This window comes from Streptomyces drozdowiczii (assembly GCF_026167665.1).
Lineage (GTDB): Bacteria > Actinomycetota > Actinomycetes > Streptomycetales > Streptomycetaceae > Streptomyces > Streptomyces drozdowiczii_A.
This window is the reverse complement of record NZ_CP098740.1, coordinates 1,318,480-1,376,150: the sequence shown is the minus strand read 5'-3', so window position 1 is coordinate 1,376,150 and position 57,671 is coordinate 1,318,480. Positions and strand designations below refer to the sequence as shown.

Sequence of the window (57,671 nt, the reverse complement as noted above, 5' to 3'; positions counted from 1 at the left end):
GGAAACCTCAAGCTGGACGACGGCGGCTGGTCCAGCGGCGGCTTCATCTCCGACTCGAAGATCGACGGCCAGATCCAGTCGGGCAGCCAGCAGCAGTTCCTGACCAAGAACACCACGATGGGTTCCTGGTCCGGCTCCAACTGGAACATGGTCTTCGTCGGCGACCAGGGCGCCCCCGCCCAGTCCTTCCCGACCTACACCACCGTCGCCTCCGCCCCGGTCAACCGCGAGAAGCCCTTCCTGTACGTGGACGACGCGGGCGCCTGGAAGGTCTTCGTCCCCGCCGCCCAGACCAACGCCTCGGCCACCACCTGGAGCGGCAAGACCCAGGCGGGCTCCTCGCTGCCGCTGGACGACTTCTACATCGCCAAGCCCGGCGCGAGCGCGGCCGACATGAACGCCGCCCTGGCCGCCGGCAAGAACCTCCTCATCACCCCGGGCGTCTACCACCTCAACCAGACGCTCAACGTCACCCGCCCCGACACCGTCGTCCTCGGCATGGGCCTCGCCACGCTCATCCCGGACAACGGCATCACCGCGCTGACCACGGCCGACGTGGACGGCATCAAGATCGCGGGCGTCCTGGTCGACGCCGGTACGACCAACTCCCAGACCCTGATGCGGATCGGGCCCGACGGCTCGTCGGCGAACCACGCCGCCAACCCCGTCACGCTCAACGACGTGTTCTTCCGCATCGGCGGCGCGACCGTCGGCAAGGCCACCCAGTCGCTGGTCGTCAACACCAACAACACGATCATCGACCACACCTGGATCTGGCGCGCCGACCACGGCAACGGCGGCACGGTCGGCTGGAACACCAACACCGCCGACACCGGGCTCGTCGTCAACGGCCAGAACGTCACCGCGTACGGGCTGTTCGTGGAGCACTACCAGAAGACCCAGGTCATCTGGAACGGCAACGGCGGGCGCACGTACTTCTTCCAGAACGAGCTGCCGTACGACCCGCCCAACCAGAGCGCCTGGAAGAACGGGAACACCAACGGCTACCCGGCGTACAAGGTCGGCGCGTCCGTGACCAGCCACGAAGCCTGGGGCCTCGGCAGCTACGCGTACTTCAACGTCAATCCGTCGGTGGTCGAGGACCACTCCTTCGAGGTGCCCCAGACCTCCGGCGTGAAGTTCCACGACATGGTGACCGTCGTCCTCGGCGGCGCCGGAACGATCAGCCACATCATCAACAGCACCGGGGCGGCCGTCACGCCCAGCAGCAACGTCGCGTACCTCACCACCTACCCGTAAACCGGAGGGACCCCCATGCCCAGAACACGCAGCAGATGGCTGACCGCCCTGCTCGGCGTCGTGCCGCTGGCCGCCGCCGGCCTGGTCGCCACGGCCGCCGCCCCCGCCTCCGCCGCCGCCAACCCCGGCCCCGGCTTCCCCGCGCACTACGCGGCCCCGTACGCGGAGATGTGGAACAGCCCGTCCAGCCTGATGAACGCGTACAACGCGACCGGCAACAAGTACTACACGCTCGCCTTCATCGTCAGCCAGGGCACCTGCAACGCCACCATCAACGGCGACACCCCGGTCACCGACTCCGGCTGGAACAACGCGATCAACAGCCTCCGCGCGGTCGGCGGCGACGTCATCGCCTCCTTCGGCGGCGCGAGCGGCAGCGAACTCGCCTCCTGCAGCTCGGTGTCCGCGATGCAGGCCCAGTACAAGAAGGTCATCGACCAGTTCAACCTGACCCGCATCGACCTGGACATCGAGGGCAGCACCCTCGACAACACCGCCGCCAACGACCGCCGCAACCAGGCACTGGCCAACCTCCAGAAGGACTACGCGGCCCAGGGCCGGAAGCTGGACGTCGACTTCACCCTCCCGGTCAGCCCGAGCGGCCTGGAGTCCAACGGCATCGCGCTCCTGAAGAACGCCAAGAGCCACAACCTCAACGTCAACCTGGTCAACATCATGACCATGGACTACGGCCCCGCCATGGACATGGGCCAGGCCGCGATCAGCGCCGCGAACGGGCTGCACACCCAGCTCGGCCAGATCTGGACCGACAAGTCCTCCGCCCAGCTGTGGGCGATGGAGGGCAACTGCCCGATGATCGGCATCAACGACACCGCCGCCGAGGTCTTCACCGTCCAGGACGCCCAGGAACTCGAAGCCTTCGCCGCGAGCAAGGGCATCCAGGAACTCACCTTCTGGTCCCTCGGCCGCGACAACCAGGGCCAGAGCGGCACCCCGCAGAGCACCTGGCAGTTCACCAACACCTTCAAGGCCATCACGGGCGGCGGCGGCCCCGTCGACCCACCGGCCGGCACCACCGCCATCAAGGGCTACGGCGGCAAGTGCGTCGACGTCGCCGGCGCCAACAGCGCCAACGGCACCAAGGTCGACCTCTACACCTGCAACGGCACGTCGGCCCAGCAGTGGACCCGCAACGGCAACACCTTCCGCGCCCTCGGCAAGTGCCTCGACGTCGCGGCGGCCGGCACCGCCAACGGCACGAAGGTCCAGCTCTACGACTGCAACGGCTCCGCCGCCCAGTCCTGGACGACCGGCGCCAACGGCAGCCTGGTGAACACCGGTTCCGGCAAGTGCCTGGACGTCACGGACTGGAGCACCACGGACGGCAACCAGCTCCAGATCTGGACGTGCGGCGGCACGGCGAACCAGTCCTGGACGCTGGCGTAACACCTGACGCCCCGGTCCGGGCGCGATCGGCATCACCCGCACCGGTGATGCCGATCGCGCCTGGCCCAGCGGGGCTCTGGCGCGTACAGACGCGGCCTGTACTTCGTCGCGGTGGCGAGTCCGACGAACCCGGTCCTGGCGTTCTGCGGCACGCGGAGGACGGGCCCGGCCAGGTCCTTGTAGTCACGGACGTGCACGGTTCCCGCACCGGCCGCGACCTCGACGCAGTCGCCGCCCTCGGTGCCGCTGTAGCTGCTCTTGAACCAGGCGAGGGGTTCGCGGTGCGCCACGGCCACGTACAGGGCAGGGACTTCCACCTGCTGCTGCGCCTCGTGGAGCGCCCCGGTCCGACGGCCGGCCTGGCCACACGCTGGGGCTGGTACCCGAGGACGCGGGCACCGGGGAAGACGGTGTGGGCGGAGTACGAGATCCCCGCCGCACGGCTCGGCTGAACGGACGCCTGTGCGAGGATCGCCCGCGTGACGAGCGACTTCGAACTGTCCCTGGACGAGCTGAGGGCCGTAGCGCGCTACGCCACCGAGGCGGCGGAGGGCGTCCTGCCGGTGTTCGAGGCCGCACACCCCGGCGACGCACGACCCCGGGCCGCCATCGAGACGGCCCGCGAGTTCATCGGCGGCGCGCCCCGCACCCGGCTCCAGCGCGTCACGTCGATGGATGCCCACCGCGCCGCCAAGGACGCGGCCACGGAGGCCGCCCGCCTCGCCGCGCAGGCGGCGGGCGACGCCGCGTCCGCTGCCTACCTGCACCCGATCGCGAAGGCCCACCAGGTCGCACACATCCTGCGCGCAGCAGCGAACGCGGCCCGCATCGCGGAGATCGAGGACCCCGGAGCGGGCGACCGGGCGCTCGAAAGGGCCCGCGAACGAGCCACCCCCACCCTGATCGACGTCCTCCGCCGCTACCCGCCCGCCCCCACCGGCAGGAGCCGCACCGCGCAGCTCATGACCGTGCTGGATGCCGCCCTCCGCGAGGAGGGGAGCCCCCCGCTCACCGGACACGACCTGCGCGCCGGGTTCGAGGCGCTTGGGCTGCCCGTCGGCGCGACGGTCATCGTGCACGCCTCCCTCTCCTCCTTCGGCCGTGTCGAAGGCGGCGTCGCGACGGTTCTCGGCGCGCTGCGCGAGCACCTCGGCCCGCAGGGCACCGTGGTGGTGCCCGCGTTCACCGGTGACGCGGTACGGGACCCGCACCCGGGAGCGGGAGCCGACGCGGACCGCTCGGGCGTGCCGTTGTTCCACGACCGGCTGCCCACCCTCATGGGCGCGCTGCCCACCGCCGTGCTCGCCGACCCCGAGCGGCTGCGCAGTTCCCACCCGCAGGCGTCCGTCGCGGCGCTGGGGCCGCTGGCCCGGGAGATCACCGCGCGGCAGCCGCTGGCCTATGCGGTGGGGCGCGGCTCGCCGTTCGACCGGCTGCACGGACTCGGCGCCCACATCCTGCTGCTGGGCGTGGGCCACAACCGCAACTCGTTCCTGCACTACGCCGAGTCCCTGATCCCCAACCACCGGCGCAAGCTGCGCCGCTTCCCGTACCTCGTCGACGGCGAACGGGTCTGGGTGGAGGCGCCGGACGTGGGCGACGACAACGGCCGGCACTTCCCCGGGGTCGGCGCGGAGGCGGAGGACGCGGGGCTGGTGCGCACCGGTGTGATCGGTGCCGCCGAGTGCCGTCTGATGGAGAGCCGCCCCTTCATCGAGTTCGCCGCCCGACGCCTCCGGGAACGGCTGGCCGCGGAGGGGCGCGAGACGCCCTGACGACGCCCCGCGCCCCGCTCCGCTATCAGCAGCTGACGCTGCCCCTCCGCAGCGCGTGCCCGCCGTCGTTCGCGTCGTCCGACCAGTACACCGGCTTCGACCCCGACACGCACTCGTCCGCGCCCGCCAGCGCGAAGCCCTCGTTGTTGTAATTGGCCATGCCGGACGGGCGGTTATACGTGCCGGTCACGGCGAACGTGCCCGCCGCGTTGACCGTGAGGGTCTGGTGGCGGCCGTCGCAGGTGTCGTCGCAGACCGCCCAGAGGCGGGACGCCTGGGGCTCCCACTGGAGCTCCATCACGCCGGACAGGCCGCTGCTGAAGGAGGCGATCCGGGTGTACGAGCCGGAGTCGGCCAGGACGTATCCGTAGACCATGCCCGTGCCCTCGACGCCGACGAAGAACACCCCGCCGCTGTGGGCGCCGTAGTGGGACGGGTCGTACGCCGCGCCCGTCGACGCGTCCTTCAGACCGGCGCCGGTCAGCGACGCGTCCGGGACCCAAGTCACCGCTTCCAGACCCAGGTTGGAGCCCGTCGCCGGAAGGTCGGAGGTGAGGTTCCACTCCTTGGCGGCCGTCAGCGACGAGCCCGAACCGCTCACGTCGTACCGCAGCACCGAAAGGCGGCTCGTGCCCGAGGCGTCCCCGTTGCGCTCGCTCGCCACGAAGATCGCGCCGCCCGTCGCGGTGACGCCCTCACTGTCCGGGCTGCCGGAGCCGCCCGGGAAACGCAGCGCCTTGCCCGAGGACCAGCCGTTCGCGGTGTCCGGCTTCCAGCCGCCCGAACCGTCACGGACCAGGCGCCACAGCTTGCCGCTGTTCTGCGCGGCCCACAGCACGCTGCCGTCCCGGTAGAGGCCGCTCAGGTCTTCGCCGAAGACATTCGAGCCGTCCGCGGTGGCCACCGAGCTGCCGCCCGGCCACGCCACGGGGGTCGTCGAGCCCCCACCCGTACCGCAGGCATTCGCGGCGCCCAGTGTCACCGACGCCGCCTGCTTGAAGGCGCCGGTTCCGTCGGAGCAGCGCGACCACGACGGGTTCGAGTGACTGCTCCAGGAGAAGCCGTCCACCTGCGTCTTGCCGTCCGCCAGGTACAACCGGGCCTGGTCCGCCGAGCCCAGCCCGAACGCGCCGCTGACGTCGAACGCCCGGAAGCCGCCCGGCGCCAGCGTCGTCCCGGAGGGGATCTTGTACGTGTGGTCCTTGTCGTCGTCCTTCAGGATCCAGCCCGACACGTCGACCGACGAGCCGCCCTTGTTGTACAGCTCGACCGAGTCGTTCACGTCGCCGGTGGTCACCACCTCGTTGATGCGCACATCGTCGGCCGGGGCCGCGTGCGCCGACGGAACACCGGTCAGCGCACCGGCGGCCAGCAGCGGCGCGGCGAGGAGAAAGCGGGCGAGAGCGCGGGGGAGTGGTGCGGTCACGGAATCCATCCTGAGGTCGTGAGGAGGCGGGCGGCCCGACGTTCTCGGCCCCGGCCGAACGGAATGCCGTCCCCCGGAAGGACGGCCCGGGAACGCCAGGCGAATTCTGGGCGCCCGCCACCTCGGCGGGCGGACCCGTGAATGCGCTTCCATGCACCCGCCCCGCATGTGGGAACATCTCTCCACCACAGCGGAAAAGAGGTGACGCGGCGCGATGAGTACTCCGACGGTGTACGACGTTGCCGAGCGGGCGGGGGTCTCCATCGCCACGGTGTCGCGGGTGTACCGCAGCCCCGAATCGGTGCGCGGGGAGACCCGCGAACGCGTGCTGGCCAGCGCACGCGAACTCGGCTACGTGCCCAGCGGCAGCGCCCGCGGCCTCGCCAGCCGCTCCACCGGGGTCCTCGGCCTGTGCTACCCGGACTTCCACGACGCGGAGGCCGACAGCGCGCCCGCCGCCGACCCCGGCGAGGTCACCCTCTACTCCGACGAGGTCATAAGGGGCATGGAGCGCGCCGCGCGGCGCCACGGCTACGCGCTGCTCATCGCCTCCTCGCACGCCGACGACGCGGGCGCCCGGCTCACCGAGGTCGCGGGCCGGGTGGACGGGCTCGCCGTCCTCGCCCAGGCGGTGCCCGACGAGACCCTGGAGATGGTGGCCCGGCGGGTCCCGGTCGTGCTGCTGGCGGGGGAGCCGTACGACGGCATCGACCACGTGAAGGTGGCCAACTTCGACGGGCAGTTGCAGATCACGAGGCACCTGCTCGGCCCGCACCGGCTGCGGCGGCTCGCGTTCGTCGGCGGGCCGGAGGACTCCCCGGACGGCGAGGCCCGGTTCCTCGGCTACCAGGCCGCCCACCTCGAAGCCGGCCTCCCGCTGCCCCAGGCCCCCGACCTGCGGGGCGACCTCACCCAGGCCGCCGGACGCCAGGCGGTGGAGACGCTGTTCGGGGCGGCGGGGGAGGGGCCCCGGCCCCAGGGCCTGGTGTTCGCCAACGACCAGATGGCCGTGGGCGCGCTGCACGCCCTGGAGGCGCGCGGCATCGACGTGCCCGGGGACATCGCGGTGACCGGCTTCGACGGCATCCCGCTCAGCCGGCTCGTCCGGCCGACGCTCACGACGGTCCGGCAGCCCATGGGCCTGCTGGGGTGGAGGCCGTCGAACTGCTGGTGGCCCGGCTCTCGGAGCGCGACAGACCCCCGCAGGAGCGGCTCCTGCCCGTCTCGGCGGTGCTGCGCCGCAGCTGCGGCTGCCCGGCGGACGCGTCGGCGTAAGGGCGGGGCGCGGGCCCGTAGGCCCAGGTCAGGGGCGTAAGCGGGCCCCGCGCGCCCCTGGCGTACACGCGGCGTGAACCCCCTCGCATACACCCTGGTCAACCCCGCCACCCCTTACGTTATCCAAGCGTTACCCCATCCCTCTTGAGCGATCCTGACCCGTATTGCAGAGTCCTGTATGCGCTTTCAGATAGCGCATACACAGCTCGAGGAGGAGCTCCATGGCACGCCCCGCCAAGACCGTCATAGGTATCTCCGTCGCAGTGGTCGCCGCGCTGTCGCTCACCGCCTGCGGCGGTGGCGGCGGTGCGCAGCAGTCCGCCGACGCCAAGCAGACCCTGACCGTCTGGGGCATGGGCGAGGAGGCCAAGCGGCTCGCCACGGTCGCCAAGGACTTCGAGAAGGACAACCCGAACATCACCGTCAAGGTGACCCCGATCGGCTGGGACGTCGTCGGCCAGAAGATGACCGCCGCCGCGGCCGCCGGGAAGCTCCCCGACATGGCGCAGATGGGCTCCACGATGATGGGGCAGTACATCGCGCTCGACGTGCTGGAGCCGGTGGACATCAAGACCTTCAAGAAGTCCGACTTCTTCCCCGCCACCTGGAACAGCAACGTGGTGGACGGCACCGCCTACGGCGTCCCGTGGTACGCCGACGTACGCGGCCTCTACTACCGCACCGACCTCGCGAAGAAGGCCGGCGACGACAAGGCGCCCGTCACCTGGGACGACCACCACAAGCTCGCGGAGGCGTACCAGAAGGCGGGCTCGCAGTGGGGCACCGCTCTGCAGCCCAGCAACACCGGGGCCTGGCAGAGCTGGGTGCAGTTCCTGTACTCCGAGGGCGGCAGCATCGTCGGCGAGGACGGCAAGTCCGCGCTCGGCTCCCCGGAGGCCGTGAAGGCGTTCGAGACGTGGGGCAACTACTTCAAGGACGGCCTGGCCAAGAAGAACTTCGTGCCCGGCTCCGACGTCGGCAAGACCTTCGCCAAGGGCGACGAGCCGATGTTCATGTCCGGTCCCTGGATGGTCCAGAACCTCAACGAGCAGCAGCCGCAGCTCAAGGGCAAGTGGAAGACGGCCCCGCTGCCGGCCGGTCCGAAGGGCTCCGTCTCCTGGGTCGGCGGCGCCTCGCTCGTGACCTTCAAGGACAGCGAGCACAAGGCCGCCGCCGAGAAGTTCACCCAGTACCTGACCACCCCCGAGACCCAGGCCGCCTGGTACGGCGCGACCAAGTCGCTGCCCGCGAACAAGGCCGCCTACGACCTCCCGGAGATCAAGGACAGCGCCGAGGCCGACAGCCTGAAGGTCTTCCGCAAGGCCCTGGACACCGGCCGGGAGGTCCCGGCCCTGGAGAAGTGGAACGAGATCGCCGCCGCCATCGAGGCCACCCTGGGGAAGGTCGCGCAGGGCGGCGACCCGGCCACCGAGGCCAAGAAGCTCCAGACCGTCACGGAGGGGCTGATCTCCAAGTGAAGACCGCCGCCACCCGGGCCGGGGCCGGCCTGGACCGCGCCCCGGCCCAGGCCGGCGGCCCTTCCGGACAGCAGGACCCGGCGGGCCAGGCGCTCCGCCCCGACCGGCTCTCCCGGCAGAACCTCGCCGGCTGGCTGTACTCGACGCCGTTCCTGGTCCTCTTCCTGACCTTCATGGCGTTCCCGATCGTCGCGACGCTCCTCATGAGCTTCACCGACTTCGGCCTGCGCAACGTCACCCACCCGCTCGACGCGAACTTCGTCGGTCTCGACAACTACACCGCGCTGTTCGACGACCCGACGTTCCTGAAGGCGCTCTTCAACACCTGCTACTTCGTGGTGCTGGGCGTCCCGCTCACCATCGGCAGCGGACTGATCGCGGCCGTGCTCCTCAACTCCGGCATCGACCGCCTCCGGACCTTCTTCCGGGTCGGCTTCTACGTCCCCGTGGTCACCGCCATCGTCGCGGTGGCGGTCATCTGGCGGTTCGTGCTCGACCCCTCGGAGGGCCTGATCGCCGGGCTCGGCGCGCAGCTCGGCTTCTCCACGCCGGACTTCCTCGCCTCCAAGGCACTCGCCATGCCGTCCCTGATCGTCATGGCCGTCTGGCGCAACATGGGCACCGCGATGGTCCTCTTCCTCGCCGGCCTCCAGGCCATCCCGGTCGAGGTCCGCGAGGCCGCCAAGCTGGACGGCGCCGGCGCCTTCCAGGAGTTCCGCCGGATCACGGTCCCCCTGCTGCGGCCCACCATGCTGTACGTCGCGGTGATGACCACCATCGGCTTCCTCAACGTCTTCGAGGAACCCTTCGTGATGACCGACGGCGGACCCGACGACAGCACCCTCACCGTGTCACTGCACATGTACAAGGAAGGGTTCAGCTTCTTCCACATGGGCTCCGCGAGCGCCATGGCCTACGTCCTCTTCACGATCGTCCTGGCCGTCACGCTGCTCCAGTTCCGCCTGCTGAAGGACAAGACCTGATGAGCGCCACCGATCTCCCCACCAAGAGCGCACCGGGCAGGCGGCGCACCGCCACCTCGCGCAGGCCGGGCACCTCGGCCCTCACGTACACGCTGCTCACCCTGGGCCTGATCGTGATGGCCGCGCCCTTCCTGTGGATGGCGGTGTCCGCCTTCAAGACCCCGCAGGACCTGGGCGCCAGCCCGCCGGTCTGGATTCCCACCGAGTGGACCCTCGCGAACTTCCGCGAACTGCTCGACCTGATGGACATCGCGCGGAACTTCCTCAACTCCGCGGTGGTCGCCGTCGTCGTCACCCTCTGCAACCTGGTGTTCTGCTCGATGCTGGGGTACGCGCTCGCCAAGCTGAACTTCTTCGGCAAGCGGGGCGTGCTCGCGATCGTGCTGGGCGCCCTGATGGTGCCGGGGAACCTGATGCTGCTGCCCCAGTTCGTGATGATGAGCAAGATGGGGCTGCTCGACAGCTACGCGGGGCTCATCCTGCCCTTCGCGGCCGGCGCGTTCGGGGTCTTCCTGATGCGGCAGTTCATGGCGGCGATCCCCGACGAACTCCTCGAAGCGGCCCGCATCGACGGCGCCGGCGAGTGGTACATCTTCTGGCGCATCGTGATCCCGCTGGTCAAACCGGCCCTCGCCACGCTGACGATCTTCGTGTTCCTCGGCTCCTGGAACAACTTCCTGTGGCCGCTCGTCGCGACCAACGACCCCGACAAGTACACCCTGCCCGTCGCCCTCGCCACCTTCGCCACCGACCCCACCAAGGCCGCCGGGTCCAACGGTGTGCTGATGGCCGGCGCCCTGCTCGTGGTGCTCCCGGTCGTCGCCGTCTTCATCGCCCTCCAGCGGCACTTCACCCAGGGCATCGCGACCTCCGGCCTGAAGTGAACGGGCGCCCCGGCCTCGCGGGCGTACGGCCCCGGCACCGCACGGCACTGCGCTCCACGGACGGCATCGGCCATGTGCTGCTCGACTGGGTGCCGGCGCCGGGGACGGCCGGTTACGTCGTACACCGTTCCGATCACTACGAGGGACCGTACGCGCCCCTGCACACCGGCCCGGTCCTCCCGCCGTACGCGGACACGCGCGCCGAGCCCGGCCGCGGCTACTGGTACCGGATCGCGCCCAGGACGCCCGACGGCCCCCGGCCGCCGCTGCCCGGCCCCGTGCGCGGCTGCGCGCTCGCCCCGGCCAGCGCACCCGCCGGCGTCCGCGTCCGGATCGACGCCGGCGCCCCGCACCGCCCCGCGCACCTCACCGGCGACGGAGCCCGCGCCCTGGTGACCGCGACGGCCACCGCGCGCGACGGCACGGTCGAGGTGCGCGTGGTCAACGCCGCCGCCGACCGGCCCTGCGCGATACCGGTACCGGCGCTGGGCCGCCGCGTCACCGTGGAGGTCGCCGGGCTCGAACCCGGCGCCCGCTACCGGCTGCGCCCCGCCGGTGACACCGGCCCCGAAGCCCTCGCGCACACCGGCCCGGACGGTCTCGTACGCACCACGCTCGACCTGCCCATGCCGGGCAGCCGCACCCTGCGGCTCGCCCCGGACCGGACCCGTCCGCACCCCGCACCAGCCAAGGAGGACCCCGGGCCATGAGTACCACCGGCACCGAGCGCCCCAGCCTCGTGTTCTTCATGACCGACGACCACGCCGTGCCCGCGATCGGCGCCTACGGCAGTGTCATCAACCGGACGCCCGCCGTCGACCGGCTGGCCGCCGAGGGCATGCGCTTCGACAACGCCTTCTGCACCAACTCGATCTGCTCGCCCGCCCGCGCGTCCCTGCTGACCGGCACCTACAGCCACGTCAACGGCATGACGACGCTCGAACAGGACGGCCAGAAGTTCGACGCCACCCAGCCCTCCTTCCCGCGCATGCTCCAGGAGGCGGGCTACCGGACCGCGATCATCGGCAAATGGCACCTCGGCCACGGCGGCTGCTCCGACCCGGTCGGCTTCGACCACTGGGAGGTGCTGCCGGAACACGGCGTCTACCACGACCCGACGTTCGTCACCCGCGACGGGGAGCGGCAGCACACCGGTTACGTCACCGACCTCATCACCGACCTCGCGCTCAACTGGCTCGACCGCCGGGACCGCGACAAGCCCTTCGCGCTGTTCATCCAGCACAAGGCCCCGCACCGCGCCTTCGAACCCGCCGAACGCCACCGGCACCTGTACGAGGACGTGGACATCCCGGCGCCCCGCACGCTCCACGACGACTACAGCCACCGGGCGAGCGCCGCCGCCGAGGCGGAGATGCGGATGCGCGACCTGCTCCCGCAGGACCTCAAGGCACCCGTCCCCGACGGTCTGGACGAGCGCGCGGAACGCGAGTGGCGCTACCAGCGCTACATCAAGGAGTACCTACGGGTCGTCGCGGCCCTGGACGAGAACGTCGGCCGGGTCCTCCACTACCTCGACCTCACCGGCCTGGACCGGACCACGGCGGTCGCGTACACCTCCGACCACGGCTTCTACCTGGGCGAACACGGCTGGTTCGACAAGCGGTTCATGTACGAACCCTCGCTGCGGATCCCGCTGGTGGTGCGATGGCCCGGCGTCACCCCGCCGGGCAGCAGCTGCGACGAGCTCGTGATCAACGTCGACTACGCCCAGACGATCCTGGACCTCGCCGGAGTGGAAGCGCATCCACGGATGCAGGGCCGCAGCCTCGTCCCGCTGCTCCGGGGCGAACGGCCGGACGACTGGCGGCAGTCGGTGTACTACCGCTACTTCGAGCACCTGGACGTCTGCCACAACGTCCAGGCCAGCTACGGCGTCCGCACCCACACCCACAAGCTGATCCACTACCCGGGCCACGGCTCCGGCCGGCCCGGCGCCAAGGACGAGACCCGCGCCCCCGAGTGGGAGCTGTTCGACCTGGTCGCCGACCCGGACGAGCTGCACAACCGGTACGGGGACCCGGCGTACCAGGACCTGGTCGTGGAGCTGACCGCCGAACTGGCGGCGCTGCAAGCGCAGTACGGGGACACCCCGGGCTGACGTACGGCTGCGCCCCCGCCCGGACCCGGGCGGGGGCGCAGCAGCATCCCGCAGCCGGTCAGCCCGCGTCGAGCGCGAAGACGCCGAAGCCGAAGCCCTCGGCCCGGATGCGGCCCTCCGCGACGGTGACCCCGCGCGCCTCCACCGCGGTGGTCCGCCCGGCGGGCGCGGCGGTCTTGGCGGCCTCGGAGCGCGGGTTGACCACGACGAGGTAGCGCCCACCCCGGACGTACACCAGGGGATACCCGTCGTGCAGCACCTCCGTGGAACCCCCGCTGCCCAGCTCCGGGGTGGCCTTGCGGAGCGCGATCAGGCGCCGGACCAGGTGGAGGAGGGAGCCCTCGTCGGCGCGCTGGGCGGCGACCGTCGGCCGGGCCGGGTCCGGGTCGATCGGCAGGTACAGGGCGTCGGCGGGCGCGGTGGAGAAGCCCGCGTTCGGCGAGTCGTCCCACTGCATGGGCGTACGGGACCCGGCCCGGTCGTACCGCGGACCCAGTCGGCTGCCCTCGCGGGTGGGCGTGCCCGGCACGTACCGCATGCCGATCTCGTCCCCGTAGTAGATCGCGGGGAGCGTCGGCCAGGTCAGCTGGAACGCGAAGGCGGCGGGCAGCTGTTCGGCCGTACGGGGGCCCGTGGCGAGGCGCGAGAAGTCGTGGTTGGACGTGGGCAGCGAGATGAACCCGGCGTCCCCGATGACCCCGGTCGCCTCGCGCCAGGCGTCGAGGAAGGTGGCGAACCCGCCCTCGCCCCGGGCCCCGAAGTACGGCTCCAGCGGCTCCCACGGCTCGCTGACCGTGCCCTCCCAGTTGTTCCAGAGCGACCGGAGCGGCAGCCCGTCGCCGCGCGGACCGAACTGGAGGAAGAAGTCCGCGTGGAACCCGGCCGGGACCGAGACCTGCGGGTCGCCCCACTCGGAGAGCAGCGCCGCCTGCGGGTGCGCCCGGTCCAGCCAGCCGCGCAGCTCGGTCCAGAGCTTCGCGGTCTCGGCCTGCCCCGGGTCGTCCTTGACCAGCGAGGCGGCCATGTCGACCCGGAAGCCTGACAGGCCGAGCCCCAGCCAGTGGTCCATGATCTCGCGCAGCGCCTGCCGGTTGGCGCGGGGCCCCTCGGCGTCGACGGGCAGCCGCCAGGGCTCCGCCGGGTCCGTCCGCGCGTGGCCGAAGTTGAGCGCCGGCTGCGACTCGAAGAAGTTCGGCTGGTAGAACCCGGGCCGGCTGCCGGGCGAGGCGACGAAGCCGGGCGGCGCCTGCTCGGTGTCGGCCCAGATGAACCGCTGGTCGGCCGGGTCGTTCGCGGATGCCCGGAACCAGGGGTGCTGGTCGGAGGTGTGCCCGGCGACCAGGTCGAGCAACACCCGGATGCCGCGGCGTCCGGCGGCCTCGGTGAGCCGGGCCAGGTCCTCGTTGGTGCCGTAGCGCGGGGCGACGTTGAGGTAGTCGGCCACGTCGTAACCGGCGTCGTCGAACGGCGACACGAAGCACGGGTTGAACCAGACGGTGTTCACCCCGAGCCACTGGAGATGGTCGAGCCGCGCCTCGATCCCCGCGAAGTCCCCGATCCCGTCGCCGTCGGAGTCGGCGAAGGACTGCGGATAGATCTGGTAGAGCACGGCGTCGGCGAGCCATTCGGTCGCCGGGCGGGGGGATGACATGCGGATTCCTCCGGTCAGGGTCTACGGGCGTACGGGAGTGCGGGCTCAGTGCCCCACGGGCGCGGACGGCAGCTCGATCAGGGCGCGCACCGGGAGATGGTCGCTCGGCGCCCCGGCTCCCGGCAGCACGGCCGAAGCCTGCCGCACCCGCGTACCGCGCGAGGCGAGGATCCAGTCGATGCGCGGGCCGTCCGCGACCGGCGCGCGGTAGTCGTGGAAGGTGGCGTACGCGGGCCCGCGCTCCTCCGCGCGGTCCCAGGTGTCGTCCAGGCCGCCCCGCGCGAGCAGCACACCGTGCACCTCGGGGTCCCCGGCCGGGGTGTTGAAGTCACCGGTGACGACGACCGGCAGGCCGGGGGCGAGCGCGGCGGACCGCTCCACGAGCATTTCCGCCGCACGGGTGCGGGCGTAAGCGCTCACATGGTCCAGGTGGGTGTTCACGGCGAGGAAGTCGCCCCCGGTGGCCAGGTCCCGGAAGCGGACCCAGGTCGCCATGCGCGGGCAGGCGCCGCCCCAGGTCTCGGAGGCGGGCACCTCGGGCGTGTCCGAGAGCCAGAAGTCGCCGTGGTCCAGGGTGTCGAGGCGCGCGCGGTCGTGGAAGACGGCCATGTGCTCGCCGGTCCCGTCGCCGTCGCGGTCGCCGCCGGTCCTCGCGTAACCGGGCCCGAGGGCGGCGAGCACGTCCGCGATCTGGTGCGGGCGGCCCTCCTGGGTGCCGAGCAGCTGGGGCCGTTCGGCCCGCAGCACCGCCGCCACCGCGTCCCGGCGCCCGGACCAGGGGCGGGGCGAACCGTCCCAGTCCACATGGAGGTTGAAGCTCATGACGCGCAGGGCCGACGCGCTGGTGGCCATGGATGTCTCCCGTGCTGACTCATCGATTCCGTCACGAGGGACCAGGATTCCTTGCCCCTGCGCCTGAATGCGCTTACATTCTGCTGCGAGCGACGTTAGCCCGCCGTTGTTCCGTCCGGCAAGGCTCCCGCCCGGGAGTCCGCTCGCCCCCGCTATCCGGTTACGAAGGACCCGACATGCTCCGATCGCACGACGACAAGGTCAAGGAACTCCTCGGCCGGATGACGACCGAGGAGAAGCTCGGCCAGGTCCAGCAGCTGACCTGGACCGGGGACACGGGGCCCGGCGGCGGCCAGACGAAGGAGATCGAGGCGCTGGCCCGGGCCGGTCGGCTCGGTTCGGTGCTGAACCTGCACGGGGCGAAGTGGACCAACGACCTCCAGCGGCTGGCCGTGGAGGAGTCCCGGCTCGGCATCCCGCTGCTCTTCGGCTTCGACGTCATCCACGGCTTCTGGACGACCTTCCCGATCCCGCTCGCGCAGGCGTCCGCCTTCGACCCGGCCGTGGCGGAGACCGACGCCCGGGTGTCGGCCGCCGAGACCCGCTCGCAGGGCGTGCGCTGGACGTTCTCGCCGATGATGGACGTGACGAACGAGCCGCGCTGGGGCCGGATCGCCGAATCGAGCGGCGAGGACCCGTACCTGAACGCCGTCCTGGCCGTGGCGAAGGTACGCGGCTACCAGGGCCCGGCCGACGGCTCGGGACTCCGGTCCGGGGAACACGTCGCGGCCTGCGCCAAGCACTTCGTGGCCTACGGCGGCGCCGAGGGCGGCCGGGACTACAACACCGTGGACCTCTCCGAGCAGCGGCTGCGCAACCACTACCTGCCGCCGTTCAAGGCCGCGCTGGACGCGGGCGCGGCGACGGTGATGGCCGCGTTCAACACCGTGGGCGGCGTCCCCGCGCACGCCAACAGCCACACCATGAACAGCATCCTCAAGGGCGAGTGGGACTTCGACGGCTTCGTGGTCAGCGACTACACGGGCGTCATGGAGCTGGTCGCGCACGGTTACGCCGAGGACCCGGCGCACGCGGCGGAGCTGGCGCTCACGCACGGCCTCGACATGGAGATGGTGTCCACGCACATCGCGGACCACGGCGCGGAGCTGCTCGACGCGGGCCGCATCAGCATGGAACGCCTGGACGACGCCGTCACCCGCATCCTGCGCCTGAAGTACGCCCTCGGCCTCTTCGACGACCCGTACACCGACGAGGCGGCGGAGATCGCGGGCCCCACCGCCGAGGCGCGGGCCGCCGCGCGGGAGGCCGCGGCCCGGTCGATGGTGCTCCTGAAGAACGAGGGCGGTGTCCTGCCGTTGAAGCCGGGCGGCACGATCGCGGTGGTCGGCCCGCACGCCGACTCCGCGGACCAGCACGGCACCTGGGCGGGCCCCGGCCGGCTGGTGTTCGACACGGTGAGCGTGCTCGACGCGGTACGCGCTGCCGCGCCGGGCGCCGATGTCCGGCACTCCGGCGGCGGCGACCCGGCGATGGCCGCGGCGGCCGCCTGGGCGGCGGACGTCACCGTCGTCGTGGTCGGCGAGGACTCCGCGATCAGCGGCGAGGCCGCGTCGCGCAGCGAGATCGACCTCCCCGCGGGCCAGCAGCAGCTGATCGAGGCCGTCGCGGCGACCGGCAAGCCCTTCGTCGTCGTCCTCGTCAACGGCCGCCCGCTCACCATCGGCGGCTGGGCGGACCGCGCACCGGCCGTCCTGGAGGCGTGGCACGCGGGCATCGAGGCGGGGAACGCGGTCGCGGACATCCTGTTCGGCACGGTCAACCCGGGCGGCAAGCTGCCGGTGTCCTTCCCCCGGACGGTCGGCCAGATCCCGGTCTACTACAACCGCGAGGCGACGGGCCGCCCGTACGACGAGGCGGAGAAGTACGTCTCCAAGTACCTGGACCTGCCGGACGGCCCGCAGTTCGTCTTCGGCCACGGGCTGAGCTACACCACCTTCACGACCGGCGCACCGGAGCTCAGCCGCACCGAGATCGCGGTGGACGCCCTGGAACGCGGCGAGACGGTCGAGGTCACGGTCCCCGTCGCCAACACCGGCGACCTCACCGGCGACGAGGTCGTCCAGCTGTACATCCACGACGTCGCGGCGTCGGTCGTCCAGCCGGTACGCAGGCTGCGCGCCTTCGAACGCGTCACCCTCGCCCCGGGCGAGGAACGCCGGGTGCGTTTCACGCTGGGCGCGGAGGACCTCGGCTTCTGGACGAACGACCCCGCGGGCACGTACGTCCTGGAGCGCGGCCGCATCGACGTCTACACGGGCACCAGCTCGGCGGCGACGGTGCGGGGGAGCCTGCGGCTGGTCTGACGCGCATACGGGGAACCGTCGGCCGGGCACCTCGCCCCCGGCCGACGGTGGCTGTGCGGACGGCCACCCGGGTGGCGGCCCGAGGTCAGTCGCGCCGTCCGGCGGCCAGGCGGGCCCCCACGACGCCCGTCAGCGTGACGGCTCCGGCCGCCGCGACCCAGTTCAGCCACCCGGCGGAGGAGTTCGGCGCGATGCCGGCGTGCGCCGCGCCGCTCTTCATGTCCTTGGTGTCGAAGGTCTGGGTGGCCAGGGCGAGGTTCTTGTCCTGAGCGCTGCCCCAGGCGTAGACGACGTTGCTCGTGCCCTCCTTGAGGTTCAGGTCGGCCGGTCCGATGGCCACGGTGTCCGTCCCGGCCAGGACGACATCGGCGTTCACCGTGCCGGCCTCGACGGAGGTGGTGTCCTCCTTGGGGTTCGTCAGGTCCTTGAAGACGGGCTGGCCTCCGGCGCGTACGTCCACGGCGGGCGCGGCCGCCACATGGCGGACCGTCAGGCGGGCTTCGCCGGACTTCACGGCGGAGACGTCGTCGGCGTACGCCGTGAGCTGGGGGTCGCCGTCGGCGGAGAGGTGGGCGGCCACCGTGGCGTTGCCGCCCTCGGTCACCTTCACCTGCTTCTCCAGGGCGGGTTTGCCGTCGGGGCCCTTGCCGGCCTCGAAGACCTTGATGTCGTACGTACCGGCGTCGAGCGCCTGCGGTTCGGTCACCGTGCCCGGCTTGAAGTCGCTGAGCAACGGGTCGCCGTCGGCGTACACGTCGACCGTCATTCCGGGGATGCCGTGGAACACGGACACCATTCCCTTGTCCTGCGCCCGTTCGGGAGCGGCCATGGCGGCCGGGGCGGCGGCGCCGAGGGCCAGGGCGCAGACCCCGGCGGAAGCGGCGGCGGCGATGGTGGTCCGGTAGGTCATGGGGATCATCCCTTCGGGGGAGTCCGGATGTGCTGGTCTCTCACTCCTGCTTCGCGGTGCGGCGGTGCGGCGGATGCACCCGGGCCGCGCCTTCCCGGCCCGCTCAGCCGCCCGGGTGGTGCGCGCCGCCCAGGTCGACCACCACCGTGCGCAACCGGTGCAGGCCGCGGCGTGTGTGGCTCTTGACCGTGCCCAGGGGCACCCCGGTGCGCTCCGCGATCTGGGCCTGTGTCAGGTCCTCGTAGAACGCCATGCACAGCACCTCGCGCTGAGCCTGCGGCAGCCGGGACAGGGCCTCGACGAGCAGGACCCGGTCGAGCACCTCCTCCGGTGCCTGCCGGTCGGGCCGGGCGGGTGCGGCGTCCCGGGCGGCCGACTCGACCAGGGCCAGCCGCCGGCCCCGGGCGGCCAGCGCGTCCACGATCTTGCGGCGGGTGATGCCCACCAGCCAGGCGCCGAGGGTGCCGCGCTCGGGCCGGAAGCCGTGCCGCCCGCGCCAGACGCCGATGAACACCTGCTGGGTGACGTCCTCCGCCTCGTGCGTGTCACCGAGGGACCGGGTCGCCATGGTGTGCACCAGCGAGCCCCAGCGCCGGTAGATGGCCGCGAACGTCTCCTCGTCGGCGCGCAGGAGACCGTCGGCCAGATCCTCCTCGTACCGCGTCTCCCGCACGGGCGGGACGACGGTGGTGGCGGGTCGTGCGTAGGTGTCCATGGCCGTGCCTCCTGCCTGGCCTCCAGTGTTGGACGCACAAACGACGCAGGCAACATGCGTCGTTCATGCGTCGTACCGTGGGAAAGGTGAGCACACGCGGACGAAGCGGTGAGGAACGGGGCGGCTCCGGCGGGCTCCGGGCCGGAGGGCTGACCACCGGCGACGTGGCCCGGCGCCTCGGGGTCGCCCCCACCACGGTCCGCACCTGGGACCGCCGGTACGGACTCGGCCCGGAGGCGCACACGGGCGGCCGGCACCGGCGCTGGGCGCCGGCGGACGTGGCGAAGCTGGAGCGGATGTGCGCCCTGACCGCGACCGGGCTGCCCCCGGCCGAGGCGGCCCGCCTCGCGCGCGGCGCCGGGCCGCCGGAGGCGGACTCCGTACGCGCTGACCGCCCCGGACCCGCCCCGGCCGGGCACCGCAGCCGGGCGGGGAGCGGCCTGCGGCTCGGAGACGTACGGCAGGAGTGCCGGGGAGTAGCCCGGGCCGCCCTGCGGCTGGACGCGGCGGCCCTGGACGACCTGCTGACCGCCGCGATCGCCGAACACGGACTGGTGGCCGCCTGGACCGAGGTGTTCGTGCCGACGCTCCAGGCCGTGGGCCGCAAGTGGGAGACCTCGGGCGAGAAGTACATCGAGGTCGAGCACTTCCTGTCCTGGCACGTCTCCGGCGCGCTGCGGCAGGCCGCGCCCCGGACCGTCCCGGACCGGCCCGGGTCCACCGTCGTGCTCGCCTGCACACCGGGGGAGACCCACACACTGCCGCTGGAGGTGCTGTCCGCCGCGCTGACGGAGCGGGGCGTCCCGGTGCGCATGTTCGGCGGCGCCCTGCCCGTCGATCCGCTGCTCGCGGCGGTGCGCAGGACCGGGCCCGCCGCCGTCGCCCTGTGGGCCCAGTCCCGCGCCACCGCCAGCCGGCCGCTGGCCCAGCACGTGGCCGCCATGGAGTGGGGGGTGCGCGGCGCCCGCCGCGGTCCGGCCGTCCTGACCCTGGGCCCGGGCTGGGCGGGGCAGGCGGTGGCCGGTCTCGCGCGGCCGCCGGGGCTGGCCGAGGCGGTCGCCGCGCTGGCGCCGGACGCCCCGTGACGCGCTACGGCGGTGCGTCGCCCCGGGCGCGCTCCTGTTCGCGGACGTCCGCGAGGTCGGCGAGCCGGTCCAGCTGCCGGACCGGCCGGGCGACGCGCTGGTTGCCGGCCAGCCGCTTCCGATGCCGGTCGAGGAAGGCCCAGTAGCCCGCGGTGTACGGGCACGCGTGCTCACCGGTGCGGTCGCCCGGCCGGTAGGCGCAGGGGCCGCACAGATCGCTCATCCGGTTGATGTAGGCGCCGCCCGACGTGTACGGCTTGGTCGTCATGCGCCCGCCGTCGGCGTACTGGGACATGCCGACGACGTTGGGGAGCATCACCCAGTCGTAGCCGTCCACGAAGCAGCGGTGGAACCAGTCCGTGACGGCGGCGGGGTCCCAGCCGCGCTGGAGCGCGTGGCTGCCGAGGACCATCAGCCGGGGGATGTGGTGCGTCCACCCCGTGTCCCGTACCTGCGCAAGGACCGTACGCAGGCAGTTGGCCCGGACCGCGTCCGCGTCCAGCTCGTCCCACCAGTCGGGCAGGGGCGCGGTGTGCCGCAGCTCGTTGGAGCGCCGGTAGCCCTCGCCGAAGTACCAGTAGAGCTGCCAGACGTACTCGCGCCAGCCGGCGATCTGGCGTACGAAGCCCTCCACGCTGTTGAGCGGCGCCCGCCCCGCGCGCCACGCCTGCTCCGCCGCCTCGACGCACTCGGCGGGATCGAGCAGGCCGAGGTTGAGCGAGGAGGAGAGCAGGCTGTGGCTCATGACCGGGTCGGCGGCCAGCATCGCGTCCTCGTACGGGCCGAACAGGGCGAGCCGGTGCTCCACGAAGCGCCGCAGGGCCCGCAGCGCCTCCGCCCGGGTCGCGGGGAAGAGGCGGGGCCCGTCCCGGCCGACGAAGGAGACGTCCCCGTCGCGTTCCCAGCGGTCGAGGTCGCGGCGGACCTCCGCGTCGATGTCGTCCTCGCGCGGCCGGTACGGCCGGCCGACATCGAGGGCGGGGGTGTCGCGGGGCGGGGCCTCCCGGTTGTCGTGGTCCAGGTTCCAGCGGTCCCCGGCCGGCCGGTCGCCGTCCATCAGGAGGTCGTGGCCGCGGCGGACCCAGCGGTAGAAGTCCTCCTGCCGCAGCTTCTTCCCGCCGTGGCCGTCCGCCCATGCGGTGAACTCGGCCATCGGTACGAGAAACCCCCGGGCCGGGCCCACCGTCACCCCCGGCAGGTCCCGCACCAGGCGGAGAGCGGCGTGCGAGGTGGGGTGATGGACGCCGACGGCCCGCCCCCGCGCGGCCCGGTCCAGGCCCTCGCGGTAGGTGTCGGCACGCACATAGGTGACCCGGTCGCCGAGTTCGGCCGCGCGGTGGCGCATCGCGGACAGGACGAGGTGGGCCTTGGCCCGGTGGAACCGGCGCCGCCGGAACACCGAACGGGCCTCGATCATCAGCAGGGGCGTGTCGCGGCCGGGCCCGTCCCCGTCCCCGTCAGGGGTGAGGAAGTGCGGGCCGAGCTGGTCGCCGAAGAGCCAGTGCACAGCGGTGTCTCCTCCGTCGCGACAGCGGGCGGGCCGGGGCGGACCGGCCCGAGCGGGGGCCCGTCCCCTACCGACCGATCATGGCGCCCCCGGCGCCACCGCGCTCGTCGCGCCCCGGATCATCCCGTATGCATCCAAAGCGGGCGGGCGGGCCGAATCACTGTCATGAACCTCAAGGACGAACTCCCGCTCGACCACCATCTGGCCACCGTCTACCGCTACGGCGCGGGCCTCTGCGGCCTCATCCTGCTGGCGTTCGCGGGACTCGGCTTCGCCGACGCGCTGAGCCCCCTCGACACGGCCGGCGACACGATCGCGGGCATGAGCACCAACATCGCCCTCAGCGTCATCTCCACGGTCGTCGGCCTCGCGCTGCTCGCCGGAGCGGTGATCGGCGGCAACTTCGCCTCCGTCCTCAACATGACGGTCGGCGCGCTCTTCGTCCTCAGCGGCTTCGCGCACATCTTCGTGCTGGACCGTTCCGCCAACATCCTCGACTTCGGTATGAGCAACGTGATCTTCAGCTTCGTCATGGGCCTGGTCATCGCCACGTTCGGGATGTACGGCCGGGTGTCCAGCAAGCTCTCCCACGACAACCCCTACTGGCGCCGCCGCCACCCCGAGCAGGCGGCCCGCGAACGCGCGAAGGCCACCGGCGCGTCGCGCGCCGCCCTGGAACAGCACCGGCCCTGATCGCCGACCTCCCGGCCGGGGCGGCCTGGACAGGACCCGGCGGGACGCGGCGCGACCCGCCCAGGGAGCTGTCGGCGAGGTCGGCCTGACGCAGGGCTAGAGCTCGATCCATTCCGTGGAGGTGGTGACCTCCTTGAGGACGTCCGTGAGGGGTTCGATGCCGAGGCCCGGGCCGGTCGGGACGTCGAGGTGGCCGTCGGCGAGGACGAAGGGGTCGGTGATATCCGTGGCGAAGTAGCGGTGGGAGCCGGAGGTGTCGCCGGGGAGGGTGAAGCCCGGGAGGGCGGCGAGAGCGACGTTGGCGGCGCGGCCGATGCCGGTCTCCAGCATGCCGCCGCACCAGACGGGGACACCGTGGGCGCGGGCGAGGTCGTGGATGCGGCGGGCTTCGAGGTAGCCGCCGACTCGGGCCGGCTTGATGTTGATGATCGAGCAGGCGCCGAGGGTGATGGCCGCCGCGGCGTGGGCGGCGGACTCGATGGACTCGTCCAGACAGATCGGGGTGCGCAGCAGCTTGGCGAGCTGGGCATGCTGGACCATGTCGTCGTTGGCCAAGGGCTGTTCGACGAGGAGGAGGCCGAAGTCGTCCAGCTTGGCGAGTTGCTGGGCGTCGACGAGGGTGTAGGCGGCGTTGGCGTCGACCTGGAGGAGGAGGTCGTCGCCGAAGCGCTCGCGGACGGCGCGGACGGGTTCGACGTCCCAGCCGGGTTCGATCTTCAGCTTGATGCGTACGTAGCCCTCGGCGACGTAGCCGTCGACGGCGTCCAAGAGCTCGGGTATCGAGTTCATGATGCCGACGGAGACACCGCAGGTAACGCGCTCGCGTGCCGCGCCGAGGTGGGAGGCGAAGGACTCGCCGGTGAGCCGGAGCTGGGCGTCGAGGACAGCGGTCTCCAGGACCGACTTGGCCATGTGGTGGCCGGTGAAGGGTGCGAGCGCCCGGCCGACGGCTGTCGCGTCCACCCGGTTCCGGGGCAGGGCGGGTACGAGGTGGCGGCGCAGGACGTCCTGGGCTCCGTCGACGTACTCCGGGCAATAGCGGGGCTCGGACATGGCCGCGCACTCGGCCCAGCCTTCGGTTCCGTCGGAGGTGACGACGCGGACGAGCAGGACGTCTCGGCTGGTCTCGATCCCGAAGGAGGTACGGAAGGGAGCGACGAGGGGCATGGCGATGCGGCGCAGTTCGACGCCGGAGATCGTGGTCTTCATGTGCGGGTGGCTCCTGGTGGGGTGGTCAGCTCATGCGGTGGAGGACGTAACTGCGGCGGTCGTGGAATCCGGTGACACGGGCGCCGTCGGCCAGCAGGCCGGCCAGGGCGTGCCGTACGGCCAACCGCCAGTCGTGGGCGGCGCTCGGAGCGGTGCGACGCAGGGATTCGATGTCGTCGGGAAGGTCGATGAGGACGGTGGCGGCGTCGGTGGGGCCGATCACGGGGCGGCCGTCGTCGTTGGTGACCGCCCGTGCGACATCGGCGGGCAGGTCCGGGCTGTACGGTCCCGCGGGTGCCGTCAGGTCCCAGGCGGTCAGGACGCGGTCGGACTCGTCACCGCCGTTGATGGCGTCGTCCATGGCGCCGTAGAAGGACTGGAGGTACTCCTCGGGGCGGGCGCCGAGCTTGACGAGGTTGAAGTAGGCGTTGCGGCGGATCAGCGGATCGTAGGTCCAGGTGATGCGCTTGATTCCGCGGGCGAGGGCCCACTCGCGCTGGTGCAGCTTGAGCGCGAGGCCGACGCCGCGCCCCATGGCGGTGCCGGTGATGTGGGAGTGCAGGGTCGTGCCGATGGGTTCGCCGTAGAAGGCGACCGAGGCACCCACCAGGCGGCCGTCCTCGTAGGCGCCGGTGATGTAGTTGCCCGCGTGGGACAGGGCGCGCATGACTTCGGCGGAGACGGGCGGGCTGCCGGCGTCCGTGCCCCAGATGCCGGCGTAGAGACGGCTGACGGTGTCGAGGTCCTCCATGGTGTGGAGCTCTCTCAGGTCGAGTGCGCTCACTGCATCGCTCCGACGAGGTGGGCCAGGAGCCTGGCACGATCCGGCATGGCGGCGGTGACGACGTGTTCGTGGTCGGCGTGGGCGCCGTCGCCGACGGCTCCGAGGCCGTCGAGGGTGGGGCAGCCGACACCGGCGGTGTAGTTGCCGTCGGAGGCGCCGCCGACGGCTGCCTGGCGCAGGGGGCCGCTGCCGATTCGGGAGGCGATGCCGTCGGCCAGGACGAAGAGCTTGTGGGAGGCGTCCGGGTCCAGCGGCGGGCGGTTGGGGCCGCCCGAGATGTGCAGGCGGGCGTCGGGGTGTTCGGTGCGCAGCGTTCGCACCAGCTGGTCGACGGCTTCCTGGGCCGCCGTTGTCGGAACGCGTACGTCCACGCTGAGGTCGGCCCGGGCGGGCACGGTGTTGTTCGCGGTGCCGGCCGACAGGAGCGTCGGGGTCACCGTCGTGCCGGGGCCGGTCTGCGTGGTCACCGTGTCGGCGATGCGGCTGAGGGCGAGGATCTGGTGGGCCAGTTCGGTGGCCGCGTTGATGCCCTTCTCGGGTTCGAGCCCGGAGTGGGCGGCGCGGCCGTGGAGGGTGAGGTCGTAGAGGGAGACGCCCTTGCGGCCGGTCTTGAGCGCTCCGCCCGGGGCGGAGGGCTCAAGGACGAGGGTGGCGGCACACCGGCGTGCCAGGTCCTCGATGAGGTCGCGGGAGGTGTCCGAGCCGACCTCCTCGTCGCCGGTCACCAGGACGCAGACACCGTCGAGGGAGGGCAGGGAGGCCAGAGCGTGGAACATCTGGACCAGGCCGGCCTTCATGTCGAAGACACCTGGTCCACGGGCGATGCCCTGCTCCACCGACCACGGGTGGGTGGCGAGCGAGCCGATCGGCCACACGGTGTCGTGGTGGCCCAGGAGCAGGACGCGCGGGGTGCCGAACGTCCATTGGACGTGGGTGACACCGTTGACGACCAGCGTCTGCGGGTGGGCGCCGAGCAGCCGGCTGCCCTGGTCGGCGACCACCCGGGCGCTGCGTGCGACGGCGGCGTGGTCGGCGGAGTACGACTCGCAGGTCACGAGTTCTTCGAGGTCGGCGAGCATGGCGCCGAGTGCGAATCCGGGGGCGGGCACGGCATCCGCTCGGGGGGAATTCGGTTCTTGGTCAACCGGCACGGTGGGTCCTCCAGGTTGGGATGACCGCCACGCTAGGCAGGCGGTCCATGGTCCGGTTGGTGCCGTGGCGACAACCTGGGCGTCCGGTTCGTACCGTGGTCCGAACACCCCACCGGGCACCGTTCTCGGCGCGGAGCGCAGGTCAGCCCATGTGCTCGGCCATGAGCCGGCGCATGTTCCCGCCGAGGATCTTCAGGATGTCCGCCTCGGCCAGACCTCTGCGCACGAGCGCCTCGGTCACCAGCGGCATTCCGGCCGGGCCTTCGAGGCCCGGGAAGTCGAACATCGGGTCCTCGTCGTCCAGGCTCTCGCAGCAGGGCGGGGTGACGTCGTGCATGACCTCGCGGACGAAGTCCGAGCCGAGGCCGACGTGGTCGATCCCCGCGACGGAGACGATGTGCTCGATGTGGTCGACGATCCGGTCGGTGCCCACCTTCGCCTGGTCGTCGGTGAGGAAGTCCGGGACGAAGTTGACGCAGATGACGCCGCCGGTGGCGGCCACGCCCCGGATCTGTTCGTCGGTGAGGTTGCGGTGGTGGTCGCGCAGGGCGCGGGCGCACGAGTGGGTGGCGATCAGCGGCCGGGTGGCCAGTTCCAGCACATGGGCGACGCCGCCGGCGCCCAAGTGGGAGATGTCGAAGAGCATGCCGAGGCTTTCCATCTCCCGCAGCGCCTCGATTCCGGGCCCGGTCAGTCGACTGCCGGTGGCGTCCTCGCGGCTGCCGTCGGCGAGCGGGGTACGCCCCCAGTGGGCGATGGAGGCGATCCGTACGCCGAGCCGGAAGAGGGTGGGGAAGAGCTCGACGGAGGCGTCGATGCCGGGGGCGCTCTCCAGGGCCAGGACAAGCGCGATCTTCCCCTCGGCGAGGGCCGCGTCGATCTCGGTGCCGTTCAGGCACAGGGCGACCTGGTCGGCATTGGCTTCGGCGAGGACGTGGGCGCACTCGATCATGCGGAGGGTCTGCCGCAGTGCGCCTTCGGGGCGGTACTGGTCGTCGATGAACACGGGCAGGACCTGGATGTCGACGCCGCCGTCGCGCAGTTGAGGCAGCCAGCGTTCGCGGAAGTAGGGGCCCCAGCGCTTGGGCGGGCGCGCGGAGACGGCCATGAGGAGGTCGTTGTGGGCGTCGGCGACGACGGCGCGGTGGTGCAGGTCGTGGGGCACGAGAGTCCTTTCGGGCAGGGAGGATGCGTCCGGCGGCCCTTGGAAAAGGGGTGTGGGCCGCCGGACGCGTGGGAGGAGGAACAGGTGGATCAGGCGCGGGCCAGGCGGGGGACCGCGTCGAGGAGGGCGCGGGTGTAGGCGTCCTGAGGTGCGCCGATCACGTTCTCGACAGGGCCGGACTCGACGAGCCGGCCATGGTGCATGACGGCGACGGTGTCGCAGACGTAGCGCACGACGGCGAGGTTGTGGGAGATGAAGAGCATGGTCAGGCCGAGTTCGCCGCGCAGTTCGCGCAGCAGGTTGAGGACTGCGCCCTGGACGGAGACGTCGAGCGCGGAGGTGATCTCGTCGGCGATGAGGAGCTCCGGCCGGGCGGCGAGGGCGCGGGCGATGGCGACGCGCTGACGCTGGCCGCCGGAGAGTTCGCGGGGGTACTTGCCCGAGTACGCGGCCGGGAGGGAGACCAGGTCGAGGAGGCGGCCGACCTCCTCCTGCCGTTGGGCGCGGGGGACGCGGGTGCCTTCGGCGATGGCGTCGCCGATGCTCATGCGCGGGTTCAGCGAGGAGTACGGGTCCTGGAAGACCATCTGGATGCGGCCGGGCGCCACGCCGGTGACCGTGCCCTGGTACGGGGTCAGGCCGGCCACGGCACGGGCCACGGTGGACTTCCCGGAGCCCGACTCCCCGACGAGGCCGGTGACGGATCCCTTCGGTACCTCCAGGCTGACGCGGTCGACCGCGGTGAAGGAGCCGTATCGGACGGTGAGGCTGTCGATGTTCACCGGACCTCCCAGCAGGCCACGGAGTGGGTGTCCGTGCGGGTGAGCAGCTCGGGGCGGACAGCGCAGCGGGCGGTGGTGAAGGTGCATCGGTCGGCGAAGGCACAGCCGTCCGCGACATCGGCGGGCGCGGGCTGGCGGCCGGGGATGGTGGCGAGGGGGCCCGATCGGTCGGTGTCCATGTCGGGCAGGGAGCCGACCAGGGCCCGGGTGTAGGGGTGGCGGGCGAGGTGGAGGGCGTCGGCGGGGAGTTCCTCGACGATGCGGCCCGCATACATGACGGCGATCCGGTCGCACAGTTCGCTGACGACGGCGATGTCGTGGGAGATGAACAGGGCTCCGGCCTGCGTCGCGTCGACCGCCTCGCGCAGGACCCGCAGGACCTCGCGCTGGACGGTGACGTCGAGGGCGGTGGTGGGCTCGTCCGCGATGATCAGGCGGGGCGTGTTCATCAGGCCCATAGCGATGACGGCGCGCTGGCGCATGCCGCCGGACAGCTCGTGCGGGTACCGCTTGGCAACGTCGTCGGGGTGCTTGATGCGGACCCGGTCGAGGCGTTCGACGGCGCGGGCCCGTGCCTCGGTGCGCGTGGCTCCGCCGTGCAGGGTGGCCACTTCCGCGAGCTGGCCGCCGACCCGCAGGGCCGGGTTGAGCGAGGATGTGGGGTCCTGGAAGACCATGGCCAGTGACGAGCCGAGCAGCTTGCGGCGCTCCGCGTCCGTGAGGCCGTCCAGGTCCACCCCGCCGAGCCGCATACGGGCGCTGCCGGTGAGACCGGGGTAGGGCACGATCTGCCCGATGGCGGCTGCGGTCATGCTCTTGCCGCTGCCCGACTCGCCGACCAGGCCGACGATCTCGCCCTCATGGACGGTCAGCGACACCTGGCGTACGGGGGTGACGCCGCCGGGGAAGGCGACGGCGAGGTCCCGCACCTCCAGGACGGCATCCGGTACGGGTTCGTCCCTGGCGGGGGCCACGACGGGGGCGACCGGCTCGCCGGCCGCTTCGCGGCTGTGGGCGGCGGCCTTGGCGAAGGTGTCACCGAGGAGCATGAAGCCGAGGCCGGCGAGGCTGACGGCGAGGGCGGGGGCGACGACGACGGACGGGGTGACATAGACATGGCCGAAGGCTTCGTTGAGCAGTCGGCCCCAGTCGTACGCGGGCGCCTGAACGCCCATGCCGAGGAAGGACATCGCGGACAGGCCGAGCAGGGCACTGCCCATGGCCTGGGCCGTGTTGAGGATGAGCGGCTCGGCGATGTTGGGCAGGACGTGCCGGGTGAGGATGCGGTGGCGGGGCACGCGCAGCATGCGGGCCGCGGCGATGTAGTCGGAACCTGCGACGGTCGCCGTCATGGTGTGGGTGAGGCGGGCGAAGGCCGGTGCGAGGGCGACGCCGATCCCGAGGACGGCGCCCTGCGCTCCGAGCCCGGCGACGACGGCGGTGAACATGGCGAGCAGAAGGGCGGGAAAGGCGACCAGCAGGTCGACTGCGGCGATGACCGCCCGGCCCGCGCGCCGCGGCAGGATCTGCGGCAGGGTACCCAGGAGGATGCCGGAGACGGTTCCGATCAGCGTGGCCAGGAAGGCCAGGCCCAGGGTCAGCCGGGTGGCGACCAGGGTCCGCGCCAGCAGGTCCCTGCCGAGTGCGTCGGTGCCGAGCGGATGCGAGGCGGAGGCTCCCTGGCTGATCGCCTCCGGGTTCATCCGGGTGGCGGCTTCCTCCCAGATCAGTGGGGCGACGATCGCGAGAAGGACCATGAGGGCAATGATCACGGTGCCCAGCAGGCCGGCGGGGTTCTTCAGAAGGCGGCGCATCAGCCCTCCCTGCGGTTGGAGGCGGACAGGGACGACTTGGGGTCGAGGATCCCGAGCAGGATGTCCACGAGGAAGTTGACGACGAGGACCAGCGCTCCGTAGACGAGGATCATGGCCTGCGCCACGGGGTAGTCCTTCTGCGTGATCGCCTCGACGGTGCGCAGTCCCAGGCCCGGCCACGCGAAGACGTTCTCCACCAGGACACTGCCGGTGATCAGACCGCTGAGCAGCAGGCCGCCCATGGTCAGGGTCGCGGTAAGGGTGTTGGGGAGCAGGTGCACCGCATACAGCCGCCAGGCGGGCAGCCGCTTGGCCTGGGCCAAACGCATGTAGTCGGTGTCGAGTTCGCGCAGGGTCTCCACACGCGCCAGGCGGGCGATCATCGCGGCCGGGGCGATGGCGAGTGCCGTGACCGGCAGGACGAAGGAGGCGGGCCCCGTGAGGCCGGCGGGCGGGAGGAGGCCGAGGCCCAGGGAGAGGGTGAGCAGCAGCGCCAGTCCGTAGAGGTATTCGGGGATCGCGACGGCTGTGCCGGTGAGGGTGGTGAACGCGGTCTCGGTGCCGCGCCGGCGTCCGTTGTGGGTGCGGACGGCGGCCCACAGGCCCAGCGGTACGGCCACGGCGAGCGCGGTGAGGGTGGCCAGGACCGCGAGTGCCAGGGTGTTGGGCAGGCCCTGGCCGATGATGTCGGTCACCTTCTGCGAGGTGAAGAAGGAGGTGCCGAGGTCGCCCGAGACGAGGTCCCGCACATAGTGCGTGAACTGAGTGGGAATCGGCTGGTCGAGGCCGAGTGCGCTGCGGCGCTGGTCGACGAGTTCCTTCGGTGCGGTCGGGCCGAGCATCTGGCGCAGCGGGTCGCCGGGGATCAGATGGATCATCGCGAACGAGGCCACGACAAGCACGGAGAGAGAGCCGGCCAGGCGCAGCACCTGCCGGGCGAAGAAGCGCGCGGTCAGCCGACGGGGGCGGCGCGGCACGGCTGCGGCGCTGGGTGCTTCGTGCGCGGTGAGCACGTCGGAGGGGGCGGTCACTCCTGTCCTCCCGTCATCCGGATCGACGTCGGGTCGAAGAGTCCGGCCGTGATGCGGAAGGTGGCTTTGTGGGCGGCCACCGTGACGGTCTTGTCGACGACGGGGACGATGTCGCCGCTGTCGATGAGGGCGTGCTCGGATCGCGCCCACAGGGCGCAGCCGGCGGCGCCGGGGAGCTTGACGGCCTCGGCGGTGAGCTGCTCGTACTTCTTGTTGGCAAGGTGGGCGAAGTTGCCGCCGTCGGGGGTGAAGGGCCCGGAGAGAGCGCCGAGGAGCTGGGTGGGCAGTGTGACGCCGAGCGGCGCCCAGTCCACGTCCCAGTCCTGGGTGACCGCTTCGACCTCGGCGTACGCCGCGTCGGACACCGCCCGCAGACGGACGTCGACGCCGACGTTCTTCCACGACTCGGCCAGGTACTCGGCCGCGGCGGCCATGGTCTCGCCCGACGACGTGCCGTAGATCATGCGGAGGGTGAGCTTCTTGCCTTCCTTCACGCGCACGCCGTCGGGGCCGCGTCGCCAGCCCGCGGCGTGCAGCGCCGCTTCGGCCGCCTGGGGGTCGAAGACGGGCAGGCGGCCTGTGACGGTGTCGCCGGGACACGGCTTGGGGTTCATGACCAGGCCGGTGGGTGCGCGGCCGGTACCGCCCGTGGCGATCGCTCCGAGGGAGTCGAAGTCGACGGCTCGGAGCAGGGCCTTGCGGACGGCCGGGTCGCTGCCGGGATGGCCCTTGCCCTGGTGGAGGAAGAACTCCTGTGTGCCGTTGGCCTGCACGGTGGTGGTCACGCCGGGGATGTGGGTGACGCGGGCGCGGTCGGGGCCGGCGAGCTGTGCGCCGTTGAGCTGGTGGGAGAGCAGAAGGTTGGCCGTGGTCGCCTCGCTGCCGACGACTCTGAGCACGACGGAGCCGGGCATGGCGGGGTCGGCGGTGGTTGCGCCGTTCGGCCCCCAGGCGTAGTCGTCGCGTCTGGCGAAGGTGTAGCTCCGGCCGGGCTCGGCGGAGGTGAGCTTGAACGGGCCGGATCCCGATGTGCCGCTCGCCAGCAGCGCGCGGTCCTTCAACCCCGCTCCGCAGACGATGAACAGGTAGCGGGTGCTCTGCAGGATGAAGGCGAAAGGCTCCGGTGTGGAGAGCGTCACGGTGCCGGTCGCGTCGTCCGCCCTCGCGGTCAGCCCTTCGGGGACCACGACGCCGTACGCGGGCGACTTGGTGGCCGGGTCGGTGATGTGCCTGACGTTGGCGGCGACCGTGCTCGCCGTCACGGGGCTGCCGTCGGAACAGGTCACACCACGACGCAGGGTGAAGGTGACGGAAGCGGGTGTGACGTGCCACTTCTCGGCGAGTGCGGAGACGATCCGGCCGTCGGGTCCGGTGTTCACCAGGGTGTCGTAGGCGAGCGACAGCGCGGTGTACGTGGTGGTGTTCTGCACCTGGGCGGGGTCGAGCAGTCCGGGGTCGCTCTTGATCGCGTAGCTGAAGGCGTCACCGCCGGACGATCCGGCCTGGGCGACGTTGCCACAGCCGGCCGCCAGCAGTGACACCGCGAGACAGGCTGATATCGCCTTTGCTCTCTTCATCGGGGGTTTCATAGGGGGCTCCATCGGGGGCTCCTCGGGCGGGAGAGTTGCCCCACAGTCGCGGCTCATGGCTGGAAATGATTCAGACGGGGCGACGAAAGCTGCCTCGCCGGTTCGGTGCCAGGTCCCAAGCCGTGTGACGGCCATGGAGACACGCGGGCCCCGGACTGCGGGTCGGCGGTCCGGGGCCAGGGCGTTTCGTCGGGACAGGCGGCGTGCACAGGGCGTCCCGTTCAGGTCCCGGCGCGCAGGTGGTCGACGGCCAGCCGGGCGGCGCGGCCGATCGCGCGGTCTGCGAGGGGCTGGCGCGTGACGGCCGTCGAGGTGCGCAGGAAGACGCCTACGGCGTACCGCTTGCCGTCGGGGTACTCGATGACGCCTGCTTCGTTGCGTACGGAGAAGTCGGTGCCGGTCTTCCCGGCGAGCCGGACGCCCGGCTCGGGGAAGCCGGAGACGAGCCGGTGCTGCCACACCTGCGCGCGCATGATCTCCCGTACTTCGGCGCAGGCACGCGCCGGTCCGGCTTCGTCGTGCCAGATGGCGGCGAGGAGCGCGGTCACCTCGCGGGGCGTGCTGGACGGGCTGGTGCCGGGGGTGCAGGCACGGAGGGTGAGAAGCCGTTGGTCGGGGATGCCGGCCAGTTGGTCGTCGAGGGAGCGGTCCGGCGCGAGACCGAGTTCCTGGCGGATGTCGTCGTCGAGGGCGGAGCAGGAGGAGAACCCGAAGCCGGGGAGGCCCAGACCGTCGAGGGTGGCGCGGACCCGGTCGGGTCCGACGATGTCCAGGAGCAGGTCGGTCGCCGCGTTGTCGCTGATCGTCATCATCATGAAGGCCAGGTCGCGGGCGCTCATCTCGACGTCGTGGGCGCAGCCGTCGGTGCCGCTGCCGCCGGCCCGGTAGGCGGATGTGACGGAGTGGCGCCGTGCGGGGTCGAGTTCCCCCGAGGCAGCCTGGCGGGCGTACTCGAGGGCGATGGGGATCTTGAAGACGGAGGCGAGTACGACCGGGGTGTCGGCGGCGTGAGCGAACTCCGCTCCGGTGTCGAGGTCCCGGACGTGCACGGTTCCCTCCACCTTCGCCTGCGTGAAGGTGGAGGAAAGCGCGGTGTGGATCTGCTCGGCTCCTCCCGGCTGGGCTGGGGCTGTGGTCATCTCGTCTCCTTGGTCGGCAGGGCCGGGGGGCGGCGCAGGCGTTCGACGGCGGTCCGTGCCGCTAGGCCGATCGCCGCGTCGGCGGCCGGGCTGCGGCCGCCGAGGGAGGGGGTGCGCAGGAAGACCGCGACGGCGTAGCGGCCGCCGTCGGGGTATTCGACGACGGCGGCTTCGTTGAGGACGCCCCACAGGGAGCCGTTCTTGGCCGCGACGCGGACGTCGTGGCGGAAGCCCGCGGCGAGCCGGTGGACCGAGAGCTGGTGGCTCATGAGTTCGCGGACCTCGGCGCACGCTTCCGGGGGTCCGGCCCGGTCCCTCCAGATCGCGGTGAGCAGGGAGGTGATCTGGCGGGGAGTGCTGGAGGCGGAACGGGTGGGGTCGAGCATCGCCAGGCCCCTGATCCGGTCCTCGCTCACCCGGTCGAGCTGGGCGTCGAGGTCGCCGTCGGGGTCGAGGCCGAGTTCGGCCCAGACCGGGTCCCACAGCTCGCGGTAGCGCCCGACCGGAAGGTCCGGGCAGCCCAGTTCGGCGGCGACGGCCCGCACCTGGTCCGTTCCCAGGATCTCCATGAGCTTGTCGGTGGCCGCGTTGTCGCTCATGGACAGCATGAAGAAGGCGAGGTCGCGAGTGCTCAGGGTGACGTCGTGCAGGCAGCTGTCGGTGCCGATGCCACCGCCTTCGCGGTTGGCCGCGGTGATGGTGTGCCGGGCGTCCCGGTCAAGTGCACCGGCTGCCGCCTGGCGGGCATAGGCGAGCGCGACGGCGATCTTGCGGATGGAGGCGACGATGACCGGGGCGTCGGCGCGGAAACCCGCTTCGCGGTCGCCGTCGATGTCGCGGGCGTGGACGAAGCCCTCGACGCCGGCTTCGCCGAAGACCGACCGGAGAGCGGCGGTCGCCCCGTCGACGCTGGTAAGTGGTGCCATGGATGGTCCCCTCGTGCGGAGGTCAGCTGGTCTTGGGGGTGGCTCGGCCGCTGTAGTGGAGGTACGAGGGGCCGTCGGGGCGCTGCTCGAACACCACCGCGTCCCAGACGGAGTCGCCCTCGTCGCGGCCGACGAAGGTGGTCGCGTCGACGGCGACGAGGTCGAGGGTGCGGGAGCGTGCGAGGCCGACGAGGATGCCTGTGGGTTCGGTGCGCAGGCGCAGCCCTCTGTCGTGCGCGGTCACATGAATCCGGCTGCCGGCGCGCTCGTAGACGCCCGTGAAGGGGGCGGTGTCGATGTCGACGGGCCGGCCGGGCGGCGCCAAGGGGGCGGGGACGTCGATCGCGTGCAGGGTGCCGAGGAGTTCGCCGGCGAGGCGGTGCTGGAACTCGACGCTCCGGCCGCCGTTGATCAGCGCGGTGACCACCGTGCCGAGTTCCGGCAGGACCCACAGCGCGGCGTGCTGGCCGATGGTGTCGCCGGTGTGGGAGACCACCTGGTGGCCGTCCCACTCGTCCAGGCTCCAGCCGATGCCCCACTGCCGCCCGCCGGTGTGCGGATTGGGCAGGTCGACCTGAGGCTGCCGCAGGGCGGCGGGGTCGGCGAGGAGTGCTCCGGGGGCGAGGTGGGCGCGGCCGAAGGCGACCACGTCGGCGGCCCGGGCACAGATCAGCCCGGCGGGGCCGACGGACCGGGGCAGTCCCCACTGCGGCACCACGGCACCGTGCTCGTCGTGGCCGACGGCCGCGCCGAAGCGCAGGACGTCCTCGGGCAGTGTCCAGGTGTGGGTGAGGCCGAGCGGGTCGCAGATCTGCTCGCGCAGGGCCTGGTCCCACACCTTTCCGGTGAGCTGCTCGACGATCCGGCCGGCGACGACGAAGCCGGAGTTGCAGTACGAGTGGGAGTCCCCGACGGGGAAGGTCTGTTCCAGGTCGGCGCACGCCTCGGTGTACCGGCGCAGGCAGTCGTCGCCGCGGCCGGTGTCGAGGAACAGGTCGCCGTCGATGCCCGAGGTGTGGGTGAGCAGGTGGCGCAGGGTGATCGCGGCCGTCGCCTCGGGGTTCCCCACCCGGAATTCCGGCAGGATCTCCACGACGGGGGTGTCCAGCGTGACGTGTCCCTGCTCGGCCAGGAGCATCAGCTGGGTTGCGGTCCACACCTTGGTGATGGAACCGATCTGGAACAGCGAGTCGGTGTGTGCGGGCGCGCCGGTGGTGGTGTTGAGGACGCCGGTGGCGCACTCGTACAGCTCGCTGTCGTGCCAGAAGGCCAGGCTCGCGCCCGGCACCTCGGAGTCGGCGGCCAGGGCTGCGAGGCGGCCGGCCCAGTGCTCGATGTCGGGCTTCACGCACGTCCTCCGGGTGACTCGATGCGGCTTCGTGAACTTGGCCGGAAGCGTATGCGCGGACAACGAGCGATTGTTCGTGCGGGGATACGAAGGTGCAGGTCAGAGCTTGGTCCGGGGGACAACTCCGGTCGTGGTCGGAGTTCCTAGGGTGGCGTTCACCCGACGTACTAGGAGACGAGACGACGATGCCGCTGATCGACCGCGACGACTGCGCCCTGGTGATCATCGATGTGCAGACCGATTTCTACCCGCCCCGGCGGCTCGACGTGGACCGGCAGCGGTTCCAGGACATGGTGCGGCGCATCGCCTGGATCACGTCGGTGGCCGACCGCCTGGAGATCCCGGTCGTGGTGACCGAGGAGGACCCGGCGGCCGGCGGGCACACCGTGCCGGAGATCCGCGAGGTGCTGCCGGCCAAGGCGGTCACCCTGCCGAAGAACGCCTTCGCCGTCTGGGACAACCCCGACATCGCCGCCGCGATCGAGGCCACCGGCCGCACGACCATGATCCTGGTCGGCATCGAGACCGACATCTGCGTGGCCCACTCGGCGATCCAGCTGCACCACGCCGGCAAGCGCGTCGCGGTCGTGGACGACGCCGCCTACTCCCCGGGCCCGGCCCATGAGCGGGGGCTGCGCCGTCTGGCAGGCCGGGGCATCGAGACACTCTCCACGAAGGAGCTGTTCTACGACTGGGTGCGCACCATCCAGGACGCCGAGGCCTTCCACGACACCCACGCGGATCTGGCCGTCCCGCCGGGCGTCCGCCTCTGAACGGCACCGCCCCACGAGTCAGTTCTCAGCCTCGCCGGTCGGCGGCGATGCCCGGGCCTTCCGGACGGGCCGCGCCGCCGGCCTGAGGGCCCAGCAGACGGAGCTGAAGCATCGCGGCGAACCTCGCCGAGGGATCCTGGAGGTCGATCTCGCCCACCTCGGCCGCCCGGCGGATGCGGTAACGGAAGGTGTTGGGGTGGACGAAGACGCTCGCGGAGGCGGTGATCACGTCTCCGAAGGCGTCCAGCCACGCCCGCAGGGTCTCGACCAGGTGGGCGTTGTGCTTGACGTCGTAGGCCACGAGGCGGGCGAGGGGGCCCGACAGCTCGTCGCGGTTGGCCACGGCCTGGTCGCGCATCTCTATCAGCAGGGCGTCGATGTAGACGTCGGCGATCGAGGCGGCACGCTTCCCGGTCTGTCCGGTGAACAGCACGCGCAGCGCCCGGTCGGCGTTGGCCCGTGAACGCGGGAGCGCGGCGGGTTCGTCGGCGACCGAGCCGATCCCGATGACGGCGCCAGTCCGTTCGCCGGTGCGGGCCAGAAAGTTCGAGGCCACCTGCAAGGCGCGCTCGCGGGTATGGGAGGTGTCGTCGGGCACGGGGAAGAGCGCGTACGCCACATCGCCGAGCAGCGCGACGGCGGACCGCGGCTGTACGGCCGTCAGGTGGACGGCCAGGGCGGAGGCCAGACGCTGGCGCTCGGCGGTGAGATGGGCGTGGTCCTCGTCCGGCGCGGGCGCGAGACCCATCGCCATGACCAGGGTGGGTTCGTCGACCAGGCCGAGCCGACCGAGCGCCTCCACGGCCCCGGCCCCGCCTTCGAGTGCGGTCGTGACGAGGTCGGCCCGCAGCCGGTTCTCGGCGTCGGTGCCCGCGCGGAAGCGGAGCATGTGGAGGGCGACGAGCTTGGCCGCCTCCAGGAACGCCTTCTCCCGCTCCGGGGTGAGGGGCTTGCGCAGGGCAGCCCACACGGAGCCGAGGAACTCGTCGCCGGCGCGGACGGCGACAGCCACCCGCGGAAGCGCCACCTCGTCCCCGAGCGTCGGCGGGGGCACATGCACCAGGCCCTCGCTGCGGTACAGCTCCTTGAAGACGCCGTGCTCCTCGTGGTGGCGTACATAACGCTCGGGCACCTGGCGGGCCAGGATGCTCTCCACGCGGGGGGCGTCCGCCTCGTCCTGCCGGCCGGAGAAGGCGAGGATCCGGGAGCGGCGGTCCTCGATGGTGACGGGGGCGTCGAGCAGCGTGGCGATGGCGTTGGCCAGGGCGAACAGGTCCCCCGACGGCACCCCGCCCAGAGTCTGTCCCCCACCTTCACCCACGTCACCCTCGGTGAGCTGAGTGCGCAGCATCGCCGCGAGCTGGGCCCAGGACGCGCCGCGGGTCAGGGCGAGCAGCGCGACACCGGTCTCGCGCACGACCGGCTCCAGCTCGTCGGCGTCCTTGACGGGCCCGCGGACGACGAGGGCGGTCGCGCCGACCTCGGCGAGATCCCGCAGCAGCCGGCCGATCTCCTTCGCGCCGTGGACACCGACACCGAGGACGATGGCGTGCGCCGGGTAGTGCTGTTCGTCGTAAGGGTCGTGGATACCGACGCCGCCGATCTCCCCGGCCGCGTCGGGGTCGCCGTACAGGAGATCAAGGAGAGTGTGGCCGAAGTCCTCGAGCACCCGGTTGAGGCTCCGGGCGGGGTGCGTCGACATGTGCCTGATCATCTCCGCAGGTTAGGACGTGCGCAGCCCTGCGATGTGGTGCGTGCGAACGAGGATACGTCAACCTGTTCGTACCCCGGTACGAACGGCTTCGGTGGGCTGCCACAAGCGGCCTACAGCGGCTTCGGCAAGGGCATCGGTCGAGTCGATGAGCGGGAGGACCCGTCCGGCCGCCCGACCGACCAGCGGGATTTCCGTGCAGGCGGCGATCGCCGCCTGAGCGCCCCGGTCCTTGAGGCTCTCGGCGGCCGTGGCGATCCAGCGCTCGGGCTCGGCAGGATCCGCACCACCCTTGACCGCGCGGATGGCGGCGTCCACGTACTCCTGCTGCACGGAGGCGGACACCTGCACCACGTCGAGCCCGAGCCGGGCCCCGGCCCGCTCGTACAGTCCGGTCAGACGTGTCCCCCGGGTCGCCAGGACACCCACCCGCTCCAGCCCGGGCGTCCGGCGCGCCGCCGATTCCAGCGCGGCTCTGATCATGTCGAGGACTTCGATGCCGGTCGCTTTGGACAGCTGCTCGACATAGGCGTGCGCCGTGTTGCACGGAATGGCGATACAGCGCACGCCCGCGCGTTGAAGCCAGCGGGCACCCTCCACGAGGGCGGGCACAGGGGACGGCCCCTCTCCGAGCAGCGCCGCGGTCCGGTCCGGGACGGCCGGATCGGCCCACATGACGACGGGCAGATGAGCCTGGTCGGAGCCGGCCGGCGTGCGCTCGACGACCCGGCGGTAGAAGTGGGCCGTGGCGAGGGGCCCCATCCCGCCGAGAATGCCGAGAACCGGGCGGGTGGCGTGACGCATGCGGGCAGCCTTTCGATACCTCCCGCCGTCGTCCGCGGGGTCTCCCCTGATCGTGGCCCCGCAAGAGGTGCGGGATCTTGGGCGCGCGCTCCAAGGACCCCCACGGTGTTTGGTACGCCCATACCGGGGACGTCGCTTCCAGCGCACGGTTCGGCGACGCGGACGAAGCGGACGGTCCAGAGCTGTGACACGGACCGAACTCCCCGCGCCGGTCAACGGTTTCACTGGCGACCGGCCCGCCACGGCCTGATGATCACCAATGCGAAGGTCCACCATGCACTCGTACGACCCTGCCCTCACCGACCTCGTCCTCGGCGCACTGCGCGACCGCCTCCTGAACCGGCCCGCACTCAACCACCCGGGCGAGGCGGACAAGCTCGATCGGGTCCTGGCAGGGTTGATCGGGCCGGATGGCAACGATCCGGCGGAGGTTCTGCGGCTGTGGACCGAGCAGTTGGCTCCCACCGCGATCGCGGTCGACAGCCCCCGCTTCCTGTCCTTCGTCCCCGCCGCCCCCACGCAGGCCGCCGCTCTCTTCGACATGCTCGTCTCCTGCTCGTCGATCCAGGGCGTCTCCTGGCTCCTGGCCTCCGGCCCCATCGCCGCCGAGAACCAGGTGCTGCGCCTGCTCGCGGACCTCGCGGGAATGCCGAGGAGCGCAGGCGGCTGCTTCGTCCCGGGCGGTTCGGCCGGAAACCTGTCAGCCCTGGTCACCGCACGGGACACGGCCCGGCTCCGCAGGAGCCTCGGCCCCTACGATCGCGTCAGGTTCGCCGTCTCCGACCAAGCCCATTCATCCATCGGCAACGCCCTGCGCATCATCGGAGTGCAACCGCTCGTGATCCCGGCTGAGGACCACCGCCTGACCGGCCCCGCCCTGCGCACCGCCCTCCGCGCCGACGCAGATCCGTCCGACATCATCGGGGTGGCGGCCACGGCCGGCACGACCAACGCCGGCATCGTCGACGACCTGGCAGGCATAGCCTCCGTGGCCCGGGACTTCGACCTGTGGCTCCACGTCGACGGCGCGTACGGCGGCGCCGGCCTCCTGGCCCCGAGCGTCCGACACCGCTACGACGGCATCGAGCACGCCGACTCCCTGGTCATCGACCCGCACAAATGGCTCTTCGCCCCCTTCGACTGCGCCGCCCTCCTCTACCGCGACCCCCGCACGGCCAGGGCGGCCCACACTCAGGACGCCTCCTACCTCGACGCCCTGCACACCGACGACGACGCCCAGTGGAACCCCAGCGACTACGCCCACCACCTGAGCCGCCGCGCCCGCGGGCTCCCGCTGTGGTTCTCCCTCGCCGTCCACGGCACCCGTGCCTACACCAAGGCCATCGAGAACGCTCTCACCCTGGCCCGCGACGCCGCCGCGATCATCCGAAGCGCCCCGCACCTCGAACTCGTCCGCGAACCCGAGCTCTCTGCCGTCCTGTTCCGCCGCATCGGGTGGACCCCGAGGACTACACGAGATGGTCAGCTCGCCTTCTCGCCGGCCGGACCGCGTTCGTCGCCCCGACCGGTTGGGAGGGCGAGACGGTCGCCCGATTCGCCTTCCTCAATCCCGGGACCGGCCTGAACCTGGTCGAGGAGATCGTGGACACCATGACCTGAGTTCTCGCCACCGTCGGCGAGCCGTCATGCCCGCGGCGAGCCGGACCGCCGCGGGTCCGAAGTCCCGGAGATGCCGACGCACCCCCGGGGGAGGGGTGCGCCGGCATCGGCGTATCAGATGTCCCGGAAGATCTCGATCTGCGCCCCCACCGAGTTCAGCCGCTCCGCCAGTTCCTCGTAACCCCGGTTGATCACGTACACGTTGCGCAGCACCGACGTGCCCTCCGCCGCCATCATCGCGAGGAGGACGACCACCGCCGGGCGCAGGGCCGGGGGGCACATCATTTCGGCGGCGCGCCAGCGGGTGGGGCCCTCGACCAGGACGCGGTGGGGGTCCAGGAGTTGGAGGCGGCCGCCCAGGCGGTTGAGGTCGGTGAGGTAGATCGCGCGGTTGTCGTAGACCCAGTCGTGGATCAGGGTCTGGCCGTGGGCCGAGGCCGCGATGGCCGCGAAGAAGGGGACGTTGTCGATGTTGAGGCCGGGGAACGGCATCGGGTGGATCTTGTCGATCGGCGCCTCCAGCTTGGAGGGGCGGACCGTCAGGTCGACCAGCCGGGTGCGGCCGTTGTCCGCCGCGTACTCCGCGGTGCGGTCGCAGTCGACGCCCATCTCCTCGAGGACCGCGAGCTCGATCTCCAGGAACTCGATGGGCACCCGGCGGATCGTCAGCTCGGACTCCGTGACGACGGCGGCGGCGAGCAGGCTCATCGCCTCGACCGGGTCCTCGGACGGCGAGTAGTCCACGTCCACGTCGATCTCGGGCACGCCGTGCACCGTGAGGGTCGTCGTGCCGACGCCGTCCACGCGTACGCCCAGCGCCTCCAGGAAGAAGCAGAGGTCCTGGACCATGTAGTTGGAGGAGGCGTTCCGGATGACCGTGGTGCCGTCGTGGCGGGCGGCGGCCAGCAGGGCGTTCTCGGTCACCGTGTCGCCGCGCTCGGTCAGCACGATCGGGCGGCCGGGCGTGACGGAGTGGTCCACCCTGGCGTGGTAGATCCCCTCCGTGGCGGCGATGTCCAGGCCGAAGCGGCGCAGCGCGATCATGTGCGGCTCGATCGTCCGCGTACCGAGGTCGCAACCACCCGCGTACGGCAGCTTGAACGCGTCCATGCGGTGCAGCAGCGGGCCGAGGAACATGATGATGGAGCGGGTGCGGCGGGCGGCGTCCGCGTCGATCGCGTCCATGTCCAGCCGGGCCGGCGGCACGATCTCCAGGTCGGTGCCGTCGTTGATCCAGCGGGCGCGCACGCCGATGGAGTTGAGCACTTCGAGGAGGCGGTAGACCTCCTCGATACGGGCCACGCGGCGCAGCACCGTACGGCCCTTGTTGAGCAGCGACGCGCACAGCAGCGCCACGCAGGCGTTCTTGCTGGTCTTGACGTCGATGGCGCCGGAGAGGCGGCGCCCGCCGACCACGCGCAGATGCATGGGACCGGCGTAGCCGAGCGAGACGATCTCACTGTCGAGTGCTTCACCGATACGGGCGATCATCTCAAGGCTGATGTTTTGATTGCCGCGCTCGATGCGGTTCACCGCGCTCTGGCTGGTGCCGAGCGCCTCGGCGAGCTGGCTCTGCGTCCAGCCCCGGTGCTGTCGGGCGTCACGGATGAGCTTGCCGATACGTACGAGGTAGTCATCTGACATGCCGAAAGGCTATCTCAGATATGAGATTGCACTCGCGTGGGGGTGTGCCGTTCGGGTGAGAGTGGTGTGCCGGAGGGGGCGGGGGAGTGAAGGGCGGTGGCCGAAACTCCCTCGCGTACGGGCCCCGTGGCTCGTAGGGTCCCGCCCCATGGATGCCCGCGGCACGTACGTGCTCTCCGTGAACATCGGCCGTCCCCGCCCCAACCCCTGGAAGGGGATCAGCGCGACCGGCATCGACAAGCGGCCGGTCGACGGGCCGGTCGCGGTGACCGCCCCCGGCCCCAAGGGCACCGGCGCCGTCGGTCTCGCCGGTGACCGGGTCTACGACGTGAAGCACCACGGCGGCACGGACCAGGCCGTCTACGCCTACGCGCGCGAGGACCTGGACGGCTGGGAGGCCGAACTCGGCCGGCCGCTCGCCGACGGGGTGTTCGGCGAGAACCTGACCACTCTCGGCGTGGACGTCAACGGCGCCCTGATCGGGGAGCGCTGGCGGATCGGACCGGACGTCGTCCTCGAGGTGTCGTGCGCGCGGATACCGTGCGGGACCTTCCAGGGCTGGCTGGAGCGGGACGGCTGGATCAAGCGGTTCACGCGGGCCGCCCTGCCCGGCGCGTACCTCCGGGTGATCGAGCCCGGCGAGATCCGGTCCGGCGACCGCCTGGAGATCGTGCACCGGCCCGCGCACGAGGTGACCGTCGCGCTGGAGTTCCGGGCCACGACGCTGGAGCCGGAGCTGCTGCCGCGCCTCCTCGCCGCCGACGCGCTGCCCGACGAGACGAAGGAGACGGTCCGCCGCCGCACGGCGCCGTAGCCGCGCGCGCCCGTCAGGGGGCCGCCGCGCCGCACCCTAGCCGCGTGCGCCCGTCAGGGGGGCCGCCGCGCCAGGTCACCGATGCCCAGCTCGCGCACCGCCCCCGTTGACTTCAAGCGTGCTTGAACCGCAAGTGCGACGCGGTGCCTCTCCCCTCGACAACCCGCCTGGTGCCGCCGACGTACCGGCCGCTGTTCGCGCACGCCCGGTTCCGGCGGCTCCTGCCGGCCCTCGCGGCCTCGGACCTGGGCGACGGGATGAGCGTGGTCGCCGTGGCCTGGCTTGCGGTGCTCATCGCTCCTCCCGGCCGGTCGGGGCCGGTCGTCGGTGCCGCGGTCGCCGCCTATGCCCTGCCCGGGGCTCTGGGGGCTCTGGTCTTCGGCCGCTTGCTGCGGCGGCTGGATCCCCGGCGGCTGGTGGCGGTGGACGGCTGCCTCCGCGCGGTGCTCCTGGGCTTCGGCCTCGGCGGCATGGTCTACGAGCCCTTCACGGCGCTCTCCTACATCTTGCTCCAGGACCGCACCCCGGCCGCCCGGCTGACCACGGTCCTGGCGACCCGGGGCGCGGCCCTGCTCGCGGCCGCCCCGGTGGGCACCGCGCTGGGCGGCCCGCTCGTGGCCGCCCCGGGACCCCGGCAGGTGCTGGCCGCCTCGGGGGCGGCGACGATCGCCCTGGCCCTGGTGGCCATGGCGACGCGGGCCCGGGGTACGCGCCGGGAGGGGACACGGGGCGCCCGGACATGACCCTTCCGCGGTCATGTACTAGAGTTATCTCGACATCGAGATATATGCCGAAGGCGCACAGCGAGCCGCCCCCGGTAAGGGTTACCTAACTAAGCCTTACCTTAGCGGATGGCCCGGTGGTCCGAGGCGGCACCACGCGGCGCCCGCCGTGGTGAGGCGCGGCGCGGAGTTACGCGCACATTGATGAAGGAGACTGTCGTGTCGGCGAACAGCTTCGACGCCCGCAGCACGCTGCGCGTGGGCGACGAGTCGTACGAGATCTTCAAGCTGGACAAGGTCGAGGGCTCCGCGCGCCTCCCTTACAGCCTGAAGGTGCTGCTGGAGAACCTGCTCCGCACGGAGGACGGCGCGAACATCACCGCCGACCACATCCGCGCGCTCGGCGGCTGGGACTCCCAGGCGCAGCCCAGCCAGGAGATCCAGTTCACGCCGGCCCGCGTGATCATGCAGGACTTCACCGGTGTGCCCTGCGTCGTGGACCTCGCGACCATGCGTGAGGCCGTCAAGGAGCTCGGCGGCGACCCGGAGCGCATCAACCCGCTCGCCCCCGCCGAGCTGGTCATCGACCACTCCGTCATCGCCGACAAGTTCGGCACGAAGGACGCCTTCGGCCAGAACGTCGAGCTGGAGTACGGCCGCAACAAGGAGCGCTACCAGTTCCTGCGCTGGGGCCAGACCGCGTTCAGCGAGTTCAAGGTCGTCCCGCCGGGCACCGGCATCGTCCACCAGGTCAACATCGAGCACCTGGCCCGTACGGTCATGGTCCGCAACGGCCAGGCGTACCCCGACACCCTCGTCGGCACCGACTCGCACACCACCATGGTCAACGGCCTCGGCGTGCTGGGCTGGGGCGTCGGCGGCATCGAGGCCGAGGCCGCGATGCTCGGCCAGCCGGTCTCCATGCTCATCCCGCGCGTCGTCGGCTTCAAGCTGACCGGCGAGCTGCCGGCCGGCACCACCGCCACCGACCTCGTGCTGACCATCACCGAGATGCTCCGCAAGCACGGCGTCGTCGGCAAGTTCGTGGAGTTCTACGGCGAGGGTGTGGCCGCCACCTCGCTCGCCAACCGCGCCACCATCGGCAACATGTCGCCGGAGTTCGGCTCCACCGCCGCGATCTTCCCGATCGACGACGAGACCCTCAACTACCTGCGCCTGACCGGCCGCGACGCCCAGCAGGTCGCCCTCGTCGAGGCGTACGCCAAGGAGCAGGGCCTCTGGCTGGACCCGGCCGCCGAGCCCGACTTCTCCGAGAAGCTGGAGCTCGACCTCTCCACGGTCGTCCCGTCCATCGCCGGCCCGAAGCGCCCGCAGGACCGCATCGTCCTCGCCAACGCCAAGGCCCAGTTCGCCCAGGACGTCCGCAACTACGTGGACTGCGTGGACGAGGCGGGCAAGGAGTCCTTCCCGGCCTCCGACTCCCCGGCCATCGGCGCCACCGGCCCGACGAACCCGGTCACCGTCACCGCCCCCGACGGCTCCACGTACGAGCTGGACCACGGCGCCGTCACCGTCGCCGCGATCACCTCCTGCACCAACACCTCGAACCCGTACGTCATGGTCGCCGCGGCGCTCGTGGCGAAGAAGGCGGTCGAGAAGGGCCTGACCCGCAAGCCGTGGGTCAAGACCACCCTCGCCCCGGGCTCCAAGGTCGTCACCGACTACTTCGACAAGGCGGGCCTGACCCCGTACCTCGACAAGGTCGGCTTCAACCTCGTCGGCTACGGCTGCACCACCTGCATCGGCAACTCCGGCCCGCTGCCGGAGGAGGTCTCCAAGGCGGTCAACGAGCACGACCTGGCCGTGACCTCGGTGCTCTCCGGCAACCGCAACTTCGAGGGCCGGATCAACCCCGACGTCAAGATGAACTACCTGGCGTCCCCGCCGCTGGTCGTCGCGTACGCCATCGCCGGTTCGATGAAGGTGGACATCACCAAGGACGCGCTCGGCGTCGACCAGGACGGCAAGCCCGTCCACCTGGCCGACATCTGGCCCTCCGAGGCCGAGGTCAACGACGTCGTGGCGAACGCCATCGGCGAGGACATGTTCAACAAGTCCTACCAGGACGTCTTCGCGGGCGACGCCCAGTGGCAGGCGCTGTCCATCCCGACCGGCAACACCTTCGAGTGGGACGCCGAGTCCACCTACGTGCGCAAGCCCCCGTACTTCGAGGGCATGACCATGGAGACCTCGCCGGTCGAGGACATCACCGGCGCCCGGGTCCTCGCCAAGCTGGGCGACTCGGTCACCACCGACCACATCTCCCCGGCCGGTGCGATCAAGGCCGACACCCCGGCCGGTCAGTACCTCACGGAGCACGGCATCGAGCGCCGTGACTTCAACTCCTACGGCTCGCGCCGTGGCAACCACGAGGTCATGATCCGCGGCACGTTCGCCAACATCCGCCTGCGCAACCAGATCGCGCCGGGCACCGAGGGCGGCTTCACCCGCGACTTCACCAAGGACGGCGGTCCGGTGTCGTTCATCTACGACGCCTCGCAGAACTACCAGGCCGCCGGCACCCCGCTGGTCATCCTGGCCGGCAAGGAGTACGGCTCCGGCTCGTCCCGCGACTGGGCGGCCAAGGGCACCGCGCTCCTCGGCGTCAAGGCCGTCATCGCCGAGTCGTACGAGCGCATCCACCGCTCGAACCTCATCGGCATGGGCGTCCTGCCGCTCCAGTTCCCCGAGGGCCAGACCGCCGAGACCCTGGGCCTGACCGGCGAGGAGACCTTCTCCGTCACCGGCGTCACCGAGCTGAACGACGGCACGACCCCGCGTACGGTCAAGGTCACCACCGACACCGGCGTGGAGTTCGACGGCGTCGTCCGCATCGACACCCCCGGTGAGGCGGACTACTACCGCAACGGCGGCATCCTGCAGTACGTGCTCCGCAGCCTGATCCGCAAGTAACCGGACCGGCTCCGGCACGGCGAGAGGGCCGCATCCCCGGCGACGGGGGTGCGGCCCTCTCTGTCTCTCACAGCCCGATCAGAACAGGAACTTGTAGCTGTCCCAGCCGCTCGTGCCGATCTTCTTCTTGGCCTTGTACGGGGCCGCGGCGTTGCCGGTGCCGCTGTACAGGTACAGCTCGCCGCCCTTGCGGGCGATCAGGTCGGTCTTGCCGTCCAGGTCGATGTCACCCGTGGAGACCAGGCGGTTGTACTGGTTCCAGCCGCTGCCGATCTGGGTGCGCTTGGCGAACGGCGCGTTCTGGTTGCCGGTGCCCTTGTACAGCCACAGGACGCCCGACTTGTCGCGCGCGACGACGTCGTTCTTGCCGTCGCCGTTGAGGTCGCCGTTGCCGGCGATCTCGCTGTAGATGTTCCAGCCGTAACCGGCCTTGATGCGCTTGGTGACCTTGCCGTTGCCGTAGCCGAGGTAGACGTACAGGTCGCCCTTGGTGTCGACGGCGAGGATGTCACCGGCGGCGGCTCCGCCGATCTGGCCGGGGGAGACGAGCTTGCTGTAGGTGTTGTAGCCGTAGCCGATCTTGACGGCCGACGAGTCGAACGGCAGCCAGCCCAGGTCTCCGTTGCTCTCACGGAACCAGAGGCCGTCGCTTTCACCGTCGTTCTGGTGGTCGACCTGCATCATCGCGGTGACGCCGGTCCAGCCCTGGCCGTACTGCTCGCGGGCGGTGAGCCCGCCCTTGCCGTTCGGGCCGTAGGCGTACGCGATGCCCGCGGAGTTGACCGCGTAGAGCGAGAAGTGCGGGTTGGCGGCGGCGGCCGCGGCGGCCGGAGCCGCTGCCGGCTGGTCGGCCGAGGCACCGAGCGAAGGCTGCGGGGCGTCGGCGGCCACGGCGGAGGTGCCGGTGGCGACGAGGGCGGCGGTGAGCGCCGCGGCTGCCGCGCGAGCGGCTATGCGCATGTGGTGCCGGCCAGTGGTTTTGGCCACAAGTACTCCATGGATCGTGAAGTGGAAGTGGCCCGCCGCACGTTGGCGGCGGGCCACCGATTCACGGAAAGCGTGTCACGGTTTCGTGCGTGAATCCTTCACGTTTCGTCATGAGTGTGTAACCACTGTGACAGTGACCGGCTCAGAAGAAGAGGCGGTACGTGTTCCAGCCCGAGGTCCCGATGAGGGCCTTCGCCTTGTACGGGGCGGCTCCGTTGCCGGTGCCCGCGTACAGGTACAGCTCGCCCTTGGCGTTGCGGGCGACCAGGTCCGTCCGGCCGTCCATGTTCAGGTCACCGGCGGCGAAGAGGGTGTTGTACTGGTTCCAGCCGCTGCCGATCTTGGTGCGCTTGGCGTACGGGGCCTTCTGGTTGCCGGTGCCCTTGTACAGCCACAGGACGCCCGACTTGTCGCGCGCGACGAGGTCGCCCTTGCCGTCGCCGTCCAGGTCGCCGTTGCCCGCGATCTGGGTGTAGGTGTCCCAGCCGTAACCGACCTTCAGGCGCTTGGTGAGCGTGCCGTCGCCGTAGCCCAGGTACAGGTAGAGGTCGCCCTTCTTGTCGCGGGCGAGCAGGTCGCCGCCCTCGGCGCCGCCGAACTGGCCGACGGAGACGACGGTGTTGTAGGTGTCCCAGCCGTAACCGACCTTCACCGCGGCGGAGTTGTCGGCGGCGTAGTACCAGATGTTGCCGGAGGTGCCGAGCTGCCAGCGGCCGTCCGCGAGGTTGTCCGCGTCGTGGTCGACCTGGCCGACGAACGCGAGGCCCGTCATGCCGGTGTCGAACTCGACGCGCGACGAGAGGGTGCCGTCACCGAGCGGCACGTAGGTGTAGGCGGTGCCGGAGCTGTTGAGGCCCTGGAGGCCGAACAGCGGCGCGTCGCCGACCTCGGCGGCGGAGGCGGAAGTGGCGGCAGCGCCGGTGGCGACCAGGGCCGCGGTTATCGCGGCGGCGGCGAGACGGGTGACAGCCCGTCCGGGCCGACGGCCAGAGATCTTGGCCACGAGTGTTCTCCATGGATGGTGGGACGAGGCGTGACGCGCCGCGGGATACGGGGACACGCCACGGAATTGAGGGTGATCCTTTCACGACTCCCTCACGTCTCCAAGGGTTTGTCGAAATGAGGCCAACGCATCGCCTTCGCCCCGGTATGCGGACACCGCCAGGGACTTCGGCCGCCCTCTGTTCGATGCGGCATGCGTACACCGGTGCATGCCGGGCAGGCGGAAGTCAGCTTCCCGAAACCAGTCGGACAGCGGTAGAAGAGGAGTTGTCGTGTCATTTCTCTGGGCCATCATCGCGGGACTCATCATCGGCCTGCTGGCCAAGCTGGTCGTTCCCGGCCGTCAGCCCATCCCCCTGTGGCTGACCGTCCTGCTCGGCATCGTCGGTGCCATCGCCGGCAACGCCCTCGCCACCGCCTTCGGTGTGCGTGACACCGGGGGCATCGACTGGATCCGCCACATCTTCCAGATCGGTGTCGCCGCCGTGCTCATCGCCTTCATCAGCCCGATGTGGGCCCGACGACGCGCCTGACCGGCCCGCCCGTACGACGAACGCCCTGCCCCCGCACGCAGCGGGGGACAGGGCGTTCGTCGTGTCGCCCGGCTCAGGCGCGGTGCGCCGCGATCAGCGCCTGATACCAGCGGTAGCTCTCCTTCGGGGTGCGCTCCAGGGTGTCGTAGTCGACCCGGACGATGCCGAACCGCTTCGCGTACCCGAGCGCCCACTCGAAGTTGTCCAGCAGCGACCACACGTAGTAGCCCCGCACGTCGACCCCCGCGTCCATCGCGGACCGCAGCGCCGCCAGATGCGTACGCAGGTACTCCACCCGGTCCGCGTCCCGCACCGCACCGTCCGGCTCCACCGTGTCGTGCTCCGCCGAGCCGTTCTCCGTGATGTGCACCGGCGGCAGCGCGTCCCCGTAGGCGTCCTTGAGCGCGGTCAGCAGATCGGTGAAGGACTCCGGCACGACCGGCCAGCCCATCGCCGTCCGCCGCACGTCCGGGTACTGCCCCTCGGCGTACCGGTTGTCCGTGGCGACCCGCAGCGCGGGGTCCGGCTCGCGGTGCGGGGCGTCGGCCACCACGATCGGGCGGTAGTAGTTGATGCCCAGGAAGTCCAGGGGCTGGGAGATCAGGTCCAGGTCGCCCTCGCGCCGGAAGTCCTGCCCGGTGATCAGCTCGCCCCAGGTCTCCTCCTCGGTGGCCGGGTAGCGGCCCGCGAGGATCGGCTCCGTCCACACCAGGTTGTGCTGGGTGTCCGCGCGGACCACCGCGGCCCGGTCGGCGTCCGTCGGGGCGGCCGGGACGTTGCGGTCCAGGTTCAGCGTGATGCCCGCCTCGCGGACCCCGGCGGCCCGCAGCGCCTTCATCGCGAGGCCGTGGCCGACGAGCAGGTGGTGCGCGGCGGCCAGGGCACCGCGCCCCTCCTGCGCGCCGGGCGCGTGCCGGCCCACGGAGTAGCCGAGGAAGGCGCTGCACCACGGCTCGTTGAGGGTGATCCAGCGCGGCACCCGGTCGGCCAGGTGCTCCGCCACGACCGCGGTGTACTCGCCGAACCGCTCGGCCGTCTCCCGTATCCGCCAGCCGCCCCGGTCCTCCAGGGCCTGCGGCAGGTCCCAGTGGTAGAGGGTCGCGGCCGGCTCGATGCCCGCCTCCAGCAGCTCGTCCACCAGCCGGGAGTAGAAGTCCAGGCCCTTCGGGTTCACCGTGCCCGCACCCTCCGGCAGGATGCGCGACCAGGCGATCGAGAAGCGGTACGAATCGACGCCCAGCTCCCGCAGCAGCGCCACGTCCTCCCGGTAGCGGTGGTAGTGGTCGCAGGCCACGTCACCCGTGTCGCCGCCGTCCGTCCTGCCGGGCGTGTGGCTGTACGTGTCCCAGATGGAAGGGCCGCGTCCGTCCTCCCGCGCGGCCCCTTCGATCTGGTACGAGGCGGTGGCCGCGCCGAAGACGAAACCGGGCGGGAAGACCGGGAACTCAACCATGGATACCCCTACTTGACCGAGCCACCGGTGATCCCGGCGGCGATGTACTTCTGCGACAGGACGAGCAGGACCGCCGCCGGCACCGCGGACAGCACGGAAGCGGCCATCACGGAGCCCCAGTCGCCGACATGGGCCCCGATGTACTGGTAGATGCCCAGCGTGATCGGCTTCACGTCGTCCGTGGTATTGAGCGTCAGCGCGAACATGAAGTCGCTCCACGCGTACAGGAACGAGAAGAGACCGGCCGTGATCAGCGAGTTGCGGCTCATCGGCAGCACGACCCGCACGAACGTCCGGAAGCGCCCGGCCCCGTCGACCTCGGCAGCCTCGATGACCTCGCGCGGTATCGCCACCATGAACGACCGCATCAGCACGATCGCGAACGGAATCCCGAGCGAGGCGTCGGCCAGCATCAGACCGGCGTACGAGTTGACCAGGCCGAGATCCACGTACGCGCTGTACAGGGCGTTGGCGATGACGATGCCCGGCACCATCTGCGTGATCAGCGTCCCGAAGACGATCGTCCGGGTCCCGCGCAGCCTGAACTGCGCCAGCCCGTACGCGGCCGGCGCCGAGACCGCCAGGCAGATGACGACCGCGCCGAGCGCCACCGCCAGCGAGGTCAGCAGATTGCCGCCCTGGTCCGTGAGCGCCGAGCGGAAGCCCGACAGGTCCAGGCCGTGCGGGACCGGGTCGACCTCAAGCAGCCCGGACTCGGGCTGGAGGGCGGTGTTCACCATCCAGTACAGCGGGAACAGCATCACGCACAGCACCAGGACGCCGAAGACGGTGGCGCCCCACCGCCGCTTCGGCCGCCCGGTGGACCGCGTGGACGCGGCGGGGGTACGCACGGTGCTCGCCATGCCGGTCACTTCCCCTCGTTGCGGTTGGCCCGCAGATAGAACACCGCGAAGACGGCGGAGATCAGGATCAGGATGTTGCCGACCACGGCACCGGCCCCGAAGTCCAGCTGGACGAAGGAGTTCTGGTACGTGAGGGTGCCGAGGGTCTGCGTGGAGTCGGCGGGTCCGCCGTCGGTGAGGGCCAGGATCAGGTCGAGGATCTTCACCGTCGACATGAAGCCGAGCACCAGGACCACGGTGATCACCGGCCGCAGCATCGGCAGCGTGATCGAGCGGAACGTCCGCCAGGCGGAGGCGCCGTCCAGCGAGGCGGCCTCGTACAGCTCCTTGGGGACCTCCTGGAGCCCGCCGTAGAGAATCACCATGTTGAACGGGATGCCGATCCAGATGTTCACCAGGATCACCGAGACCAGCGCCATGCTCGTGCTGGTCAGCCACGGGGTGTCGCCGCCCAGGCCGATGGTGCCGAGGAAGGAGTTGAGGACGCCGGTGTCCTGGTCGAGGATGCGCCGCCAGACGACACCCGAGACGACCATCGGCACCAGCCACGGCAGCAGGATGAGCGAGCGCAGCACGCCGTTCAGCGGGAAGCGGCGGTTGAAGAAGACCGCGAGGCCGAGGCCGATACAGAACTGTCCGATCAGCGAGCCGATCGTGAACAGGACGGTGTGCCACAGGGCCTTGCCGAAGAGCTCGTCGTTGAAGACCTTGCTCCAGTTGTCCGTTCCGTTGAACGGGGACTCGCCCGTGAAGAAGGTGGACGGCGAGTAGTCCTGGAAGCTCATCACGATGTTCCGGACGAGCGGATAGCCGAAGAACAGCGCCATGAAGATCACGGCGGGGGCGATGAAGCCCCACTGGGCGAGCCGCCTGCGGCGCCGGACGCGGGCGGGGTTCGGCGGCTTCGCGGTCTTCTTCGTCAGGGGCACGGCGGCGACGGTGGTGGTCGACATGGTTCGGTACCTCAGTTCCCGCTCGTCGCGCGCTTCTGGGCGCGGGTGAGGGCGGCCTCGCTGGACTCGCCGGTCAGGGCGGACTGGAACGCGCTCTGGAGCGCGAGGGAGACGGACGACCACCGCGCGCCGAGCTTGGCGGTACGCGAACGGGCCGTGGCGACCTGGTCGGCCAGGGCGTCCAGCTCCGGCACCTTCCGGCGCCACTCGGCGGCGGCCTTCGCGTTGGCCGGGACCATCCAGCTGTTCAGCGCGTAGGTGATCTGCTCCCGCTCGCCGGACATGCAGCCGATGATCTTCGCGGACATCTTCTCCCGCGCGTCGTCACCGGTGTTGGGCACGGTCAGTACGCCGCCGCCCAGCGGGCCCACCGAGTCGTCGCCGGCCGTGGGGACCGGGATCTCGGCTATGCCCCAGTGCAGCCCCTTCTTGGAGTTCAGGGTCTCCACCTGCCAGGGGCCGTTGATCATCATGGCCGCGTTGCCCGCCATGAACTGGTCGTTCACGTCGGCCTGGGTCCAGTTGACCGTCGACTTGGAGAGCGAGCCGTCCTTGAGGAGGCTCTTCCAGTAGTCCAGCGCCCCGGCCACCTCGGGGCTGTCGAGCTTCGTCTCGTCGCCGCCGTTGGACCACATGAAGGGCGTGAACTGGAAGACGCCGTCCTCCGCGCCGCCCGCGCTGAGCGCGAGTCCGTACCGCTTGCCCCGCGTCAGCTGCTTCGCGGTCTCGCGCATCTCGTCCCAGGTGGTGGGGACCTTCAGGCCGGCCTTGTCGAGGGTGTCCTTGTTGTAGAAGAGCGCCAGCGTGTTCACCGTGCGCGCGGCCCCGTAGTACGTCCCCTCGTACGAGCCGAAGTCCACGATCCCCTCGGGGATGTCCTTCGTGGTCAGCCCCAGGTCCTTCAGCGGGATCAGCCCGCCCGCGTCGGCGAACGTCGGCATCTCGGAGGCGTCCAGCTGGAGCACGTCGGGCAGCGACTTCGAGGACGCCATCCGCAGCGCCTTGGTCATCACCTGCGAGGCCGGGACGCTCTGCTGCTCGATGGTCACCCCCAGCCGCTTGCCGCACCGGGCCAGCGTCTGGGCGTCCCAGCGGTGGTACGACTCGTCGGTGGACGAGTTGAGGACGGTGTAGACGTCCGGGTCCCGCTGCTGGCCGCAGCCCGACAGGACCGCACCGCCGATCAGCGCGGAGACGACGGTGAGCGGGACGGCGACCCGTGGGGTGAAGCGGTTCGACATTCAGCTGCCTCTTGTCGGCAAGGGCCCGGGCGGCTGCGCTGCCGTCCGACCGATTTGTTTGCTGCCAGTACTAATACGGCATGGGGGCTCCCGTTTCTAGACCGTCCTGGTGACGCGCAGGTCACACAGGGGCAACATGGCCGCTCGCGCGGGGTGTTCAAGCCCTTGTTCCGGCGGGTCCATAGGCTTCGGCCGCTGAATCGAAGCGCTTCGAAAAATATTTGTTTTGTGTACGATCAAAATCAGGAACCACAGGAACGGACCCCCCATGAAGTTCACCGACGGCTTCTGGCAGCTGCGAGACGGTGTCCACGCCTCGTACGCCACCGAACTCCGCGACCTCCGCCTCGACGCCGACCGCCTCATCGCCTACGCGGCGGTCCAGCGCGTGACGCGACGCGGGGACACCCTGAACGCCCCGCTGATCACCGTGGAGGCGTACGCCCCCGCCGAAGGCGTCATCGGCGTCCGCGTCACCCACCTCGCGGGCAAGCGCCACCCGGGCCCCGACTTCGACCTGCCCGGAGCCACCGGCGACGCCGCAGCCGTGGCCCGCGAGGACGGCGGGGCCGCCGAGCTGACCAGCGGCCCGCTCACCCTCCGGCTCCCCGCAGACGGCTTCGGCCTGGAGTTCCGGGACGCGGACGGGCGCCTCCTGACCGCCGCCGGGCGCAAGGGGACCGCCTTCGCCACCACCGGCGACGGCGCGCACCACATGGTCGCCCAGCTCGCGCTGGGCGTCGGCGAGACGGTCCACGGACTCGGCGAGCGGTTCACCCCGTACGTGAAGAACGGCCAGGTGGTCGACATGTGGCAGGCGGACGGGGGGACCAGCAGCGAGCAGGCGTACAAGAACGTCCCGTTCTACCTCTCCTCGCGCGGCTACGGCGTCTTCGTCAACCACCCCGGCAAGGTGTCCTTCGAGGTCGGCTCCGAGGCGGTCGGCCAGGTGCAGTTCAGCGTCGAGGACCAGACGCTGGAGTACTTCGTGGTCGCCGGACCCACCCCCAAGGACGTCCTGTCCCGCTACACCGCGCTGACCGGCCGCCCGGCGCTGCCCCCGGCCTGGTCCTTCGGCCTCTGGCTGACCACCTCGTTCACCACCGCGTACGACGAGGCGACCGTCACCTCATTCGTGGACGGCATGGCCGAACGCGGCATCCCGCTCTCCGTGTTCCACTTCGACTGCTTCTGGATGCGCGAGTACCAGTGGTGCGACTTCCAATGGGACCCGGCCGTCTTCCCCGACCCGGAGGACATGCTCGCCCGCCTCAAGGCCAAGGGCCTGCGGATCTGCGTCTGGATCAACCCGTACATCGCGCAGAAGAGCCCCCTGTACGCGGAGGGCGCGGCCCGAGGCTACTTCGTCCGCACCCGCGAGGGCGATGTCTGGCAGTGGGACAAGTGGCAGGCGGGCATGGCGTTGGTGGACTTCACCAACCCGGAGGCCGCCGCCTGGTTCCAGGGCAAGCTGCGCACCCTCCTCGGCCAGGGCGTCGACGGCTTCAAGACGGACTTCGGCGAGCGCATCCCCACCGATGTCGTCTGGCACGACGGCTCCGACCCGGAGCGGATGCACAACTACTACACGCACCTGTACAACAAGGCCGTCTTCGAGCTCCTGGAGAAGGAACGCGGCCAGGGCGAGGCGGTCCTCTTCGCCCGCTCCGCCACGGCCGGCGGCCAGCAGTTCCCCGTGCACTGGGGCGGCGACTGCTGGTCCTCCTTCGAGGCGATGGCGGAGTCCCTGCGCGGCGGCCTCTCCCTGAGCCTGTCCGGCTTCGGCTTCTGGAGCCACGACATCGGCGGCTTCGAGGGCACCCCGGACCCGGCGGTCTTCAAGCGCTGGCTCGCCTTCGGCCTGCTCTCCTCGCACAGCAGGCTGCACGGCTCCTCGTCGTACCGCGTCCCGTGGGAGTTCGGCGAGGAGGCGGTCGAGGTCGCCCGGCGCTTCACGGAGCTGAAGCACCGCCTGATGCCCTACCTGTACGGGGCCGCCGTCGAGGCCCACCGCACCGGCGTCCCCGTGATGCGCCCGATGCTCCTGGAGTTCCCGGACGACCCGGCCGCCCGCACGGCGGACCGGCAGTACATGCTCGGCCCCGACCTCCTGGTCGCCCCGGTCTTCAGCGCGGACGGCGAGGTGGAGTACTACGTCCCCGAGGGCACCTGGACCCATCTGCTCACCGGCGAGACGGTCACCGGCCCGGCCTGGCACCGGGACACGTACGGCTTCGACAGCCTCCCGCTGCTGGTCCGCCCCGGCGCGGTCCTCCCGCTCGCCGCGGACACCTCCCGCCCCGACGGCGACTGGACGGAGAACCTCCAGCTGCGCGTGTACGCCCCCGACGGCACCGGGAACCTCCACCGCACGGTCACCGTCCCCGGCCTCACCGGCGAGCCCGCCGCCACGTACGAGGTGACCCGCGAGGACGGCACCCTCCGCGTCACCGCCGACACGGACCGGCCGTACGAGGCGGTGGTGGCCGGGTCCTCCGCGTAGCCGTATCAGGTCACTCACGGGCGCGCCCGCCGCTCCCGCCCCGGCAGGAATGGGATCGTGGGGCGGCGGGTTGGCGCCTGTACAGAACCTGAACAGCACTGAGAGCGGATGGCCTTCACATGGGCGAGCTGATCCTGATCCGGCACGGCGAGACGGAGTGGTCCCGCAACGGGCGGCACACGAGCTACACCGACCTGCCCCTGACCCCCCTCGGCGAACGCCAGGCCCGCGCCCTGGCCCCCTGCTCGCCGACCGGTCCATCGCGCTCACCCTGGTCAGCCCCCTGGTCCGGGCCCGGCGCACCGCCGAACTCGCCGGGCTCGCCGCGCCCCGCATCACGCCGGAGCTGCGCGAGTGGGACTACGGCGGCTACGAGGGCATCACCACGGACGAGATCCGCCGCACCCGGCCCGACTGGAACCTCTGGACCGACGGGGTCGGCGCCGGTCCGGAGGCCCACCCCGGCGAGACCCCGGCCGAGGTCGGGGACCGGGCCGACCGGGTGCTGGCCCAGGTGGCGGAGGCGGCCGGACGTGCCGGCGACGAGGACATCGTGCTCGTCGCCCACTCCCACTTCCTGCGCGTCCTGACCGCCCGTTACCTGCGCCTGACCCCGGCCGAGGGCACGCTGTTCCAGCTGGCCACGGGCGCGGTGTCGCGGCTCGGCCGGGAGCACGGCAACCCGGTCATCACCGCGTGGAACGTCACCCTGCCGGAGAGCCTGTTCCCGGCGGCGGTCCCGGAGACACCGGAGCCCGCCTGAGAAACGCGGACGGCCGGCAGCCCCGCGGGGAGCTGCCGGCCGTCCGCGTACGCGGGGCGGGGTCAGGCGATCAGCTCCACCTCCGCGAGCGACGCCTCACCGTCGAACACCAGCCGGTAGTGCGCGTAGGAGCCGGGGGACTTCACGGAGAAGGCCCGCGTCTGCTTGTCCCAGGCGAAGGTCTGGCCGGACCGCTTGTCGAGGTCCTTCCAGCTCTTGCCGTCCGAGGAGCCCTGGAGCACCCAGCCCTTCGGCGCCGTCGCCCTGGCGGCCGAGGTCAGCGTGTACTGGACGCCCTTGGTGGCGGACGGGACGGGCAGCTCGACCGTGGCGGCGGAGCCGGTGGTGGCCGAGGTGTTGTCGAACAGCGGGCCCTCGCCCTTCAGCACGTCCTTGCGCGGGGACGGCACCTGGTCGTCCTTGGTGATGGAGACCGGCGCGGCGTCCTTGCCGGTGCCCCAGGCGGACGGCTTGGAGCCCATGTCGAAGTCCAGCGTCCCGCCCTTGGCCAGCAGGTCGTGCGGCAGCGAGGTGGAGGTCCACTTCTTGCCGTTGACCCGCAGGCCCTGGACGTAGATGTTCTTCGCGCTGTTCTTCGGCGCCTTCACGACCAGCTTGCGGCCGTTCTCCAGGTGCACCGTCGCCTTGGTGAAGAGCGGCGAGCCGATCGCGTACTCGCCACTGCCCATGACCAGCGGGTAGAAGCCGAGCGAGGAGAAGAGGAACCAGGCCGACTGCTCGCCGTTGTCCTCGTCACCGTGGTAGCCCTGGCCGATCTCGCTGCCCGTGTACAGCCGGCCCAGGACCTCGCGGACCTTCTCCTGCGTCTTGTACGGCTGCGAGGCCGCGTCGTACATGTACGTGACGTGGTGGGCGACCTGGTTGCTGTGCCCGTACTGGCCCATCCGTACGTCACGGGCCTCCGTCATCTCGTGGATGACGCCGCCGTAGCTGCCCGCGAACTCCGGGGTGCCGGTCTCCGGGGTGGCGAAGTAGGTGTCCAGCTTCTTGGCGAGGCCGGCACGGCCGCCGTACAGGTTGGCCAGGCCCTTGCTGTCCTGCGGAGCGG

46 protein-coding genes and 3 pseudogenes (2 of these 49 only partly in view) are annotated in these 57,671 nt (G+C 71.3%); 21 read left to right on the top strand and 28 right to left on the bottom strand.

The annotated features are described in order from the left end of the window. Window positions 1–1,260: the 3' portion of an RICIN domain-containing protein gene (locus NEH16_RS06155; protein ID WP_265539925.1), read on the top strand. Its footprint begins 876 nt before the window's first position; the window shows 1,260 of its 2,136 coding nt (coding positions 877–2,136); its start codon lies off the left edge, out of view; it ends in the stop codon at window positions 1,258–1,260. A gap of 15 nt (window positions 1,261–1,275) precedes the next feature. Then, complete coding sequence (locus NEH16_RS06150) at window positions 1,276–2,667, top strand: ricin-type beta-trefoil lectin domain protein (protein WP_265539923.1); 1,392 nt, start codon at window positions 1,276–1,278, stop codon at window positions 2,665–2,667. A 107-nt stretch (window positions 2,668–2,774) separates the two neighbouring features. On the opposite strand, the pseudogene NEH16_RS06145 reads toward NEH16_RS06150, so the two are convergent. Then, window positions 2,775–2,957: pseudogene (locus tag NEH16_RS06145) on the bottom strand (DUF397 domain-containing protein); the annotation flags it as partial. Between NEH16_RS06145 and NEH16_RS06140 the strand changes: the two are divergent. Then, window positions 2,949–3,119: a hypothetical protein gene (locus tag NEH16_RS06140; RefSeq protein WP_374215677.1), complete on the top strand. Its 171-nt coding sequence runs from the start codon at window positions 2,949–2,951 to the stop codon at window positions 3,117–3,119. The pseudogene NEH16_RS06145 and the gene NEH16_RS06140 sit on opposite strands and share 9 nt — an antisense overlap. A gap of 27 nt (window positions 3,120–3,146) precedes the next feature. Then, complete coding sequence (locus NEH16_RS06135; RefSeq protein ID WP_265539921.1) at window positions 3,147–4,442, top strand: aminoglycoside N(3)-acetyltransferase; 1,296 nt, start codon at window positions 3,147–3,149, stop codon at window positions 4,440–4,442. Window positions 4,443–4,467: 25 nt separating this feature from the next. Here the strand turns inward: NEH16_RS06135 and NEH16_RS06130 are convergent, their stop codons facing one another. Further along, window positions 4,468–5,877, bottom strand: a complete 1,410-nt coding sequence (locus NEH16_RS06130; protein WP_374215679.1) for a lamin tail domain-containing protein — start codon at window positions 5,875–5,877, stop codon at window positions 4,468–4,470. Window positions 5,878–6,082: 205 nt separating this feature from the next. Between NEH16_RS06130 and NEH16_RS06125 the strand changes: the two are divergent. The 6 genes and pseudogenes from NEH16_RS06125 to NEH16_RS06100 all read left to right on the top strand — a co-directional run bounded on the left by NEH16_RS06125 (window position 6,083) and on the right by NEH16_RS06100 (window position 12,607). Beyond that, window positions 6,083–7,143 (top strand): annotated as a pseudogene (locus NEH16_RS06125) (LacI family DNA-binding transcriptional regulator). 221 nt (window positions 7,144–7,364) lie between these two features. After that, window positions 7,365–8,621 carry a sugar ABC transporter substrate-binding protein gene (locus NEH16_RS06120; RefSeq protein ID WP_265539919.1) on the top strand — a complete coding sequence of 419 codons (1,257 nt, stop codon included), beginning with the start codon at window positions 7,365–7,367 and terminating at the stop codon, window positions 8,619–8,621. Continuing rightward, complete coding sequence (locus NEH16_RS06115; RefSeq protein WP_265539916.1) at window positions 8,618–9,604, top strand: carbohydrate ABC transporter permease; 987 nt, start codon at window positions 8,618–8,620, stop codon at window positions 9,602–9,604. Before NEH16_RS06120 ends, NEH16_RS06115 begins: the two co-directional genes overlap by 4 nt. Then, a complete protein-coding gene (locus tag NEH16_RS06110) occupies window positions 9,604–10,488 on the top strand; it encodes a carbohydrate ABC transporter permease (RefSeq protein ID WP_265539914.1) in 885 nt (294 codons plus the stop codon). The genes NEH16_RS06115 and NEH16_RS06110 overlap by 1 nt, the downstream gene beginning before the upstream one ends. Next, complete coding sequence (locus NEH16_RS06105; protein WP_265539912.1) at window positions 10,485–11,198, top strand: hypothetical protein; 714 nt, start codon at window positions 10,485–10,487, stop codon at window positions 11,196–11,198. Before NEH16_RS06110 ends, NEH16_RS06105 begins: the two co-directional genes overlap by 4 nt. Beyond that, the gene (locus NEH16_RS06100; RefSeq protein ID WP_265539910.1) at window positions 11,195–12,607 is read left to right on the top strand and encodes a sulfatase family protein; all 1,413 of its coding nucleotides are present in this window, start codon (window positions 11,195–11,197) and stop codon (window positions 12,605–12,607) included. The genes NEH16_RS06105 and NEH16_RS06100 overlap by 4 nt, the downstream gene beginning before the upstream one ends. A gap of 58 nt (window positions 12,608–12,665) precedes the next feature. On the opposite strand, the gene NEH16_RS06095 is transcribed toward NEH16_RS06100, so the two are convergent. Both NEH16_RS06095 and NEH16_RS06090 read right to left on the bottom strand, forming a co-directional pair. Then, the gene (locus NEH16_RS06095; RefSeq protein ID WP_265539908.1) at window positions 12,666–14,258 is read right to left on the bottom strand and encodes an alpha-amylase family glycosyl hydrolase; all 1,593 of its coding nucleotides are present in this window, start codon (window positions 14,256–14,258) and stop codon (window positions 12,666–12,668) included. A 45-nt stretch (window positions 14,259–14,303) separates the two neighbouring features. After that, on the bottom strand, window positions 14,304–15,110 hold the full coding sequence (locus NEH16_RS06090) for an endonuclease/exonuclease/phosphatase family protein (RefSeq protein WP_265539906.1): 807 nt from the start codon (window positions 15,108–15,110) through the stop codon (window positions 14,304–14,306). Window positions 15,111–15,286: 176 nt separating this feature from the next. Here NEH16_RS06090 and NEH16_RS06085 point away from each other — a divergent pair, with 176 nt between their 5' ends. Continuing rightward, window positions 15,287–17,434 (top strand): glycoside hydrolase family 3 N-terminal domain-containing protein, encoded by a 2,148-nt coding sequence (locus NEH16_RS06085; RefSeq protein ID WP_265539903.1) that lies wholly within the window; start codon window positions 15,287–15,289, stop codon window positions 17,432–17,434. Window positions 17,435–17,519: 85 nt separating this feature from the next. On the opposite strand, the gene NEH16_RS06080 is transcribed toward NEH16_RS06085, so the two are convergent. Both NEH16_RS06080 and NEH16_RS06075 read right to left on the bottom strand, forming a co-directional pair. Next, a complete protein-coding gene (locus tag NEH16_RS06080) occupies window positions 17,520–18,344 on the bottom strand; it encodes a DUF4397 domain-containing protein (protein WP_265539901.1) in 825 nt (274 codons plus the stop codon). Between the two features lie 103 nt (window positions 18,345–18,447). Continuing rightward, window positions 18,448–19,059 carry a sigma-70 family RNA polymerase sigma factor gene (locus tag NEH16_RS06075; protein WP_265539899.1) on the bottom strand — a complete coding sequence of 204 codons (612 nt, stop codon included), beginning with the start codon at window positions 19,057–19,059 and terminating at the stop codon, window positions 18,448–18,450. Between the two features lie 86 nt (window positions 19,060–19,145). Here NEH16_RS06075 and NEH16_RS06070 point away from each other — a divergent pair, with 86 nt between their 5' ends. Next, window positions 19,146–20,144, top strand: coding sequence for a MerR family transcriptional regulator (locus NEH16_RS06070; RefSeq protein WP_265539897.1), 999 nt, complete (start codon window positions 19,146–19,148; stop codon window positions 20,142–20,144). A 4-nt stretch (window positions 20,145–20,148) separates the two neighbouring features. Here the strand turns inward: NEH16_RS06070 and NEH16_RS06065 are convergent, their stop codons facing one another. After that, on the bottom strand, window positions 20,149–21,651 hold the full coding sequence (locus NEH16_RS06065) for a cryptochrome/photolyase family protein (RefSeq protein ID WP_265539895.1): 1,503 nt from the start codon (window positions 21,649–21,651) through the stop codon (window positions 20,149–20,151). A gap of 165 nt (window positions 21,652–21,816) precedes the next feature. On the opposite strand from NEH16_RS06065, the gene NEH16_RS06060 reads away from it, so the two are divergent. Next, on the top strand, window positions 21,817–22,344 hold the full coding sequence (locus tag NEH16_RS06060) for a DUF4383 domain-containing protein (RefSeq protein WP_265539893.1): 528 nt from the start codon (window positions 21,817–21,819) through the stop codon (window positions 22,342–22,344). 96 nt (window positions 22,345–22,440) lie between these two features. Here NEH16_RS06060 and menC read toward each other — a convergent pair whose 3' ends face one another. The 11 genes from menC to NEH16_RS06005 all read right to left on the bottom strand — a co-directional run bounded on the left by menC (window position 22,441) and on the right by NEH16_RS06005 (window position 35,282). Then, the gene (menC, locus tag NEH16_RS06055; protein ID WP_265539891.1) at window positions 22,441–23,553 is read right to left on the bottom strand and encodes an o-succinylbenzoate synthase; all 1,113 of its coding nucleotides are present in this window, start codon (window positions 23,551–23,553) and stop codon (window positions 22,441–22,443) included. Window positions 23,554–23,578: 25 nt separating this feature from the next. Continuing rightward, complete coding sequence (locus NEH16_RS06050; protein WP_265539889.1) at window positions 23,579–24,337, bottom strand: GNAT family N-acetyltransferase; 759 nt, start codon at window positions 24,335–24,337, stop codon at window positions 23,579–23,581. Next, window positions 24,334–25,416 carry a M20 family metallopeptidase gene (locus NEH16_RS06045; RefSeq protein ID WP_265547083.1) on the bottom strand — a complete coding sequence of 361 codons (1,083 nt, stop codon included), beginning with the start codon at window positions 25,414–25,416 and terminating at the stop codon, window positions 24,334–24,336. Before NEH16_RS06045 ends, NEH16_RS06050 begins: the two co-directional genes overlap by 4 nt. Before the next feature lie 214 nt (window positions 25,417–25,630). Then, complete coding sequence (locus tag NEH16_RS06040; RefSeq protein ID WP_265539887.1) at window positions 25,631–26,653, bottom strand: dipeptidase; 1,023 nt, start codon at window positions 26,651–26,653, stop codon at window positions 25,631–25,633. 89 nt (window positions 26,654–26,742) lie between these two features. Next, entirely contained in the window at window positions 26,743–27,435 is a 693-nt protein-coding gene (locus NEH16_RS06035) for an ABC transporter ATP-binding protein (RefSeq protein WP_073966187.1), read from the bottom strand. Next, entirely contained in the window at window positions 27,432–29,249 is a 1,818-nt protein-coding gene (locus tag NEH16_RS06030) for a dipeptide/oligopeptide/nickel ABC transporter permease/ATP-binding protein (protein WP_265539885.1), read from the bottom strand. Before NEH16_RS06030 ends, NEH16_RS06035 begins: the two co-directional genes overlap by 4 nt. Beyond that, complete coding sequence (locus tag NEH16_RS06025) at window positions 29,249–30,280, bottom strand: ABC transporter permease (protein ID WP_265539883.1); 1,032 nt, start codon at window positions 30,278–30,280, stop codon at window positions 29,249–29,251. Before NEH16_RS06025 ends, NEH16_RS06030 begins: the two co-directional genes overlap by 1 nt. Continuing rightward, the gene (locus tag NEH16_RS06020) at window positions 30,277–31,857 is read right to left on the bottom strand and encodes an ABC transporter substrate-binding protein (RefSeq protein WP_265539881.1); all 1,581 of its coding nucleotides are present in this window, start codon (window positions 31,855–31,857) and stop codon (window positions 30,277–30,279) included. Before NEH16_RS06020 ends, NEH16_RS06025 begins: the two co-directional genes overlap by 4 nt. Window positions 31,858–32,090: 233 nt before the next feature. Then, window positions 32,091–33,008, bottom strand: coding sequence for a serine hydrolase (locus NEH16_RS06015; protein ID WP_079192910.1), 918 nt, complete (start codon window positions 33,006–33,008; stop codon window positions 32,091–32,093). Continuing rightward, window positions 33,005–33,934, bottom strand: a complete 930-nt coding sequence (locus NEH16_RS06010) for a serine hydrolase (protein WP_073966183.1) — start codon at window positions 33,932–33,934, stop codon at window positions 33,005–33,007. Before NEH16_RS06010 ends, NEH16_RS06015 begins: the two co-directional genes overlap by 4 nt. A gap of 22 nt (window positions 33,935–33,956) precedes the next feature. Then, entirely contained in the window at window positions 33,957–35,282 is a 1,326-nt protein-coding gene (locus NEH16_RS06005; protein WP_265539878.1) for a serine hydrolase domain-containing protein, read from the bottom strand. 185 nt (window positions 35,283–35,467) lie between these two features. Between NEH16_RS06005 and NEH16_RS06000 the strand changes: the two genes are divergently transcribed. After that, entirely contained in the window at window positions 35,468–36,055 is a 588-nt protein-coding gene (locus NEH16_RS06000) for an isochorismatase family protein (RefSeq protein WP_265539876.1), read from the top strand. 25 nt (window positions 36,056–36,080) lie between these two features. Here the strand turns inward: NEH16_RS06000 and NEH16_RS05995 are convergent, their stop codons facing one another. Then, entirely contained in the window at window positions 36,081–37,757 is a 1,677-nt protein-coding gene (locus tag NEH16_RS05995; RefSeq protein WP_265539874.1) for a PucR family transcriptional regulator, read from the bottom strand. Window positions 37,758–37,826: 69 nt separating this feature from the next. Beyond that, window positions 37,827–38,570 carry an aspartate/glutamate racemase family protein gene (locus NEH16_RS05990; protein ID WP_265539872.1) on the bottom strand — a complete coding sequence of 248 codons (744 nt, stop codon included), beginning with the start codon at window positions 38,568–38,570 and terminating at the stop codon, window positions 37,827–37,829. Between the two features lie 274 nt (window positions 38,571–38,844). On the opposite strand from NEH16_RS05990, the gene NEH16_RS05985 reads away from it, so the two are divergent. Further along, entirely contained in the window at window positions 38,845–40,155 is a 1,311-nt protein-coding gene (locus NEH16_RS05985; RefSeq protein ID WP_265539870.1) for a pyridoxal phosphate-dependent decarboxylase family protein, read from the top strand. Window positions 40,156–40,304: 149 nt separating this feature from the next. Here NEH16_RS05985 and NEH16_RS05980 read toward each other — a convergent pair whose 3' ends face one another. Next, window positions 40,305–41,834 (bottom strand): helix-turn-helix domain-containing protein, encoded by a 1,530-nt coding sequence (locus NEH16_RS05980; protein WP_018100749.1) that lies wholly within the window; start codon window positions 41,832–41,834, stop codon window positions 40,305–40,307. Window positions 41,835–41,982: 148 nt separating this feature from the next. On the opposite strand from NEH16_RS05980, the gene NEH16_RS05975 reads away from it, so the two are divergent. The 3 genes from NEH16_RS05975 (at window position 41,983) to acnA (ending at window position 46,304) form a co-directional block, all read left to right on the top strand. Next, complete coding sequence (locus tag NEH16_RS05975; protein WP_073966165.1) at window positions 41,983–42,648, top strand: MOSC domain-containing protein; 666 nt, start codon at window positions 41,983–41,985, stop codon at window positions 42,646–42,648. 170 nt (window positions 42,649–42,818) lie between these two features. Beyond that, complete coding sequence (locus NEH16_RS05970; protein WP_265539864.1) at window positions 42,819–43,391, top strand: hypothetical protein; 573 nt, start codon at window positions 42,819–42,821, stop codon at window positions 43,389–43,391. Between the two features lie 198 nt (window positions 43,392–43,589). After that, window positions 43,590–46,304: an aconitate hydratase AcnA gene (acnA, locus tag NEH16_RS05965; RefSeq protein WP_276598384.1), complete on the top strand. Its 2,715-nt coding sequence runs from the start codon at window positions 43,590–43,592 to the stop codon at window positions 46,302–46,304. Window positions 46,305–46,382: 78 nt separating this feature from the next. Here acnA and NEH16_RS05960 read toward each other — a convergent pair whose 3' ends face one another. Then, complete coding sequence (locus NEH16_RS05960; RefSeq protein WP_265547082.1) at window positions 46,383–47,264, bottom strand: FG-GAP repeat domain-containing protein; 882 nt, start codon at window positions 47,262–47,264, stop codon at window positions 46,383–46,385. Between the two features lie 169 nt (window positions 47,265–47,433). Beyond that, window positions 47,434–48,294, bottom strand: coding sequence for an FG-GAP-like repeat-containing protein (locus NEH16_RS05955; RefSeq protein ID WP_265539861.1), 861 nt, complete (start codon window positions 48,292–48,294; stop codon window positions 47,434–47,436). A gap of 271 nt (window positions 48,295–48,565) precedes the next feature. Here NEH16_RS05955 and NEH16_RS05950 point away from each other — a divergent pair, with 271 nt between their 5' ends. After that, on the top strand, window positions 48,566–48,826 hold the full coding sequence (locus tag NEH16_RS05950) for a GlsB/YeaQ/YmgE family stress response membrane protein (protein ID WP_073966161.1): 261 nt from the start codon (window positions 48,566–48,568) through the stop codon (window positions 48,824–48,826). A 73-nt stretch (window positions 48,827–48,899) separates the two neighbouring features. On the opposite strand, the gene NEH16_RS05945 is transcribed toward NEH16_RS05950, so the two are convergent. The 4 genes from NEH16_RS05945 to NEH16_RS05930 are packed head-to-tail and all read right to left on the bottom strand — an operon-like array spanning window position 48,900 to window position 53,336. Beyond that, the gene (locus NEH16_RS05945; RefSeq protein ID WP_265539858.1) at window positions 48,900–50,279 is read right to left on the bottom strand and encodes a GH1 family beta-glucosidase; all 1,380 of its coding nucleotides are present in this window, start codon (window positions 50,277–50,279) and stop codon (window positions 48,900–48,902) included. Window positions 50,280–50,287: 8 nt separating this feature from the next. Next, a complete protein-coding gene (locus NEH16_RS05940) occupies window positions 50,288–51,142 on the bottom strand; it encodes a carbohydrate ABC transporter permease (protein WP_265539856.1) in 855 nt (284 codons plus the stop codon). A gap of 5 nt (window positions 51,143–51,147) precedes the next feature. Further along, the gene (locus tag NEH16_RS05935) at window positions 51,148–52,095 is read right to left on the bottom strand and encodes a carbohydrate ABC transporter permease (protein WP_265539854.1); all 948 of its coding nucleotides are present in this window, start codon (window positions 52,093–52,095) and stop codon (window positions 51,148–51,150) included. Window positions 52,096–52,106: 11 nt separating this feature from the next. Continuing rightward, the gene (locus NEH16_RS05930) at window positions 52,107–53,336 is read right to left on the bottom strand and encodes an ABC transporter substrate-binding protein (protein WP_265539852.1); all 1,230 of its coding nucleotides are present in this window, start codon (window positions 53,334–53,336) and stop codon (window positions 52,107–52,109) included. A gap of 268 nt (window positions 53,337–53,604) precedes the next feature. On the opposite strand from NEH16_RS05930, the gene yicI reads away from it, so the two are divergent. Then, entirely contained in the window at window positions 53,605–55,839 is a 2,235-nt protein-coding gene (yicI, locus tag NEH16_RS05925; protein ID WP_265539850.1) for an alpha-xylosidase, read from the top strand. Between the two features lie 119 nt (window positions 55,840–55,958). Then, a pseudogene (locus tag NEH16_RS05920) lies at window positions 55,959–56,602 on the top strand (histidine phosphatase family protein). Between the two features lie 62 nt (window positions 56,603–56,664). On the opposite strand, the gene NEH16_RS05915 reads toward NEH16_RS05920, so the two are convergent. Beyond that, window positions 56,665–57,671, bottom strand: the 3' portion of a protein-coding gene (locus NEH16_RS05915) for a GH92 family glycosyl hydrolase (protein ID WP_265539848.1). Its footprint extends 2,569 nt past the window's final position; the window shows 1,007 of its 3,576 coding nt (coding positions 2,570–3,576); the start codon falls outside the window, past its right edge; the stop codon is at window positions 56,665–56,667.

What these genes read in the sequence shown, in the direction of transcription:
- NEH16_RS06150 (WP_265539923.1), top strand. Translation starts at nt 1,276, where the DNA reads ATGCCCAGAACACGCAGCAGATGGCTGACCGCCCTGCTCGGCGTCGTG.
- NEH16_RS06010 (WP_073966183.1), bottom strand. Translation starts at nt 33,934, where the DNA reads ATGGCACCACTTACCAGCGTCGACGGGGCGACCGCCGCTCTCCGGTCG.
- NEH16_RS06080 (WP_265539901.1), bottom strand. Translation starts at nt 18,344, where the DNA reads ATGACCTACCGGACCACCATCGCCGCCGCCGCTTCCGCCGGGGTCTGC.
- NEH16_RS05930 (WP_265539852.1), bottom strand. Translation starts at nt 53,336, where the DNA reads ATGTCGAACCGCTTCACCCCACGGGTCGCCGTCCCGCTCACCGTCGTC.
- NEH16_RS06020 (WP_265539881.1), bottom strand. Translation starts at nt 31,857, where the DNA reads ATGAAGAGAGCAAAGGCGATATCAGCCTGTCTCGCGGTGTCACTGCTG.
- NEH16_RS05945 (WP_265539858.1), bottom strand. Translation starts at nt 50,279, where the DNA reads ATGGTTGAGTTCCCGGTCTTCCCGCCCGGTTTCGTCTTCGGCGCGGCC.
- NEH16_RS06030 (WP_265539885.1), bottom strand. Translation starts at nt 29,249, where the DNA reads ATGCGCCGCCTTCTGAAGAACCCCGCCGGCCTGCTGGGCACCGTGATC.
- NEH16_RS05980 (WP_018100749.1), bottom strand. Translation starts at nt 41,834, where the DNA reads ATGTCAGATGACTACCTCGTACGTATCGGCAAGCTCATCCGTGACGCC.
- NEH16_RS05990 (WP_265539872.1), bottom strand. Translation starts at nt 38,570, where the DNA reads ATGCGTCACGCCACCCGCCCGGTTCTCGGCATTCTCGGCGGGATGGGG.
- NEH16_RS05960 (WP_265547082.1), bottom strand. Translation starts at nt 47,264, where the DNA reads ATGCGCATAGCCGCTCGCGCGGCAGCCGCGGCGCTCACCGCCGCCCTC.
- NEH16_RS06015 (WP_079192910.1), bottom strand. Translation starts at nt 33,008, where the DNA reads ATGACCACAGCCCCAGCCCAGCCGGGAGGAGCCGAGCAGATCCACACC.
- NEH16_RS06110 (WP_265539914.1), top strand. Translation starts at nt 9,604, where the DNA reads ATGAGCGCCACCGATCTCCCCACCAAGAGCGCACCGGGCAGGCGGCGC.
- NEH16_RS06090 (WP_265539906.1), bottom strand. Translation starts at nt 15,110, where the DNA reads ATGGCCACCAGCGCGTCGGCCCTGCGCGTCATGAGCTTCAACCTCCAT.
- NEH16_RS05940 (WP_265539856.1), bottom strand. Translation starts at nt 51,142, where the DNA reads ATGGCGAGCACCGTGCGTACCCCCGCCGCGTCCACGCGGTCCACCGGG.
- NEH16_RS06075 (WP_265539899.1), bottom strand. Translation starts at nt 19,059, where the DNA reads ATGGACACCTACGCACGACCCGCCACCACCGTCGTCCCGCCCGTGCGG.
- NEH16_RS06130 (WP_374215679.1), bottom strand. Translation starts at nt 5,877, where the DNA reads ATGGATTCCGTGACCGCACCACTCCCCCGCGCTCTCGCCCGCTTTCTC.
- NEH16_RS06045 (WP_265547083.1), bottom strand. Translation starts at nt 25,416, where the DNA reads ATGCTCGCCGACCTCGAAGAACTCGTGACCTGCGAGTCGTACTCCGCC.
- NEH16_RS06095 (WP_265539908.1), bottom strand. Translation starts at nt 14,258, where the DNA reads ATGTCATCCCCCCGCCCGGCGACCGAATGGCTCGCCGACGCCGTGCTC.
- NEH16_RS06120 (WP_265539919.1), top strand. Translation starts at nt 7,365, where the DNA reads ATGGCACGCCCCGCCAAGACCGTCATAGGTATCTCCGTCGCAGTGGTC.
- NEH16_RS05975 (WP_073966165.1), top strand. Translation starts at nt 41,983, where the DNA reads ATGGATGCCCGCGGCACGTACGTGCTCTCCGTGAACATCGGCCGTCCC.
- NEH16_RS06085 (WP_265539903.1), top strand. Translation starts at nt 15,287, where the DNA reads ATGCTCCGATCGCACGACGACAAGGTCAAGGAACTCCTCGGCCGGATG.
- yicI (WP_265539850.1), top strand. Translation starts at nt 53,605, where the DNA reads ATGAAGTTCACCGACGGCTTCTGGCAGCTGCGAGACGGTGTCCACGCC.
- NEH16_RS06060 (WP_265539893.1), top strand. Translation starts at nt 21,817, where the DNA reads ATGAACCTCAAGGACGAACTCCCGCTCGACCACCATCTGGCCACCGTC.
- NEH16_RS06000 (WP_265539876.1), top strand. Translation starts at nt 35,468, where the DNA reads ATGCCGCTGATCGACCGCGACGACTGCGCCCTGGTGATCATCGATGTG.
- NEH16_RS05935 (WP_265539854.1), bottom strand. Translation starts at nt 52,095, where the DNA reads ATGTCGACCACCACCGTCGCCGCCGTGCCCCTGACGAAGAAGACCGCG.
- menC (WP_265539891.1), bottom strand. Translation starts at nt 23,553, where the DNA reads ATGAAGACCACGATCTCCGGCGTCGAACTGCGCCGCATCGCCATGCCC.
- NEH16_RS05995 (WP_265539874.1), bottom strand. Translation starts at nt 37,757, where the DNA reads ATGTCGACGCACCCCGCCCGGAGCCTCAACCGGGTGCTCGAGGACTTC.
- NEH16_RS05985 (WP_265539870.1), top strand. Translation starts at nt 38,845, where the DNA reads ATGCACTCGTACGACCCTGCCCTCACCGACCTCGTCCTCGGCGCACTG.
- NEH16_RS06100 (WP_265539910.1), top strand. Translation starts at nt 11,195, where the DNA reads ATGAGTACCACCGGCACCGAGCGCCCCAGCCTCGTGTTCTTCATGACC.